This is a genomic window from Streptomyces sp. 5-10 (assembly GCF_014712245.1).
In the GTDB taxonomy this organism is placed as follows: domain Bacteria; phylum Actinomycetota; class Actinomycetes; order Streptomycetales; family Streptomycetaceae; genus Streptomyces; species Streptomyces violaceusniger.
Genome location: NZ_JACVYG010000071.1, coordinates 1 through 47566, shown reverse-complemented (window position 1 = coordinate 47566; position 47566 = coordinate 1). Strand labels below are relative to the sequence as shown.

At 71.8% G+C, this 47566-nt stretch carries 42 protein-coding genes and 1 tRNA gene; 18 read left to right on the top strand and 25 right to left on the bottom strand.

The features are described from left to right. The 3 genes from IEJ02_RS43170 to pdhA (IEJ02_RS43160) form a co-directional block, all read right to left on the bottom strand. Positions 1-479: biotin/lipoyl-containing protein (locus IEJ02_RS43170; protein WP_317986066.1), on the bottom strand; the 479-nt coding region annotated here is incomplete at its 3' end. Between the two features lie 22 nt (positions 480-501). Then, positions 502-1482 (bottom strand): alpha-ketoacid dehydrogenase subunit beta, encoded by a 981-nt coding sequence (locus IEJ02_RS43165; protein ID WP_191069777.1) that lies wholly within the window; start codon positions 1480-1482, stop codon positions 502-504. A gap of 1 nt (position 1483) precedes the next feature. After that, complete coding sequence (gene pdhA, locus IEJ02_RS43160; protein ID WP_137978745.1) at positions 1484-2650, bottom strand: pyruvate dehydrogenase (acetyl-transferring) E1 component subunit alpha; 1167 nt, start codon at positions 2648-2650, stop codon at positions 1484-1486. Positions 2651-2972: 322 nt separating this feature from the next. Here pdhA (IEJ02_RS43160) and IEJ02_RS43155 point away from each other — a divergent pair, with 322 nt between their 5' ends. After that, positions 2973-3641 carry a response regulator gene (locus tag IEJ02_RS43155; protein ID WP_191069776.1) on the top strand — a complete coding sequence of 223 codons (669 nt, stop codon included), beginning with the start codon at positions 2973-2975 and terminating at the stop codon, positions 3639-3641. A 710-nt stretch (positions 3642-4351) separates the two neighbouring features. Continuing rightward, entirely contained in the window at positions 4352-5392 is a 1041-nt protein-coding gene (locus tag IEJ02_RS43150; protein WP_191069775.1) for a phosphotransferase, read from the top strand. Between the two features lie 205 nt (positions 5393-5597). Here IEJ02_RS43150 and IEJ02_RS43145 read toward each other — a convergent pair whose 3' ends face one another. Next, positions 5598-7184 carry a protein kinase domain-containing protein gene (locus tag IEJ02_RS43145; protein WP_191069774.1) on the bottom strand — a complete coding sequence of 529 codons (1587 nt, stop codon included), beginning with the start codon at positions 7182-7184 and terminating at the stop codon, positions 5598-5600. A gap of 312 nt (positions 7185-7496) precedes the next feature. Between IEJ02_RS43145 and IEJ02_RS43140 the strand changes: the two genes are divergently transcribed. Beyond that, entirely contained in the window at positions 7497-9200 is a 1704-nt protein-coding gene (locus tag IEJ02_RS43140) for a protein kinase domain-containing protein (RefSeq protein WP_191069773.1), read from the top strand. 147 nt (positions 9201-9347) lie between these two features. On the opposite strand, the gene IEJ02_RS43135 is transcribed toward IEJ02_RS43140, so the two are convergent. From IEJ02_RS43135 to pdhA (IEJ02_RS43090), 9 genes are all read right to left on the bottom strand, one after another. After that, positions 9348-9917 carry a bacterial proteasome activator family protein gene (locus IEJ02_RS43135; RefSeq protein WP_191069772.1) on the bottom strand — a complete coding sequence of 190 codons (570 nt, stop codon included), beginning with the start codon at positions 9915-9917 and terminating at the stop codon, positions 9348-9350. A 108-nt stretch (positions 9918-10025) separates the two neighbouring features. Continuing rightward, the gene (locus tag IEJ02_RS43130; protein WP_191069771.1) at positions 10026-10505 is read right to left on the bottom strand and encodes a hypothetical protein; all 480 of its coding nucleotides are present in this window, start codon (positions 10503-10505) and stop codon (positions 10026-10028) included. 289 nt (positions 10506-10794) lie between these two features. Further along, a complete protein-coding gene (locus IEJ02_RS43125; protein WP_191069770.1) occupies positions 10795-11772 on the bottom strand; it encodes an NAD(P)H-quinone oxidoreductase in 978 nt (325 codons plus the stop codon). A 10-nt stretch (positions 11773-11782) separates the two neighbouring features. Beyond that, complete coding sequence (locus IEJ02_RS43120) at positions 11783-12838, bottom strand: potassium channel family protein (protein ID WP_191069769.1); 1056 nt, start codon at positions 12836-12838, stop codon at positions 11783-11785. Continuing rightward, positions 12835-14334, bottom strand: coding sequence for a molybdopterin molybdotransferase MoeA (locus IEJ02_RS49455; protein ID WP_223865396.1), 1500 nt, complete (start codon positions 14332-14334; stop codon positions 12835-12837). The genes IEJ02_RS43120 and IEJ02_RS49455 overlap by 4 nt, the downstream gene beginning before the upstream one ends. Positions 14335-14900: 566 nt before the next feature. Further along, a complete protein-coding gene (locus tag IEJ02_RS43105) occupies positions 14901-15728 on the bottom strand; it encodes an NTP transferase domain-containing protein (RefSeq protein ID WP_317986065.1) in 828 nt (275 codons plus the stop codon). Between the two features lie 29 nt (positions 15729-15757). Then, on the bottom strand, positions 15758-17191 hold the full coding sequence (locus IEJ02_RS43100; RefSeq protein WP_191069768.1) for a dihydrolipoamide acetyltransferase family protein: 1434 nt from the start codon (positions 17189-17191) through the stop codon (positions 15758-15760). After that, entirely contained in the window at positions 17191-18240 is a 1050-nt protein-coding gene (locus tag IEJ02_RS43095; RefSeq protein ID WP_191069767.1) for an alpha-ketoacid dehydrogenase subunit beta, read from the bottom strand. Before IEJ02_RS43095 ends, IEJ02_RS43100 begins: the two co-directional genes overlap by 1 nt. Further along, entirely contained in the window at positions 18240-19382 is a 1143-nt protein-coding gene (pdhA, locus tag IEJ02_RS43090; RefSeq protein WP_191069766.1) for a pyruvate dehydrogenase (acetyl-transferring) E1 component subunit alpha, read from the bottom strand. The genes IEJ02_RS43095 and pdhA (IEJ02_RS43090) overlap by 1 nt, the downstream gene beginning before the upstream one ends. A gap of 182 nt (positions 19383-19564) precedes the next feature. Here pdhA (IEJ02_RS43090) and IEJ02_RS43085 point away from each other — a divergent pair, with 182 nt between their 5' ends. After that, positions 19565-20053 (top strand): Lrp/AsnC family transcriptional regulator, encoded by a 489-nt coding sequence (locus tag IEJ02_RS43085; protein WP_191069765.1) that lies wholly within the window; start codon positions 19565-19567, stop codon positions 20051-20053. Positions 20054-20126: 73 nt separating this feature from the next. Here the strand turns inward: IEJ02_RS43085 and IEJ02_RS43080 are convergent, their stop codons facing one another. Together IEJ02_RS43080 and IEJ02_RS43075 are read right to left on the bottom strand one after the other, a co-directional pair. Beyond that, positions 20127-20720 carry a TetR/AcrR family transcriptional regulator gene (locus IEJ02_RS43080; RefSeq protein ID WP_191069764.1) on the bottom strand — a complete coding sequence of 198 codons (594 nt, stop codon included), beginning with the start codon at positions 20718-20720 and terminating at the stop codon, positions 20127-20129. Positions 20721-20722: 2 nt separating this feature from the next. Beyond that, positions 20723-22252 carry a 3-hydroxyacyl-CoA dehydrogenase gene (locus tag IEJ02_RS43075; protein ID WP_191069763.1) on the bottom strand — a complete coding sequence of 510 codons (1530 nt, stop codon included), beginning with the start codon at positions 22250-22252 and terminating at the stop codon, positions 20723-20725. A 129-nt stretch (positions 22253-22381) separates the two neighbouring features. Between IEJ02_RS43075 and paaN the strand changes: the two genes are divergently transcribed. Beyond that, positions 22382-24106, top strand: a complete 1725-nt coding sequence (paaN, locus tag IEJ02_RS43070; protein WP_191069762.1) for a phenylacetic acid degradation protein PaaN — start codon at positions 22382-22384, stop codon at positions 24104-24106. A 236-nt stretch (positions 24107-24342) separates the two neighbouring features. Here the strand turns inward: paaN and IEJ02_RS43065 are convergent, their stop codons facing one another. From IEJ02_RS43065 to IEJ02_RS43055, 3 genes are read right to left on the bottom strand one after another with little or no spacing between them, the layout of a single operon-like run. After that, complete coding sequence (locus IEJ02_RS43065; protein WP_191069761.1) at positions 24343-25095, bottom strand: TrmH family RNA methyltransferase; 753 nt, start codon at positions 25093-25095, stop codon at positions 24343-24345. A 4-nt stretch (positions 25096-25099) separates the two neighbouring features. Then, entirely contained in the window at positions 25100-26332 is a 1233-nt protein-coding gene (locus tag IEJ02_RS43060; RefSeq protein ID WP_191069760.1) for an HTTM domain-containing protein, read from the bottom strand. After that, positions 26329-27141, bottom strand: a complete 813-nt coding sequence (locus IEJ02_RS43055; protein WP_191069759.1) for a DUF5819 family protein — start codon at positions 27139-27141, stop codon at positions 26329-26331. The genes IEJ02_RS43060 and IEJ02_RS43055 overlap by 4 nt, the downstream gene beginning before the upstream one ends. 224 nt (positions 27142-27365) lie before the next feature. Here IEJ02_RS43055 and paaA point away from each other — a divergent pair, with 224 nt between their 5' ends. The 6 genes from paaA to IEJ02_RS43025 all read left to right on the top strand — a co-directional run bounded on the left by paaA (position 27366) and on the right by IEJ02_RS43025 (position 32196). Beyond that, positions 27366-28316: a 1,2-phenylacetyl-CoA epoxidase subunit PaaA gene (gene paaA / locus IEJ02_RS43050; protein ID WP_191069758.1), complete on the top strand. Its 951-nt coding sequence runs from the start codon at positions 27366-27368 to the stop codon at positions 28314-28316. After that, complete coding sequence (gene paaB, locus IEJ02_RS43045; protein WP_191069757.1) at positions 28313-28609, top strand: 1,2-phenylacetyl-CoA epoxidase subunit PaaB; 297 nt, start codon at positions 28313-28315, stop codon at positions 28607-28609. Before paaA ends, paaB begins: the two co-directional genes overlap by 4 nt. Then, positions 28606-29307 (top strand): 1,2-phenylacetyl-CoA epoxidase subunit PaaC, encoded by a 702-nt coding sequence (gene paaC, locus IEJ02_RS43040; protein ID WP_191069756.1) that lies wholly within the window; start codon positions 28606-28608, stop codon positions 29305-29307. The genes paaB and paaC overlap by 4 nt, the downstream gene beginning before the upstream one ends. Next, positions 29301-29846, top strand: a complete 546-nt coding sequence (gene paaD / locus IEJ02_RS43035; protein WP_191069755.1) for a 1,2-phenylacetyl-CoA epoxidase subunit PaaD — start codon at positions 29301-29303, stop codon at positions 29844-29846. The genes paaC and paaD overlap by 7 nt, the downstream gene beginning before the upstream one ends. After that, entirely contained in the window at positions 29846-30952 is a 1107-nt protein-coding gene (locus IEJ02_RS43030) for a 2Fe-2S iron-sulfur cluster-binding protein (protein WP_191069754.1), read from the top strand. The genes paaD and IEJ02_RS43030 overlap by 1 nt, the downstream gene beginning before the upstream one ends. A 95-nt stretch (positions 30953-31047) precedes the next feature. Beyond that, positions 31048-32196: an acyl-CoA dehydrogenase family protein gene (locus IEJ02_RS43025; protein WP_191069753.1), complete on the top strand. Its 1149-nt coding sequence runs from the start codon at positions 31048-31050 to the stop codon at positions 32194-32196. Positions 32197-32275: 79 nt separating this feature from the next. Here the strand turns inward: IEJ02_RS43025 and IEJ02_RS43020 are convergent, their stop codons facing one another. The 4 genes from IEJ02_RS43020 to IEJ02_RS43005 form a co-directional block, all read right to left on the bottom strand. Continuing rightward, entirely contained in the window at positions 32276-32629 is a 354-nt protein-coding gene (locus tag IEJ02_RS43020; protein ID WP_137978727.1) for a rhodanese-like domain-containing protein, read from the bottom strand. Positions 32630-32672: 43 nt separating this feature from the next. Beyond that, positions 32673-33536 carry a hypothetical protein gene (locus IEJ02_RS43015; RefSeq protein ID WP_370467231.1) on the bottom strand — a complete coding sequence of 288 codons (864 nt, stop codon included), beginning with the start codon at positions 33534-33536 and terminating at the stop codon, positions 32673-32675. A 57-nt stretch (positions 33537-33593) separates the two neighbouring features. Continuing rightward, positions 33594-35129 carry a DUF2252 domain-containing protein gene (locus IEJ02_RS43010; protein ID WP_223865390.1) on the bottom strand — a complete coding sequence of 512 codons (1536 nt, stop codon included), beginning with the start codon at positions 35127-35129 and terminating at the stop codon, positions 33594-33596. Positions 35130-35315: 186 nt separating this feature from the next. Beyond that, a complete protein-coding gene (locus IEJ02_RS43005; RefSeq protein ID WP_191069752.1) occupies positions 35316-35693 on the bottom strand; it encodes a winged helix-turn-helix transcriptional regulator in 378 nt (125 codons plus the stop codon). A 113-nt stretch (positions 35694-35806) separates the two neighbouring features. Between IEJ02_RS43005 and IEJ02_RS43000 the strand changes: the two genes are divergently transcribed. After that, positions 35807-36463: an FMN-dependent NADH-azoreductase gene (locus IEJ02_RS43000; RefSeq protein ID WP_191069751.1), complete on the top strand. Its 657-nt coding sequence runs from the start codon at positions 35807-35809 to the stop codon at positions 36461-36463. 239 nt (positions 36464-36702) lie between these two features. Here IEJ02_RS43000 and IEJ02_RS42995 read toward each other — a convergent pair. Next, positions 36703-36789 (bottom strand) — tRNA-Leu (locus tag IEJ02_RS42995). 324 nt (positions 36790-37113) lie between these two features. On the opposite strand from IEJ02_RS42995, the gene IEJ02_RS42990 reads away from it, so the two are divergent. The 6 genes from IEJ02_RS42990 to pknB all read left to right on the top strand — a co-directional run bounded on the left by IEJ02_RS42990 (position 37114) and on the right by pknB (position 45252). Beyond that, positions 37114-37959 (top strand): FHA domain-containing protein, encoded by an 846-nt coding sequence (locus tag IEJ02_RS42990; protein WP_191069750.1) that lies wholly within the window; start codon positions 37114-37116, stop codon positions 37957-37959. Positions 37960-37969: 10 nt separating this feature from the next. Beyond that, positions 37970-38491 (top strand): FHA domain-containing protein FhaB/FipA, encoded by a 522-nt coding sequence (locus tag IEJ02_RS42985; RefSeq protein WP_191069749.1) that lies wholly within the window; start codon positions 37970-37972, stop codon positions 38489-38491. Positions 38492-38566: 75 nt separating this feature from the next. After that, positions 38567-40162, top strand: a complete 1596-nt coding sequence (locus tag IEJ02_RS42980; protein ID WP_191069779.1) for a PP2C family protein-serine/threonine phosphatase — start codon at positions 38567-38569, stop codon at positions 40160-40162. Between the two features lie 22 nt (positions 40163-40184). Then, entirely contained in the window at positions 40185-41597 is a 1413-nt protein-coding gene (locus IEJ02_RS42975; protein ID WP_191069748.1) for an FtsW/RodA/SpoVE family cell cycle protein, read from the top strand. Beyond that, entirely contained in the window at positions 41594-43066 is a 1473-nt protein-coding gene (locus tag IEJ02_RS42970) for a peptidoglycan D,D-transpeptidase FtsI family protein (RefSeq protein ID WP_191069747.1), read from the top strand. Before IEJ02_RS42975 ends, IEJ02_RS42970 begins: the two co-directional genes overlap by 4 nt. A gap of 167 nt (positions 43067-43233) precedes the next feature. After that, complete coding sequence (pknB, locus tag IEJ02_RS42965; protein ID WP_191069746.1) at positions 43234-45252, top strand: Stk1 family PASTA domain-containing Ser/Thr kinase; 2019 nt, start codon at positions 43234-43236, stop codon at positions 45250-45252. A 129-nt stretch (positions 45253-45381) separates the two neighbouring features. On the opposite strand, the gene IEJ02_RS42960 is transcribed toward pknB, so the two are convergent. After that, positions 45382-46122 carry a class E sortase gene (locus IEJ02_RS42960; RefSeq protein WP_191069745.1) on the bottom strand — a complete coding sequence of 247 codons (741 nt, stop codon included), beginning with the start codon at positions 46120-46122 and terminating at the stop codon, positions 45382-45384. 40 nt (positions 46123-46162) lie between these two features. Beyond that, a complete protein-coding gene (locus IEJ02_RS42955) occupies positions 46163-47551 on the bottom strand; it encodes a class E sortase (RefSeq protein ID WP_317986067.1) in 1389 nt (462 codons plus the stop codon). Positions 47552-47566 lie beyond the last annotated feature (15 nt).

The following is a 47566-nucleotide window of genomic DNA, read 5'->3' as shown; positions in this document are numbered from 1 at the left end:
GCCGCGGCGGAGGGGGCGGGCGCGGACCGCTGCGCCCCCGGCAGCGCCCTGCGCGGACGGCGCTTGGTGGAGGCGGGCGCCGCCCCGTAGCCGACCAGATTGGCCTGGCGGCCCTCCTTCTCCTCGGGCTCGGCCGCGGCGGCCGGCTTCCCGGCGGCGGGGGCCTCGGCGGCGGGAGCCTCGCCGGCGGGAGCGGCCTGGGGCGCCGCCTCCCCCGCCCCGGGGTTGGTGTCCACCGAGATGATCGGCGTGCCCACGTCCACGGTGGTGCCCTCGTCGAAGCGCAGCTCGTGGACCACGCCGTCGAAGGGGATGGGCAGCTCGACGGCGGCCTTGGCGGTCTCGACCTCGCACACCACCTGACCGTCGGTCACGGTGTCGCCCGGCGCCACGAACCACTTGAGGATCTCGGCCTCGGTCAGCCCCTCGCCCACGTCGGGCATCTTGAACTCACGGAAGCGCTGTTCGACTGCGGTCATCGTCACGATCTCCTCAAGCCCTTCAGTACGCCAACGCGCGGTCTACGGCGTCGAGCACCCGGTCCAGCCCCGGAAGGTACTCGTCCTCGAGCCGTGACGGCGGGTACGGCGAGTGGAAGCCGCCGACCCGCAGCACCGGGGCCTGGAGGTGATAGAAGCACCTCTCGGTGACGCGCGCGGCGATCTCCGACCCGGTGCCCAGGAATACCGGTGCCTCGTGGACGACGACCAGCCGACCCGTCCGCTCCACGGAACACTGGATGGTGTCGAAGTCGATCGGCGACATCGACCGCAGATCCATGACCTCGATCGACTTGCCCTCCTCGGCAGCGGCCGCGGCGGCGTCCAGGGCGACCTTCACCATCGGGCCGTAGGCCGCGAGCGTCAGGTCCGTCCCCGGCCGCACCACCCGGGCGGCGTGCAGCGGGCCGGGGATCGCGGCGGTGTCGACCTCGGACTTGTCGTGGTAGCGGCGCTTGGGCTCGAAGTAGATCACCGGGTCATCGCTGTCGATGGCCTGCTGGAGCATCCAGTAGGCGTCGGAGGCGTTGGCCGGCGAGACCACCTTCAGACCGGCCACATGCGCGAACAGCGCCTCCGGCGACTCGCTGTGGTGCTCCACCGCGCCGATGCCGCCGCCGTACGGAATGCGGACGACGACCGGCAGCTTGACCTTGCCGAGCGAGCGTGCGTGCATCTTGGCGAGCTGGGTGACGATCTGGTCGTAGGCGGGGAAGACGAAACCGTCGAACTGGATCTCCACCACCGGGCGGTAGCCGCGCAGCGCGAGCCCGATCGCGGTGCCCACGATGCCGGACTCGGCGAGCGGGGTGTCGATGACCCGGTCCTCGCCGAAGTCCTTCTGGAGCCCGTCGGTGACGCGGAAGACGCCACCGAGCTTGCCGACGTCCTCGCCCATGATCAGGACCTTGGGGTCGGTCTCGAGGGCCGTGCGCAGGGACGCGTTGATCGCCTTGGAGAGCGACATCTTCTCGGCGGCCATGTCAGATGCCTTCCTCAGCGGTGACGAACGAAGCCTGGTACTCGGCGAACTGCGCCCGCTCCTCGTCGACGAGCGCGTGCCCGTCGGCGTAGATGTGCTCGAACATCGCCATGTCCTCGGGGTCGGGCATGGCCCGTACGGCGTCCCGAACCCGCTTGGCCAGCGCGTCGCTCTCCCGCTCGAGCTCGGCGAAGTACGCGTCGTCGGCCAGGCCCTCGCGGGTCAGCAGGGTGCGCAGCCGCAGGATCGGGTCCTTGGTCTCCCACAGCTCCCGCTCCTCGGGGGAGCGGTAGCGGGTGGGGTCGTCGGAGGTGGTGTGGGCGCCCATGCGGTAGGTGAACGCCTCGATGAGCATCGGGCCCTGCCCGGTGCGCGCCCGCTCCAGCGCGGCCTTGGTGACGGCCAGACAGGCGAGCACGTCATTGCCGTCCACCCGCACCCCGGGGAAGCCGAAGCCCTGGGCGCGCTGGTAGAGCGGCACCCGGGTCTGCTTCTCGGTGGGCTCGGAGATGGCCCACTGGTTGTTCTGGCAGAAGAAGACGACCGGGGCGTTGTAGACCGCGGAGAAGGTGAACGATTCGGCGACATCGCCCTGGCTGGAGGCGCCGTCGCCGAAGTAGGCCAGGACCGCGGCGTCCGCGCCGTCCTTGGCCACGCCCATCGCGTAGCCGGTCGCGTGCAGCGTCTGCGAGCCGATCACGATGGTGTACAGGTGGAAGTTGTTGCTGTTCGGGTCCCAGCCGCCGTGGTTCACCCCACGGAACATCCCCAGCAGATTGGTCGGGTCGACGCCCCGGCACCAGGCCACACCGTGCTCGCGGTAGGTGGGGAAGACGTAGTCGGCGTCGTTCAGCGCCCGGCCGGAGCCGATCTGCGCCGCCTCCTGGCCGAGCAGCGAGGCCCACAGGCCCAGTTCTCCCTGGCGCTGCAGGGTGGTGGCCTCGGCGTCGAACCGCCGTGTCAGCACCATGTCCCGGTACAGACCGCGCAGCTCCTCCGGGGTGGGGTCGATGGCGTACTCGGGGTGCTCGACACGCTCGCCCTCGGGGGTCAGCAGCTGTACGAGTTCGGTCTGGCCCGCAGGCTGCTTCTTGGTGTCCCGCGTGGTGGTGCTGCGCTTGGCTCCGCTGCGGCGCGGCTTGCGCGCGGCAGTGCTCTCCACGGTCACGTGTGCTCCTCCGTCTGTCCGGCCCCCGGGATCCGCCGGCGGCCAGTTGCGGCTCGCCCGTTCCGCCATGGCGCACGGGGTGGGTGCGCCGGGGCATGACCGGGCGTGACAGGTTCCCGGCGGCTGGCCCTGCACAAGGCACGTTACCCAGTGCGTCGCATGTCTGCGAAACCCCACCTGACCTGCAATTTTGCTTGGATTTCCAAGTAAATCGCGCGGGTGGGGAAACATCCACTGGTCACAGCCCCGCAGGCCGCCGGACAAGCGCACGGTATCCCGCTGGACAACGACGCGGGAAGACTTCGTGTGTGAGACTGGATCCGTGCGCGAAGAAGGAAAAATAGGGATTTTCCTGGTCGACGACCATGAAGTCGTCCGACGTGGCGTACGCGACCTGCTCGCGGGCGAGCCGGACATGGAGGTGGTCGGCGAGGCGGGCACCGCGGCCGACGCGCTGGCGCGCATCCCGGCCGCCCGCCCGGACGTCGCCGTCCTCGACATCCGGCTGCCCGACCGCAGCGGGGTCGAGGTCTGCCGGGAGATCCGCGCCCGGGACGAGAGCGTCCGCTGCATGATGCTCACCTCCTTCGCCGACGACGAGGCGCTCTTCGACGCCATCATCGCGGGCGCCTCCGGCTATGTCCTGAAGGACATCCGCGGCGACGAACTGCTCTCCGCCGTCCGGGACGTGGCCGCGGGCCGGTCGCTGCTCGACCCGGTGGCCACCGCCCGGGTGCTGGAACGGCTGCGCGGCCAGACGGCCGCCAAACCCGACGACCAGCTCGCCGCCCTCACCGAGCAGGAGCGCCGGATCCTGCTGCTGATCGGGGAGGGGCTCACCAATCGGGCGATCGGCGAGCGGCTGCACCTCGCCGAGAAGACGATCAAGAACTATGTCTCCAGCCTGCTCTCCAAGCTGGGCATGGAGCGCCGCTCGCAGGCGGCGGCATACGTCGCCCGGATGCAGGCGACGCAGGCCCAGAAGCGCTAAGCGCTCCGCTGGACGTGCCGCGATGCGCCGTCGGCCGTCCGCGGCGCCGTCGTGGCTGATCGCGCCCGCGCGGCGGAGCCGCACCTCGACACAGCCCCGCGCCCCTTCGGGGCGCTGCCCGAACCGTAGCGGACTTCGCCCGACGCGCTTAGCGCGGGCGCGGGCGGCGCGGGCGCGGGTACCGCGGGCGCGGGCGGCGAGGGCGCGGGTAGCGCGGGCGCGGGCGGCGAGGGACCAGGCCACTGACCCCGGCAGGGTCGACGCGGGCCGAGACGCGCTGACCCCTCGGCCAGGGGCGGCGAGGCCCGGAAGCGCTGCCCCCGGGCAGAGGCGCGACGCAGGCCCGGAACCGCTACGGGGCGTCCAGCGGACCACACGGGGTCTCGCCCCTGGACCCCGGGATCTGGGGCGGAATCCCCGTTTCGGGGTCTGGGGCGGAACCCCGCCCGGGGCCTGAGGCAGAACCCCACCCGGGGTCTGGGGCGAAGCCCCGCCCGGGGTCTGGGGCGGAGCCCCAGTTTCGGGAAGGGGCGGGGAGGGGAAACAGCCCGCCGCAGGCGCCAAGACCCGTCGGACACCCCGGCCCCGGGGGGCGACGCGGGCCGCGACGCGTCGCGGCCGCCCCGGTCAACCGGCCGTACCCCGGTGTGCCGTGCGTCGTCGTCTTCGTGGGCCATTGCCGCGATGCCCGGTGATCTAACATCTGGCAGGTGCCGCGCTCACATGTACGCTCCGCCGAGGCCGCTCCCGACGGGGAAACCCTGAGCGCCCTGCTCCGCCGCTATGACACCGCCGGTGAGGCCGTCTCCTGCGAACCGCTCACCGAGGGGCTGCTCAACCGGGGCTACCGCCTCGCCACCACCCGCGGCCGGTTCTTCCTCAAACACCACCTCGACGGCGACCGCACCGCCATCGCCCGCCAGCACCGCGTCACCCAGCGGCTGGAGGCGCTCGGGGTGCCCGTCGCCCCGCCGGTCCCGGACGCCGACGGCCGTACGGTCGCCGTCATCGGCGGCCGTTGCTACGCGTTACACCCCTGGATCGACGGGCGGCACCGCGACGGCGGGGAGCTGACCGCCCCGCAGTGCTGGCGGCTGGGCGGGCTGCTCGGGCTCGTCCACACCTGTCTGGAGCGCGTCATGCGGGCCCGTACGGGCGACCGCAGGCCGCCCGTCGAGGCCGCCGCCGACCCCGAGGACACCTTCCCCGTCATCGACGAGCTGCTCACGCTGATCCGGGGGCGCCGCAACCGCGACACCTTCGACGAGCTCGCCGAGCACCGGCTGGTCGAGCGGCGGGCGCTGGTGGAGCGGCACGCCCACCGCCGCCCGGAGGCGGACGCCGTCCCGGTCGCCGGCTGGGTGCACGGCGACTTCCACCCACTGAACCTGCTCTACCGCGACACGGAACCGGCCGCCATCGTCGACTGGGACCGGCTCGGGGTGCAGCCGCGCGCCGAGGAGGCGGTCCGGGCCGCCGCGATCTTCTTCGTACGGCCCGACGGCACCCTGGAGCTCACCAAGGTGCGGTCCTACGCGCGGGCGTACCGCTGCGCCGCCGGGGCCGGGACCTCCGAGATGGCCGCGGCCGTCCACCGGGTGTGGTGGGAGCGGCTCAACGACTTCTGGATGCTGCGCTGGCGCTACCAGCGCGGGGACCGGCGCGCCGATCCGCAGTTCCCGGCGGCCGCCGCGCTGGTGGTGTGGTGGACCCGGGAGTACGACGCGGTCCGCGACGCCTTCTGCGGGTGACGCCTTCTGCGGATGACACCTTCTGCGGGTGACGGGGCCGGGGCGAAAGGCCGCCTTCCGCGGCCGAGGAGGGCGTTCCGCGGCAGGGGAGGGCCTTCCGCGGCCGGGGAGGGCGTTCCACGACTGAAGGGCCGCCTTCCGCGGGAATCCGCCGGAAAGGGGCCCTTCTTACGGCCGAGGGGGCGCCGCAGGGCGCCCCGGGCCGTCAGGGAGTGCCGCCGGCGCCGTCCGTGGCGCCCTCCGTACCCCCGGTGGGCTGCGTGGCGGGCGGACTCGGATCGTCGGTCGGCTGGGTGGTCGGCTCCTCGCCGCCGCCCGGGGTGGTCGGGTCGCCGGTCGGCTCGTTGGTGCCCGGGTCCGTCGGCTGGTCCGTCGGCTGGTCCGTCGGCTGGTTGTCCGAGTACGTCGGCGTCGGGTTCTCGGTCGGGGTGTAGTCGCTGCCCGTGTCCCCGGAGTTGTTCCCGTCGCCGCTCGGGGCCGTCTCGTCGCTCGAGCCCTCGCTCGGCTTGTCGCTCGGCTTGTCCGTCTTCTCCTGGCTGACCGACGTCTGGTGCTTCTTCGGCTGCTTGTCGCCGCCCTTGTCACCGAGCTGGAGGGCGAAGGCGACCCCCGTCGCCACCGCGATCACCGCGAGCACCGCGATCAGCCACAACTTGCCGCGGCCCTTACGGCGGCCGGAACCGCCGTGGTAGCCGCCGCCCCCGCCGCCGGGGCCGGTGACGATCGGCTGCTGGGAGGTCTCGCCGTGGCCCGGGTGCGGCAGCGCGGTGGTGGCCCCGACGCCCGGCATGCCCATCGCGGGGGTGGCGGCGCCCAGGTGCTGGGTGACCGGGCCGGTGTTCCACATGCCGGTGTGGCCGCCCGCCTCGTGGAGCATCTGCAGCGCGTACTGGACCAGCCCGCGCATCTCCTCGGCGCTCTGGAACCGGTCGTCCGGGTCCTTGGCGAGGGAGCGCATGACCAGGCCGTCCAGCTCCGGCGGCACGGTGCCGGAGATCTCCGACGGGGGCACCGGGGTGTCCTGGACGTGCTGGTACACCACCGACAGCGGGGTCTCCCCGGTGAACGGCGGGCGCAGCGCCAGCAGCTCGTAGAGCAGACAGCCGGTGGCGTAGAGGTCGGAGCGGTGGTCCACGGCCTTGCCGAGGGCCTGCTCCGGCGAGAGGTACTGCGGTGTGCCCATGACCATGCCGGTCTGGGTCATGGTGGACTGCGCGCCGTGCAGGGCGCGGGCGATGCCGAAGTCCATGACCTTGACCGCGCCGCTGTGGGTGATGATCACGTTGGCGGGCTTGATGTCACGGTGCACGATGCCGTGCTGATGGCTGTAGGCGAGCGCCTCCAGCACCCCGGAGACGATGATCAGCGCCTGGTCCGGCGGCGGGGCCTCGGCGTTGAGCAGCAGATCGCGGATGGTCCGGCCCTCGACCAGCTCCATGACGATGTACGGCACGGTGTTCTGGCCGACCGTGTCCTCGCCGGAGTCGTAGACCGCCACCACGGCGTGGTGGTTCAGCCCGGCCACGGACTGTGCCTCGCGGGTGAAGCGGGCCTTGGACACCGGGTCCTCGGCCAGGTCGGCGCGGAGCAGCTTCACCGCGACCGTACGGCCGAGCCGGAGGTCCTCGGCGGCGAACACCTCCGCCATACCGCCGCGGCCGAGTCGACTGGTAAGCCGATATCGACCATCGCCGACAAGTCCTCCGTTGCCCCACGCCTCGGGCGTATCCGACATTCCGGACCCGCTGGCGTCAGGTTCGGAGGGCCCCTGGGCGCTCTGGGTCTGTGCCATCGGTCCTCGCCGTCTCGTTCTCGGTGGGGGTCGGGTCGAGATCGCCCCGCCCACGGGCGGTACGGTTCCCGCTAGGCACGCTACAGCCTTCGCGCCGTGTATCGGTTGGTGATGGACCGGCCATCAAACCTGTTGACGGTGAAGCGATGCAAATCGCGTGACGGGTTCTTGCGCATCCGGTCACGGAACGGGCAACGCGGCTTGACGTGTCCGTGGCCTGGGGCAGACTTGGCCACGATATCCAGAACATCAAGATCAATGCGTCGAAACGTGCGCGTCAGAGTAGTGAGTGCGCCGAGGGGGAAGTACGAAATGAGCCAGTACGGCGCATCGGGCAGGTATCAAGGCCACTCTCTGGCGAACGGCCGGTATCAGCTGCGTGACCTGCTGGGCGAGGGCGGCATGGCCTCCGTTCACCTGGCTTACGACACCGTGCTGGACCGCCAGGTCGCGATCAAGACCCTCCACACCGAGCTGGGACGCGAGCAGTCCTTCCGCGAGCGGTTCCGCCGCGAGGCCCAGGCGGTGGCGAAACTCACGCACACCAATATCGTCTCGGTCTTCGACACCGGCGAGGACTCCATCGACGGCTCCCTGATGCCGTACATCGTCATGGAGTACGTCGAGGGGCAGCCGCTGCGCTCGGTTCTGGACGGCGATGTCCGGCAATACGGCGCGATGCCGACCGAAAAGGCACTGAAGATCACCAGTGATGTGCTGGCGGCGCTGGAAATCAGCCATGAGATGGGGCTGGTCCACCGCGACATCAAGCCGGGTAACGTGATGATGACCAAGCGTAATGTGGTCAAAGTCATGGACTTCGGCATCGCCCGCGCCATGCAGTCCGGGGTCACCTCCATGACCCAGACCGGCATGGTCGTCGGCACTCCGCAGTACCTCTCCCCCGAGCAGGCGCTGGGCCGCGGCGTCGACGCCCGCAGCGACCTGTACTCGGTCGGCATCATGCTCTTCGAGCTGCTGACCGGCCGGCTGCCCTTCGACGCGGACTCGCCGCTGGCCATCGCGTACGCGCACGTCCAGGAGGAGCCGGTCGCCCCCTCCTCGATCAACCAGTCCATTCCCCCGGCGGTGGACGCGCTGGTCGCCCGCGCCCTGAAGAAGAACCCGAACGAGCGCTTCCCGACCGCCGAGGCCATGCGCGACGAATGCGCACGAGTCGCCCGCACCGGGCAGACCGGCGCCTCCCCGATCATCATCAGCGGCGGCCCCCCGGCCCGCAGCGGCGCCGGTGTCGGCTCGGCGGTCTTCCCGCCGATCGACCAGCAGACGCCCGCGCCCGGCCCCGGCAGCGTCCAGACGCCGTACCAGCCGCAGCACTCCCCCGGGCAGTTCGGCGCCTTCGGCCCGTCCACCCCGTCCACCCCGCCGCCCCCGGCCGGCCAGGCGCCGTCCACGACACCGCTGGGGCAGGCGGGCTATCAGGCCCCGACGCCGTCGTACCAGGGTCCCAGCACCCCGCCGCCGTACAACATCTCGCCCTCGACGCCGTCGGGGAGTGGGGGCGGCAGGGGCAACAAGGGCGTGATCATAGGCTCGGCCGTCGTCGCGGCGATCGCGGTCATCGCCGTGATCCTGGTCGTCGCGCTCAGCGGCGACGGCGAGGGCTCCAAGGACGAGAGCAAGGGGGGCGGTGGCGGCAAGTCGGCGTCGCCGTCGGCCTCCGACACCGCCTCGGGCTTCCGCATGGGCGACAAGACCAAGACGATCGAGACGTCGAAGTGCACCGACGCGTACGAGAACACCGACGAGAAGGGCACGTACACGGTGCCCGACTTCCAGAACCTCTACATCGACTCGGTGAAGAAGTGCATCCGCGCGGCGGGCTGGAAGTACCGCGTGGTGCCCCAGGACGAGAATCTGTGGGGCAAGGGCACCGTCCTCAATTACACGTACCGGAACTACGAGCCGTACAACCCCAAGACGGACACCATCGAGCTGACCGTCTCCACCGGCAACCCGGANCGTACAACCCCAAGACGGACACCATCGAGCTGACCGTCTCCACCGGCAACCCGGAGTAGGGGCGGCTCTCACCCCGCTTCCGGCGTGACGACGCCGCGGGCCTCATCGGAAGGTGAGGCCCGCGGCGTCGTTTCGTTGTGTCCGGTGCGCGTCCGTCGCGCGGTTCAGAGGCTCAGAGGCTCAGAGGTACGGCCCCGAGCGGGCGCCGCCCGGCTTGGGCACGGCCTCGTCCTCCTCGCCCCCGCCGATCCCCGGCGGCAGCGCCCGGCGCATCTGCTCCAGCTGGGCGCGCGCCGCCATCTGCTGGGCGAACAGGGTGGTCTGGATGCCGTGGAACAGCCCCTCCAGCCAGCCGACCAACTGAGCCTGGGCAATGCGCAGTTCCGCCTCGGTGGGCACCGCCTCGTCCGTGAAGGGCAGCGACAGCCGCTCCAGCTCCCCGATCAGCTCGGGGGCCAGCCCGTCCTCCAGCTCCTTCACCGAGCTGGAGTGGATCTCCTTGAGCCGGACCCTGCTGGCCTCGTCGAGAGGCGCGGCGCGGACCTCCTCCAGAAGCTGCTTGATCATGCTGCCGATGCGCATGACCTTCGCCGGCTGTTCGACCATGTCCGTCACGGGAACCTCGCGCGACTCGTCGTCACCACTGCCCTCGCCAGAAGCAGGAGTGACGCCGCCGAGTGCCATGCCGTCCGGACCGACGACCAGGACGTGCGGGCTCTCCTGCGCTCGTTCGTTCATCGGCTGGTTCATACCCCTATTGTTCCGCACCGGCACCCGGTACGGCGGGCGAGGGTCGAGGATTCGGCGGCGATCACCCGCGACGGCTGTCAGCGGCGGCGCTCAGATCGGTGGCGTCGCTCAGCGACGGCGCAGCCGCAGACCGAAGAACGCCAGGCCGAGGCCGAGCCCGGTGAGCGCGAGACCGGTGCCCAGCGGCAGCACCCGCATCGCCCGCCCGCTGGGCTCGGCGGCGGTCCGCTGAGCACCGTAAGGCCGACCGGACGGGAGCGATTCGCGCGCCTGGTGCCGGTCCGGCCGCTGCGGGACGGGGAGGGAGGACGGCGTCCACTCGGGCACCACCGAGAACCGCCCGGTGCTCTCGTCGTCCCCCGTGTCGGCCGAGGGCTCCCCCTCCGGCTCCTCCGGCGACGAGGGGGTCGGCGTTCCGGCGCGGCCGGGGTGCGGACGGCCCTCACCCGCGCGGGTGCCCGCCAGCCCGCCGCCGTCGTCGGCGGGGGTGGCGGGGGCGGCGGGGGTGGCGGACGCGGGGGCCGCGGCCAGGGCGGTGCCCGCCAGCAGGGCCGCCGCGGGGAGCGTGCGAAGCGTCGCAGGGTTCACGGTGGTCACCCTCCCGTGCCGAACCGTTGCGTAACGGGATCAGCGTCACATGAGGGGAGGAACCGGGCATCCTGAACGCAGCCGTAAGGACCGCGGTACGACCGTAAGGGACGCGGTACTGACCGTAAGGGACGCGGCGACCGCCATAAGGACTGCGGCGGCGGTGCCGTTAGGGCCGCGGCGCCTGCCGTAAGGAGCGCGGCGGCGCCGTAAGGAGCGCGGCGGCGCCGTAAGGAGCGCGGCGGCGCCGTAAGGAGCGCGGCGGCGCCGCCGTACGGAACCGCGGTCCTCAGGTCGTCAGCAGGATCTTGCCCACATGCGTGCTGGACTCCAGCACCCGGTGGGCCTCCGGGGCCTCCCGCATCGGGACGGTGCTGTGGACGATCGGGCGGACCCGGCCGCCCCCGATCAGCGGCCAGACATGCTCCCGTACCGCCGCGATGATCGCCGACTTCTGCGCCAGCGAGCGGCCCCGCAGCCCGGTGGCCGTCACGGCGGCGCTCTTGGACAGCAGGGTGGCCAGGTTCAGCTCGGCCTTCACACCGCCCTGGAGCCCGATGATCGCCAGCCGTCCGTTGACGGCGAGCGTCTCCAGGTTCCGGGCGAGGTACTTCGCGCCGAGGATGTCCAGGATGACGTCCGCGCCCGCGCCGTCGGTGGCCCGGCGGACCTCCTCCACGAAGTCCTGCTCGCGGTAGTCGATCAGGACGTCGGCGCCCAGCTCCCGGCAGGCGGCCAGCTTCTCCGGGCCGCCCGCGGTCACCGCGACCCGCGCCCCGACCGCCTTCGCGAGCTGGATCGCCATGGTGCCGATGCCACTCGATCCGCCGTGCGCCAACAGCGTCTCGCCCGGCCGGAGATGGGAGATCATGAAGACGTTGGACCAGACGGTGGCGGTCACTTCGGGCAGCGCGGCGGCCGTGACCAGGTCCACGCCCTCGGGGAGGGGCAGCAGCTGGCCCGAGGGAACCGCCACCTTCTCGGCGTATCCACCGCCCGCGAGCAGGGCACACACCTCGTCGCCCACCGCCCAGCCGGTGACGCCGGGGCCGAGCGCCGAGATCCGGCCCGAGCACTCCAGACCGGCGTAGGGCGAGGCTCCGGGCGGCGGCGGATAGTGGCCCTGGCGCTGGAGCACATCCGCGCGGTTGACGCCGGCGGCCGCCACGTCGACCAGGACCTCGCCCTCACCGGGCACGGGATCGGGGACCTCCGCCCATACCAGGGCTTCGGGGCCACCGGGTTCGGGAATCGTGATCGCATGCATGGCCGCGAGGCTACTCCTGGACCATCGGCGCGCGAACGATCGTGATCAAGCGGTCGGCCGCCTGCAGCGGGCTGGCGTCGGGGTCGTCGTACGCGAGGAGGCGATGGCCGCGCAGCACGGACACCACGAGGTCCTCCGTGTCCCGCACCGACTTGCCCACCTCGGCCTTCACCACCGTGCGCTCCACCAGGTCCAGGCCCGTGCCCTGCTGGATCAGATCCTCGATCACCGCACCGGCCGTCGGGCTCTGCACGCTCATGCCCAGCAGGCGGCCCGCCGCGCTGGCGCTGGTGATCACTGCGTCGGCCCCGGACTGGCGCAGCAGCGGCGCGTTCTCCTCCTCGCGCACCGCCGCCACGATGTTGGCGCCCCGGTTGAGCTGCCGGGCCGTCAGCGTGACCAGGACGGCGGTGTCATCGCGCTGGGTGGCGATCACGAACTGGCGGGCGCGCTGCGCCTCCGCCCGCAACAGCACATCGCTGCGGGTCGCGTCGCCCACCACCCCCGCGAACCCCTCGGCGTTCGCCGCCTCGATCACCTTGTGGTTGGGGTCCACCACGACCACCCGGTTCTTGGGCAGCCCCGTCGCGCAAAGAGTCTCCACCGCGGACCGCCCCTTCGTACCGAAGCCCACGACGACGGTGTGATCACGCAACGCTGACCTCCAGCGGTTCAGGCGGTACTGCTCGCGGGTGCGTTCGGCCAGGACTTCCAGGGTGGTGCCGACCAGGATGATCAGAAAGACCACGCGCAGCGGCGTGACCAGCAGAATGTTACTGAGCCGCGCGCTGTCGCTGTACGGCACGATGTCGCCGTATCCGGTCGTGGACAGCGTGACGGTCGAGTAGTAGACGGAGTCGAGGAAGTCGACCCGCTCGTCGGAGTTGTCGTGGTAGCCGGCGCGGTCGACGTACACGATGACCACCGTCAGCACCAGCACCAGCAGCGCCAGCAGCAGCCGCCGGGCGACCTGGCGCAGCGGGCCCGCGGGGAAGTGGGGCAGATGGACGCGGTGACCGCCGTCCCCCGGGGTGCGGGCGGCCGCGTCTTGGCTGGGCAGCTTCACGCCGGGCCCTCCTGGGGGGATATGTCCTCGCCGTCGGTCGCCTGGGCCATGCGTTGGCGCGCTTGGTCCGTATGGCTCGGTTGCTCTGTCGCGCTCGCCGACCACGGGAGATCCAGTACGTCGACCTCCGTGCCGCGCTTCGCCCCGCCGGGCGGGATCACGGCGAGGCCGTCGGCCACCGCGATGCCGCGCAGCATCGCCGGGCCGTTGAAGCGCAGCGGCACGGCTGTGTCCCGCCGGAAGGTCACGGGGACCAGCCGGGTGTCCCGCGGATGCCCCTGCACGGCCTCGGCCAGCGGGGCCGGGCCGGGGTCGGGGGCAGGGCGGCCCGTCAGCGTCCGCAGCAGCGGCTCGGCGAGGGTCAGCAGACCGGAGACCGCCGCGAGCGGATTGCCGGGGAGCCCGACCAGATGCCGGGCGGGGCGGGACGGGCGCTCGGGGCTTTCGGCGGCTTTGGGGGGTTCGGCGCTTTCGGAGTTTCCGTGGCTTCTGGGGTTCCCAGGGCTTCTGGGGTTTCCAGGGCTTCTGGGGTTTCCGAGGCTTTCAGGGTCTCCGGGGCTTCCGGAGTTTCCAGCGCTTCCAGCGCTTCCAGCGCTTTCGCGGGCGAGGCGGGCCAGCAGCATCGGGTGGCCGGGGCGCACCGCCACCCCGTCCACCAGCAGCTCGGCGCCCAGGCGGCGCAGGGTGGGGTGGACATGGTCCACGGGGCCCGCGGCCGTGCCCCCGGTCGTCACGACGACGTCGGCGGACGACTCGGCCACCGCCGCGTACACCGCGTCCGCCTCGTCGGCCAGCCGCCGGGTGCCCACGACCTCGGCGCCGAGCGCCCGCAGCCATGGCCCGACCATCGGCCCCAGCGCGTCCCGGATGCGGCCGTCGTGCGGCAGCCCCTCGGTGAGCAGTTCATCGCCCAGAACCAGCACCTCGACGCGCGGCCTGCGCACCGTCGGCAGCTCGTCGTACCCGGCCGCGGCGGCCAGGCCCAGAACGGCGGGGGTGACCAGGGTCCCGGCGGGCAGCAGCTGATCGCCGCTGCGGCACTCCTGGCCCCGGGTGCGGATGTCCTGGCCGAGGACGACGGGGTGGGCGGCCGACGCGTGCAGCCAGCCGTCGCCCGCGTCGGTGCCGTACTCGCTGCGCAGTACGGCGGTGGCGCCGGGCGGGACGCGGGCGCCGGTGGCGATGCGGACGGCGTGGCCGTCGGGGAGGGGGGCCGTCTCGCCGTGTCCGGCGAGGATGCCGGGGTGGTCCTGGCCCTTCGTGCCGGTCGGCAGCCGCCAGGGACCGGGGCCCGAGAGCGCCCAGCCGTCCATGGCGGAGGTGTCGAAGGGCGGCAGATCGGTGAGCGCCGCGAGCGGGGCGGCCAGGACCTGGCCGAGCGCCTCGGACAGCGGCCGCATCACCGGGGCGGCGTGGGCGGCCTCCTTGACGGCGGCGCGGGCGGCGATGGCGCGGGCGTCGGGCCAGGAGGTGGGGGCGCGGTGCGGTGGGTTCATGGAGGGATGCGGGTGGGGCGTGGAGGCGCCGGGGGCGCGTTTCGGGTGCGGGGCCGGGTGCGGGGTCTGGGCCTGCTGGGTGGGGGTCCTGGACCGTGTGCTTTTGGTGCCAGTGCCCTCCGACGTCGGACTACCCGAAGATCGGCTCCTCGAATACACCTCGGGCCTTCGGCGTACGCGGCCCTGGGCATCCAGGGCCGCCGCGGGCTCTTCCGCCGTTTCCCGTGCCAGGTCGAGCGCGGTCTCGACCCAGTCCGTCCGGGTCGGGTCGCCGGTGTCGCTGATGTCGCCCGTGTTGCTCGTGTTGCCGACGTTGCCCACGTTGCCCACGTTGCTCGTGTTGCCGATGCCGTCGGGGTCGCCGGTGTCATCGATGTCGTCGGGGCTTCGCCCCCGGGTGGGTTGGGCCGGGCGGCCATTGGCCAGGCTGAGGGCGGCGTCGGCCCAGTCCTCTTCCGCTTCCGTTCCGGGCGGCTCCGGGCTCTGCGGCGGCGACTCATTGGCCAGCGCCAGCGCCTCGTCGACCTCGCGGTCGAGCGGGTCCCCGTCCCGGGGGCGGCGAGGTGTCACTGCTCCTCGGCCCAACGCGCCGCCAGCGCCGCGGCCTTCTCGGTGGCGGCGGCCAGCGCCTCGGGGCCGCCGCCCTTCTGGGCCGCGGCGTAGCCGACGAGAAAGGTGGTCAGGGGGGCGGCAGGCCGGGCGACGCCATGTGCGGCGTCACGGGCCAGATCGAGTAGGGCCGCGGTGTCGACATCCAGGTCGATCCCGAGCTCTGCCTTGGCTGCGGCAATCCATTCGTCCAACACGTTTCCATGCTCCCTGATGCGCGCTCGAGCCGTGGTGATGTCTTCCCAGGTGTCGCAGTCGAACGACGCGGTGGGGTGCCGGAGGCGGGCCAGGGCCAGCTCGGAGACGAGGAGGCGGAGGGGCAGCCCGCCGAGGCCGCCGTGTTCGGTGGCGAGGAGGGCGATCTCGCGGCGCAGCGGCTCGGCGCGGTAGGCGGCGACAAGGGGCTGCTCACGGCCGTCGGGGTCGACGAGCACGGCCCCTTCGGCGCCCTGAAGACCGGTGAGGAGGGTCTCGACGGTCTCGTGGGTGAGGAAGGGCAGGTCGGCGGAGAGGACGAGGACGGTCGGAGCCGTGGTCTGCCGGATGCCCGCGTCGACGGCCGCGACCGGGCCGCCGCCCGGGGGTTCCTCCCGGGCCCACCGCACCGGCCGCGCCGTGGGCCTGCGCGGGCCGACGACGACGGTCCGCCCGGCGCCGCGGCATGCGTCCAGCACCCGGTCGAGCAGGGCTCGCCCACCCACCCGCAGCGCGGGCTTGTCCACCCCACCGAGCCGCCGAGCGGCGCCTCCGGCCAGGATCACTGCGTCATACGCACCTGGAGTCACCCCATGAGTATGGCGCCGCCGGGCATCCGCTACAGCCGCCGCAACAACACCATGGGCTGCTCCACGCAGTCGGCCACGAACCGCAGGAATCCGCCGGCGGTGCCCCCGTCGCACACCCGGTGGTCGAAGGTGAACGACAGCTGCACCACCTGGCGCACCGCCAGCTCGCCCTGGTGCACCCAGGGCTTCGGGGCGATCCGCCCGACCCCGAGCATCGCTGCCTCGGGGTGGTTGATGATCGGCGTCGAGCCGTCGACCCCGAACACCCCGTAGTTGTTCAGGGTGAAGGTGGAGCCGGTGAGCTGGGCGGGGGCGAGGGTCCCGGCCCGCGCGGCCTCGGTCAGCCGGGCGATCTCCTCGGAGAGTCCCTCTATGGTCCGCGTGTGGGCGTCGCGCACCACGGGGACCACCAGACCCCGGTCCGTCTGCGCCGCGAAGCCGAGGTGGACGTCGGGGAGCCGGACGATCTCCCGGGCGTCCATGTCCACCGCGGCGTTGAGCTCGGGGAAGCGCGCGAGGGCCGCCGTGCAGATACGGGCCAGGAGGGCGAGCACGGACACCTTGGGCCCGCCCGAGGCGTTCATCGCTGTACGGGCGGCGAGCAGTTCGGTCGCGTCGGCGTCCACCCAGCAGGTCGCGTCCGGGATCTCGCGCCGGCTGCGCGTGAGCTTGTCGGCCACGGCGCCCCGCACCCCTCGCAGCGGAACCCGCTCCCCCTCCGGGGCGGGGGCGGACGCGACGGCGGCGGGCACTACGGGGGCGGACGCCGCGGGGGCGGAGGCGGGCGCCGTGCCCGCGACCGCTCGCTCGACGTCCGCCCGCAGAATCAGCCCCTCGGGGCCCGAGCCCCTGAGCTGCCGTAGATCGACGTCGTGCTCCCGGGCCAGCCGCCGCACCAGGGGCGAGATCACCGGAAGGGGCCCGGCGGGGGCCGTCTCCCTCCCGCGTACGGACGCGGCAGGGGTCGGCGTCTCCGACCCGCGCGCGGGCGCGGCGGGGGCCGTCTCCGTCCCGCGCACGGGCGCGGCGGGGGCCGCCGCCGTCTCGGGCAGCGGCCCGCCAGGGGCCGTGGGCGTCTCGCGCAGCGGCCCGGGGGAGGGCCGAACGCGGCGGCGCCGCGCGGCGGGACCGGCCGTGCCATAGCCGACCAGCACATTGCCCGACGCGCCGTCGATCGCGCCCTCGGTGACCGCCGGACCGGAGCCGTCGTCCGAGCCCTCCGGTACGGCGACCGTGATCAACGGCGCCCCGACCGGCACCTCCGCGCCCTCCTCGCCGTAACGGGCCGTCACCACACCGCCGTAGGGGCATGGCACATCCACCATCGCCTTGGCCGTCTCGACCTCGACCACCGGCTGGTCGACCGCGACCACATCGCCGACCTGGACCAGCCAGCGCACGATCTCGGCGCCGGTCAGTCCCTCGCCCAGATCGGGCAGGGTGAACTCCCGTACGACAGCCATCAGACCGCACTCCCCTCGGTCCACTCCGACTCCCACTGGAGCCGGGCGACGGCGTCCAGCACCCGGTCCACTCCGGGCAGATGGTGCCGCTCCAGCATGGGCGGCGGGTAGGGGATGTCGAACCCGGCGACCCGCAGCACGGGCGCCTCCAGATGGTGGAAGCAGCGCTCGGTGACCCGGGCGGCGATCTCCCCGCCGGGCCCGCCGAAGCCCGTGGACTCGTGGACGACGACCGCGCGGCCGGTGCGGCGCACGGAGGCGCACACCGTCTCGTCGTCGAAGGGGACGAGCGAGCGCAGATCGACGACCTCCAGATCCCAGCCCTCGGCACGGGCCGCCTCGGCGGCTTCGAGGCACACCGGCACGGAGGGGCCGTAGGAGATCAAGGTGGCGCCGCGCCGACCGCCGGTGCCGGGCCTGCGCACCACCGCGCGCCCGATGGGCGGCACCTGCTCGGGGGCGTCGGCCGACCAGTCGGCCTTGGACCAGTACAGCCGCTTGGGCTCCAGGAAGATCACGGGGTCGTCGGAGGCGATGGCGGCGCGCAGCAGCCCGTAGGCGTCCGCGACGGTCGCCGGGGCGACGACTTGGAGGCCCGGGGTGGCCATGTAGTAGATCTCGGAGGAGTCGCTGTGGTGCTCGACGCCGCCGATGCCGCCCCCGTAGGGCACCCGCACGGTGATCGGCATCGGCATCGCGCCCCGGGTGCGGTTGCGCATCCGCGATACATGGCTGATGAGCTGCTCGAAGGACGGGTAAGCGAAGGCGTCGAACTGCATCTCGACCACCGGCCGCAGCCCGTACATCGCCATGCCCACGGCGGTGCCGAGGATCCCCGCCTCGGCCAGCGGCGTGTCCGTGCAGCGGTCCTCGCCGAACTCCTCGGCGAGCCCGTCGGTGATCCGGAAGACGCCGCCCAGGGTGCCGACGTCCTCGCCGAGGACATGGACGGACGGATCGGCGGCCATGGCGTCGCGCAGCGCGCGGCCGAGGGCCTGGGCCATGGTGGCGGGCTTTCGGGCGGTGTCGGCCCCGACGGCGGTGGTCATCACTCCCCCTTCCCGGCGTCCGCGGCCTCGGCGTCGAGCTCGGCGCGCAGCTGCGCCGCCTGCTCGCGCAGCTGGCTGGTCCGGTCGGCGTAGACGTGCTCGAAGAGCGCCATGGGGTCGAGGGCCGGGTCCTGGTGCATCCGCGTCCGCAGATCGGCGGCGAACCGCTCCGCGGACTCCCGCGCGGCCCGCACCCCCTCGTCGTCCAGCAGATGGCGGTCGCGCATGGCCTCCTCCAGGAGCGCTATCGGGTCGTGGGCGCGCCATGCCTCGACCTCGGAGTCGGGGCGGTAGCGGGTGGCGTCGTCGGCGTTGGTGTGCGCCTCGATGCGGTAGGTGACCGCCTCCACCAGGGTGGGGCCGCCTCCTCCGCGGGCCCGGCGCACCGCCTCCGCCAGGACCTGGTGGACGGCGGCCGCGTCATTGCCGTCCACGAGACGGCCGGGCATCCCGTATCCCACCGCCTTATGGGCGAGGGAGGGCGCGGCCGTCTGCTTGGCGAGCGGGACGGAGATCGCGAAGCCGTTGTTCTGGACGAGGAAGACGACCGGGGCGTGCCAGACGGCCGCGAAGTTCAGGGCCTCGTGGAAGTCGCCCTCGCTGGTGCCGCCGTCTCCGACCAGGGCGAGGGCCACCACGTCGTCGCCCTTGAGGCGGGCGGCGTGGGCGAGGCCGACGGCGTGCGGCAGCTGGGTGGCCAGCGGGGTGCACAGCGGGGCGACGCGGTGGGCGTGGGGGTCGTAGCCGGAGTGCCAGTCGCCGCGCAGCAGGGTCAGGGCGTCCACGGGGTCGAGCCCGCGGACGACGGCGGCAAGGGTGTCGCGGTAGCTGGGGAAGAGCCAGTCGCGGTCCTCCAGCACAAGACCGGCCGCGACCTGGCAGGCCTCCTGACCGGTGGAGGAGGGATAGACGGCCAGCCGGCCCTGCCGGGTGAGGGCGGTGGCCTGCGTGTTGTAGCGGCGGCCGCGCACCAGCTCGCGGTGGAGCCGGGTCAGCAGATCGGGGGAGATGTCGGCGGCAGCGGCGGTGCCCAGCAGGCGGTACGGCTCCGGGTCGGGCAGCAGCGGCGCGGCGTCGGCGCGGGGCTGCCAGCCGGGCGGGGGAGTGGGCCGGTAGGCACCGGGCTGCTCAAGGACCGTCATGGCGCGACCTCCTGGGCGTGGTGTACGGCGGGAGGGCGGGGCGTGCCGGGCGGCATCGCCCTCCCCTACCGATTGTTCGGTCGTTGACGCATTTTGGCTACAGGCGACCCAAGCCTGTGGACAAACGGTTCTGCGGCCCCTGAGATGAAGACAGGACGTCCATGAAGGGGAGGCGGGACGATATGCCGGGCGAACAGATGGCCAATCCGGACGGCAAACCCCCGGCACGCCCGCTGGACGCCATCGACCGCGACATCCTGCGTCTGCTCCAAATGGACGGCCGCGCATCCATACGTTCCGTGGCCGAGCAGGTGCACGTCTCGCGCGCCAACGCCTACGCCCGGATCAACCGCCTGATCGACGACGGAGTGATCCGCGGCTTCAGCGCCCGGGTGGACCAGGAGCGGGCCGGGCAGGGCGCGTCCGCGTACATCACGCTGAAGATCGTCCAGAACTCCTGGCGCACCGTGCGCGAACAGCTCAGGCAGCTCCCCGGAGCCGCCCACATCGCCCTGGTCAGCGGGGACTTCGATGTGCTGCTGCTGGTGCACACCGAGGACAACCGCTCGCTGCGCGAGCTGGTCCTCACCCGGATCCAGGCCATACCGGAGGTGCTGAGCACCCGGACGCTGCTGGTCTTCGAGGAGACGGACCTGGACTCGGAGCCGTAGCGGGGCCGGGGCCGGGTGCGGGCGTACCGCCCCGCAGGCGTCGCGCGTCAGGGCTCGGTGCCGCCGTCGCGCGTCAGGTCTGGGTGCGCAGGCCCGCGAAGGCCGTACGGACCACGGCCTCGGCCACCTCATGGGAGGTCGCGGCCCCGCCGCGGCCCGGCCGGTACCACTCCACAATGGAATTGATCATGCCGAAGAGCAGCCGGGTCGCCAGCCGGGCGTCCACGTCGGACCGCAGGTCGCCGTCGGCAGCCGCCTGCTTGAGCAGTTCGGCCACCTGGTGGTCGAACTCCCGGCGCCGCTCCATGGCCCAGCGCTCGGTGTCCGTGTTGCCCCGGACGCGCAGCAGCAGCGTGACGTAGGGCAGCTCCTCCATCAGCACCTCGGCGGTGCGCCGGGCCACGTGTTCCAGCCGCCCGATCGCCCGTCCCTCGCGCGCGGCGGGCTCCTGGAGGATGCCGAACAGCCCGTCCAGGGCACGGCTTATGGCCAGCCGGAGCAGTTCCTCCTTGCCCTTCACATGGTGGTAGATGGAGGACTTGGAGATCCCGGCGGCCCGGGACAGGTGCTCCATGGAGGTGCCGTCGTAGCCGCGCTCGTTGAACACCTCCACGGCGACCGCGAGCAGCGATTCGGGCGTGTAGGTGTCGCGCTTGGCCATGGTCATGATTAGAGCAGTCTCTCATCGGCGGCCGCACGCCGGATCAGCGCCTGCGAAGGGGCGTAGCGGCCGGTCGGACAGGTCTGGTGGAGGTTGCGCAGGGTGTCGCGCACCCAGCGGGCGCCGAGCGCGCGCCCCCAGGCCAGCGGTCCGCGCGGGTAGTTGACGCCGGTCAGCATGGCGGTGTCGATGTCCTCGGGGCTCGCCACCCCGCGGGCGACGGCGTCCTCGGCGAAGTCCACGAGCATCGCGACCGTGCGGGCCACGACCATGCCGGGGACGTCCTGGACCACGCTGACCTCCTTACCGAGCGCCTGGAACAGGCCGATCGCGGACCGCAGGGACTCCTCGGGGGCGGCCATGGACGCCGCCAGGGCGACGCGGGTGGCGGTGCGGTAGTCCAGCGCCAGGTCGAAGCGGACCGACGCGGCGAAGGGGTCGTCGGTGGCGGTCGTGCCGTCGGCCAGGGACAGCCGGGTGCCATCGGGCAGGGCGAGATGGGCGCCGACCGGCTCGCGGGTCACCGGGATGCCCGCCTCCTCGATGAGGCCGACCAGCCCTTGTGCGGGCCCCAGGTCGCCATGGAGGGCGACCTTGCCGGGCGGCTCGCACGGCTCCGCGGTGTGCGGGGCGGGCCGCCTGGCGCCCTCGGAGTGGTCGTACCAGCCGTGGCCCGTCTTGCGTCCGTGCCGCCCGGAGGCGACGAGCTGCCGCTGGGCGAGGGACGGGGTGAATTTCGGGTCGTGGAACAGCGCTTCCCAGACGGATCGGGTGACGGCCTCGTTCACGTCCTGGCCGATCAGATCGGTGAGCTCGAAGGGGCCCATCCTGAAGCCGCCGGACCCGCGCAGCACGGCGTCCAGGGTGGCGGGGTCGGCGGCGCGCTCCTCGTACGCCCGGAACGCCTCGGCGTAGAAGGGGCGGGCGATCCGGTTGACGATGAACCCGGGGGTGTCGGCACAGCGCACCGGGGTCTTCCCCCAGGCCGCGACGGTGGCGTGGGCACGGTCGGCGGCGGTCTCGTCCGTGGCGGCGCCGCGCACCACCTCCACCAGCGGCATCAGCGGGGCCGGATTGAAGAAGTGCAGACCGAGGAGGCGGCCGGGGTGGCGCAGGACGCCCGCGACGGCGGTGACGGAGAGGGAGGAGGTGTTGGTGGCGAGCAGACAGCCGCCAGAGACCACCGACTCCAGCGCGGTGAACAGCTCCCGCTTGGCGTCGAGTTCCTCGAGGATCGCCTCGACCACCAGCTCCGCCTCAGCCAGGTCCGCGAGGTCGGCGACGGGGGTGAGCCGGCCGAGGGCGGCGTCGCGGTCGGCGGCGGTGAGGCGCTCCTTGGCGACCAGTCGGCCGAGCCGGTCCGCGATGGCGTCGGCGGCCCGGGAGGCCCGGCCGGGCGCGGCGTCGTAGAGCCGCACCGGCTGGCCCGCGGCCAGCGCCACCTGGGCGATTCCCTGGCCCATCGTGCCGGTGCCGACGACGGCGACGAGGTCGGCGCGGTCGATCCCACGGCCGGTCCCACGGTCGATCGCAGTCATGCCGCAGATCCTTTTCGACGAAGTTATCCACAGGTTCGTCAGGCCCTCTTGTCCCGACCGATCGTTCGGTTACTCTAACCCTGTCGCCCATTCCAGCCCAGCCCCAGCTCGACGAGGAGTTGGTCAGTCGTGACCGCCGCACTCACCACCGCGCAGTTGACGCAAGAGCACCGCCCCACCCTCGACCAGGCCCTGGAGGCGATCCGTACCCGCGCCTACTGGTCCCCGCACCCCGAGCACCCCAAGGCCTACGGCGGCGAGGGCCAGGGCGGGCGCCCGAGCCTGAGCGTCGCCGAGGGCCAGGCGGCGTTCGAGGCGCTGCGCGGCAAGCGCTTCGAGCTGGACCAGCCGGGCACCGACGGCTGGACGGGCTCCGAGGTCTCTCCGTTCGGAGCGGAGATGGGCATGGAGTATCCGCACCCGGACATCGAGGTGCTCCTCCCCGCCATGCGGGCGGGGATGGCCGCCTGGCGGGACGCCGGTCCCGAGACGCGGGCCATGGTGTGCCTGGAGATCCTGGCCCGGATCGGCGCCCGGTCGCATGAGTTCGCCCAGGCCGTCATGCACACCAGCGGACAGGCGTACATGATGGCGTTCCAGGCCGGCGGCCCCCACGCCCAGGACCGCGGCCTGGAGGCGGTGGCGTACGCGTTCGCCGAGCAGACCCGCACTCCGGGCGCCGCGGACTGGTCCAAGCCGCAGGGCAAGCGCGACCCGCTGCGCCTGCGCAAGACGTTCACGGCCGTCCCGCGCGGCATCGCCCTGCTGATCGGCTGCAACACCTTCCCGACGTGGAACGGCTACCCGGGCCTCTTCGCCTCGCTCGCCACCGGCAATCCGGTGCTGGTCAAGCCGCACCCCCAGGCCGTGCTGCCGCTGGCGCTGACCGTCCAGGTGGCGCGCGAGGTGCTGAAGGAGACGGGGTTCAGCCCCGATCTGGTGGCGCTGGCCGCCGAGCGGCCGGGCGAGGGGATCGCCAAGGTCCTCGCCGTCCGCCCCGAGATCCGCCTCATCGACTACACGGGGTCCACCGCCTTCGGCGACTGGCTGGAGACCCACGCCCGCCAGGCCCAGGTCTTCACGGAGAAGGCGGGGGTCAACACGGTGGTGATCGACTCCACCGACGACTACCGGGGCATGCTCGCCAACCTGGCGTTCTCCCTGTCCCTCTACAGCGGCCAGATGTGCACCACCCCGCAGAATCTGCTGATCCCCCGCGACGGCATCACCACCGACGCCGGTCCCAAGACCTATGACGAGGTGGTGGCCGACCTGGCGGCGGCGGTGGACGGGCTGCTGGGCGACGACGCACGGGCGAGCGCGCTGCTCGGCGCGATCGTGGGCCCGCGGGTCCAGGAGCGGCTGGAGGCCGCCCCCGGCCTTGGCGCGGTCGCCCTCGCCTCCCGCACGGTGACCCACCCCGACTTCCCGGGCGCCACGGTCCGCACGCCGCTGATGGTCAAGGCGGACGGCGCGCGGAAGTTCTGGGAGGGGGCGGACGCGGACGCGCCCTATCTGGCCGAGTGCTTCGGCCCGGTCTCCTTCGCCGTCGCCGTCGACTCCACGGAGGACGCGGTCGCGCTGCTGCGCCGGACCACCAGGGACAAGGGCGCGATGACGGTCGGGGCGTACACCACCTCGCCGGAGGCGGAGCGGCTGATCGAGGAGGCGTGTCTGGAGGAGTGCGCCCAGCTGTCGCTCAATCTGACCGGCGGGGTGTATGTGAACCAGACCGCGGCCTTCTCGGACTTCCACGGCACGGGCGGCAACCCGTCGGCCAACGCCGCGCTGTGCGACGGGGCGTTCGTGGCCGGGCGCTTCCGGATGGTCGAGGTCCGCCGCCCGGCGGAGTGACGGGTCCAGCGGGTGGGGCGTGTTCGCGCACACCCCACCCGGATCTGGTCCAGGCGGGGCCTCAGCAGGTCGGAGGAAGTCCGCTCTGGTTCGGCAGCGCTCCGAAGGGGCGCGGGGCTGTGTCGAGGTGCGGCTCCGCCGCACGGCTGTGTCGATATGCGGCTCCGCCGCGTGGGACCAGCCACGACGGCGCCGCAGACGGCCGACGACGCATCGCGGCACTTCCAGCGGAGCGCTTAGGCGGGGCCGCCCCAGTGGAAGAGGGCCATGGCCACGCTGGTGGCCAGGTTGTAGCTGGACACCTGTGGCCGCATGGGGAGGGCCACCAGCCTCGTGGCCCGCTTCCGCAGCTCCGGCGAGATCCCGTGCCGCTCGGAGCCGAAGGCGAGCAGCGCGTCATCGGGGATGGCCATGGACCGGATGTCCTCCCCCTCCGGGTCCAGGGCGTACAGCGGCCCCTCCGGAAGCGCGTCGCCCGGCAGCCGCTCGACCGCGGTGGCGAAGTGCAGCCCGGCGCCCGAGCGCACGGCGTTCGGATGCCAGGGATCGATATCGCCGGTGGTGACCACGCCCGTGGCCCCGAACCCGGCGGCGAGCCGGACCACGGCCCCGACGTTCCCCAGGTTGCGGGGGTTGTCCAGGACGACCACGGGGGCCCGCCGGGGGCGCTGGGACAGCTCGTCCAGGTTCGCCCGGCGGCCACGCCGGACCGCCAGGGCGGCGACCCGTGTGGGGTGCACCCTGGGCACCAGATCGCGCAGGGTCCCGGCATCCACCTCCACCAGAAGGTCCGCGATCACCCCGGTGAGGTCGTCGGCCAGGTCCTCGGCGAGTTCCACGGCGGCCGCCTTGTCGCTGGTGACCGCGGCCCGCACCTCCGCGCCGAACCGCAGCGCGTGCTTCAGCGCGTGGAAGCCGTCCAGCAGCACGGTGTCGGGTGCCGTCGCGCGCCAGTGCCGTACGGCCCACGCGGACTCGTCATCGATCATCCCCTCAGCGTACGAGGGTGCCGGCCGGGGTTTCCTCGTCGCTCTCCCGCGCTCGCTGCCCCGGCAGCCGGACCGCGCGCGCCGCCAGCCGGTCCCGGGCCCGGCCCAGCCGCGCCTCGGCCCAGCGCAGGACGTTCGTCGGCAGGAAGACGGAGTCCGCAGCGATCACGGCGAGCGAGAAGAAGGGCAGCCCCAGCATCACGGCGATACCGAGGTGTTCCATCATCAGCAGGACCAGCATCGCGTTCTTGGCCCGCCGGTTGAGCAGGGTGAACGGGAAGGCCACCTGGACGATGACCGTGCCGTAGGTCAGCACCATCACCAGGGTGCCGCTGGACGCCATGATGTCGGCCAGCCACGGCCAGGGCGAGAAGTAGTCCAGGTGCAGCGGGTAGTAGAGGGCGGTGCCGTCCTGCCAGCGCGAGCCCTGGATCTTGTACCACCCGGCGGAGGCGTACAGCAGACACACCTCGGCCATGATCACCAGCAGAGCGCCGTTGTGCGCCACATTGGCGAGCGCGTCCGATACGGTGCGCGGCTCCCCCGGTGCGTAACGCCTGACGAACCACCACCCGGCCTGGACGAGCCACAGCCCCCACAGGACGGTGGCCCAGCCCAGCCCGGGCAGCGGACCGTCCGCGGTCAGGGAGAGCCTGGCCTCGGTGAACAGCTGCGCCCAGAGCAGGGCGGTCCCGGTGACGGCCCACAGCACGATTCCGGTGGTGTCACGCGGCGGCCACGCGCGGTCCGCCCGCCGGGCCGCCCGGCGCGCGTCCAGGGACCACATCTGCCCGCACCGGGTCAGCACCAGATACATCGACATCAGATGGATGAGGTTGTCGCCGCCGTCGCCCACGAAGATGCTGCGGTTCTGCAGCGACAGCACCCCGATCATGAACAGCACGGACATGGTGCGGGTGCGCCAGCCCACCAGCAGCAGCGCGCTGGAGACGATGGCGAGGGCGTAGACGATCTCGAACCACACCGCGCTGTCGGACCACATGAGCGCGCTGAAGGCGCGGTTGCCGTCGATCAGCCGCGCGGCCATGTCCCAGTTCCAGGGGCCGTCGGGCCCGTACAGCTCCCGGCGGTGGGGCCATTCGCGCACCAGGAAGAGCAGCCAGGTGAAGGAGAAGCCGATGCGCACGACGGCGCTCTGCCGGGGGCCGAGCGCGGACGCGGTGACGCGCGCGTAGCCATGCGCCACGGCGGTCTGGAGACGGGCGGAGGGGGTCACCGGCGCTTCGCCTCCGGGAGGTCATCGGAGGTCACGGTCCACCACGGCAGCGTGCGGTAGACCGTCTTGGTGTCGATCTTCTCGTCGCTCCAGGGCGGCGGGGCCACCGGAGTGGTCGCGGAGCGCACCTGTATTCGCTCCACGGTGCCGCCGTCCTCCTCGCGGCCGAGGCGGAGCATCACGATCCGGCGGATGTACTGCTCGGAGAGGTTGCCGCGCATCCCCTGCGGCCGCTCCCGCACGTCATGCGAGCCGACGTAGAACTCCCAGGCGCGGCGCAGCTCGTTCTGCTGGGTGTGGCTGGGCAGCGGGTTGTGGTGGATAGCCGCGCCGTCCTGGGCCGAGAGGTCACGCCAGCCGGTGGTCGCGGTGCCGCCGTCGGAGGTGCGGATCTCGGCGCGGGCCTGGACGGCGATGTTCTGCTGGAGCGGGTTGGGGGCGAAGAGCTTCCAGACCCGTTCGAACTCCGGATAGACGTAGTCGTCTATCGCCGCGCCGTGCCGCTTGGTGAGGGTGTTGGGCGGTGAGACGTTCAGGAAGGCCGCCGAGAGATGGATCGCGGCGGCGACGGCGGCGACCGCGATGGCCACCGCGATGATCAGCTGTGCGGGCAGGGAGAGCGTGCTGAGCGGTTCCACCGCGTCGCCGACCGGCGCCGATTCCGCCGGTTCCGATTCTGCCGGTTCCGACCCCCTCGGTTTCGATTCCGTCGATTCCGGATCCGTCGGTTCGGGGTCCGTCGGCTCCCCAATGTGCGGCTCCGGTCCCGTCGGCTCCCGTTCCGCCGGTTCCGGCTCCGTGTCCGCCATACCCCGCCCCGCTCCCGATGGTCCAGGTCTTCGCGCACGCCGGTCGGCCGCGCGCCCCCGTGGCCCCCACGCCCCCGGCACCGTACCGATGCGGAACCACTCGGCACAGCGTCCTCAGCGTTATCCACAGGGTTGACACCCTACGTTCCTCAGCACACCATTGAACCGAACGATCGGTCGGTCGGCTGGCCGGTCGGCGGAGACGAATGGCGGAGGGGCTTCGCATGACGACGATGGCGGCGGACGCGGGAGCGTACGAGGCGGTGTTCGACGCCGCCGTGGCCGCGGACGAGCGCATCGAGCCGCGCGACTGGATGCCCGATGAGTACCGGGCCACGCTGGTGCGGCAGATGGCGCAGCACGCCCACTCCGAGATCATCGGCATGCAGCCGGAGGCGAACTGGATCACCCGCGCCCCCTCGCTGCGGCGCAAGGCGATCCTGATGGCCAAGGTCCAGGACGAGGCGGGCCACGGCCTGTATCTCTACAGCGCGGCGGAGACCCTGGGCACCAGCCGGGACGAGCTGCTGGACAAGCTCCACAGCGGCCGCCAGAAGTACTCCTCGATCTTCAACTACCCCACGCTGACCTGGGCCGACGTCGGCGCCATCGGCTGGCTGGTGGACGGCGCCGCGATCACCAACCAGGTACCGCTGTGCCGCTGCTCCTATGGGCCCTACGCACGGGCGATGGTCCGCATCTGCAAGGAGGAGTCCTTCCACCAGCGCCAGGGGTACGAGCTGCTGCTGGCCCTGAGCCGGGGCACCGAGGCCCAGCACGCCATGGCGCAGGACGCGGTGGACCGCTGGTGGTGGCCGTCGCTGATGATGTTCGGCCCGCCGGACGACGCATCGGCCCACTCCGCGCAGTCCATGGCCTGGAAGATCAAGCGCCACTCCAATGACGAGCTGCGCCAGCGCTTCGTCGACATCTGCGTCCCCCAGGCCGAATCCCTCGGCCTCACCCTCCCCGACCCCGAGCTGCGGTGGAGCGAGGAGCGGGGGCATTACGACTTCGGCCCGATCGACTGGGACGAGTTCCGCGAGGTGCTGCGGGGAAACGGGCCGTGCAACGCCCAGCGGATCACCCAGCGGCGCCGGGCCCATGAGGAAGGCGCCTGGGTGCGCGAGGCAGCCGCGGCGTACGCGGCCAAGCACGGGGAGGCACAGGCATGAGCGGCAGCCCGAGCGCCGAGTGGCCGCTGTGGGAGGTGTTCGTCCGCAGCAGGCGCGGGCTGTCGCACACCCACGCCGGATCCCTCCACGCCCCGGACGCGGAAATGGCTCTGCGGAACGCACGGGATCTGTACACCCGCCGCTCGGAGGGCGTCTCGATCTGGGTGGTGCCGTCCGTCGAGATCACCGCCTCCTCCCCGGACGAGCGGGATCCGTTCTTCGAGCCGTCCGCCGACAAGCCCTACCGCCACCCCACCTTCTACGCCATTCCGGAGGGGGTGCGGCATCTATGACCGCGGCCCTCGCCCTGGGCGACGACGCGCTGGTGCTCTCCCACCGGCTGGGGGAGTGGGCCGGGCGCGCCCCGGTGCTGGAGGAGGAGGTGGCGCTCGCCAATATCGCCCTCGACCTGCTCGGCCAGGCCCGGGTGCTGCTCTCCCTCGCCGGCGACGAGGACGAGCTGGCGTATCTGCGCGAGGAGCGGGCGTTCCGCAACGTCCAGCTGGTCGAGCAGCCCAACGGGGACTTCGCCCACACCATCGCCCGTCAGCTCTACTTCTCCACCTATCAGGAGCTGCTGTACGAGCGGCTGGCGCGCGGCTCCGGCCCCTTCGCCCCGCTCGCCGCCAAGGCGGTCAAGGAGGTGGCCTACCACCGCGACCACGCCGAGCACTGGACCCTGCGGCTCGGCGACGGCACGGACGAGAGCCATGAGCGGATGCGGCGGGGCCTGGACGCGCTCTGGCGGTTCACCGGTGAGCTCTTCGAGCCGGTCGAGGGGTGCGAGGTGGAGTGGCACACCCTGCACGACGCCTGGCTGACCCGGATCACCTCGGTCCTGGAGCGCGCCACCCTGGCGGTGCCCGAGGGGCCGCGGCGCGGCGGCTGGGCGGCCGGAGCGGGGCGCCAGGGCATCCACACCGAGCCGTTCGGCCGGATGCTCGCCGAGATGCAGCATCTGCACCGCAGCCACCCGGGGGCGACATGGTGACGCCCGGGCCCTCCGCGGCGCCCACGCCTCCCGCGTCCGGCACCACCCTCACCCCGCTCGAGGAGGAGCTGCTGCGGCTGGCCGGATCCGTGCCGGACCCGGAGCTGCCGATGGTGTCCCTGGCCGAGCTGGGGGTGATGCGCGGGCTGCGGCTGCTGGGGCCGGGCCGGGTCGAGGTCGAGCTGACCCCCACCTACACCGGCTGCCCGGCGCTGGAGTCTATGGCCACCGATATCGAGCGGGTGCTCCATGACCACGGCGTCCCCGAGGTCGCCGTGCGCACGGTCCTCTCCCCGCCCTGGACGACGGACGCGATCAGCGCCGAGGGCCGCCGCAAGCTGGCGGAGTCCGGCATAGCGCCGCCCGCGCCGCGCGACGCGACGGCGGACGGCCCGGTCCCGGTGGCCCTGGCCGTGCGCTGTCCGCACTGCGGCTCGACCGAGACAGAGCTGCTCAGCCGCTTCTCCTCCACCGCCTGCAAGGCGCTGCGCCGCTGCGCGGCCTGCGGCGAACCGTTCGACCACTTCAAGGAGTTGTGATGGCCGCGGAGGCGGTGAAGCGGGTCGCGCCCCGCCATGGCGCGTTCCACCCGCTGCGGGTGGCGGCGGTCGACCGGCTCACCGATGACGCGGTGGCGGTCACCCTCCTGGTGCCGCCCGCGCTGCGGGAGACGTTCCGCTTCGCGGCGGGGCAGCACATCGCGGTGCGCCGGTTCGCCGATGGCGCGGAGATCCGCCGGACGTACTCGATCTGCACCCCGGCCCCGGGCGCGGAGGGCCCGGAGTCCCTGCGGATCGGGGTGCGGCTGGTCGAGGGCGGTGAGTTCTCGACCTATGCCCTCAAGGAGCTGGCGGTCGGCGAGGTCATGGAGGTGATGGCCCCGGCCGGCCGTTTCGTCCTGGAGCCCCGCCCCGGCCACTTCGCGGCGGTCGTCGGCGGCAGCGGTATCACCCCGGTGCTGTCCATCGCCGCCACACTGCTCCGCCGGCAGCCCGAGGCGCGCTTCTGTCTGATCCGCAGCGACCGCACCGCGGCCTCGACGATGTTCCTGGAGGAGGTCGCCGACCTCAAGGACCGCTGGCCCGACCGGTTCCAGCTGGTGTGCGCGCTCTCCCGGGAGGAGCAGCAGGCCGGGCTGGTCTCCGGGCGGCTCGACGAGGAGCGGCTGACCGGGCTGCTCCCGGCGCTGCTGCCGGTCGCCTCGGTGGACGGCTGGTTCCTGTGCGGGCCCTACGGTCTGGTGCGTGCCGCCGAGCGGGCGCTGCGCGGCCTCGGAGTCTCCCGCAGCCGGGTCCACCAGGAGATCTTCCATGTGGACGCGGCCCCCGGCGAAGGCGTCCCTATACCGGGCCCGGCCCTGGCCGCCTCGCACAGTTCGGTCACGGCGACCCTGGACGGCCGCTCGGGCACCTGGCCGGTCCAGGACGGGGAGCCACTGCTGGAGACCGTGCTGCGCAATCGGTCCGACGCGCCGTACGCGTGCAAGGGCGGGGTCTGCGGCACCTGCCGGGCCTTCCTGGTCTCGGGCGAGGTGCGGATGGACCGGAACTTCGCGCTGGAGCCGGACGAGGTGGAGGCGGGCTATGTGCTGGCCTGTCAGTCCCATCCGGTGGGCGAGCGGGTGGAGCTGGACTTCGACCGCTGACCGGCCCCGGGCGCGGCACCGGCGTTCCCTTCTTGTAGAACCTGTTCTATCTTGACGGGCCGTCAGATAAAGCCGCGGCGCGGGAGGTACGGACAGTGGACTTCACCTTCACCGAGGAGCAGCAGGCGGCCGTCGAGGCGGCGAAGGCCGTCTTCTCCTCCGTCACGCCGGACAGCGTGCCCAGTCCCGCGCTGACCGCGGGCGCCGTCGCCGACGACTTCGACCGCGCGCTGTGGCGGAAGCTCGCCGAGGGCGATCTGCTGGGGCTGACCCTCGACCCCCGGTACGGCGGCTCGGGCCTGGACCCGCTCGCCCTCTGCCTGATGCTGCGGGAATGCGGCCGGGTACTGGCCCGGGTGCCACTGCTGGAGTCCAGCGCCGCCGCACTGGCCGTACAGCGCTACGGCGGGGACGAACTGCGCGCCGACGTACTGCCCCGGGCCGCCCGCGGTGAACTGGTCCTCACCGCGGCCTCCAGCGGCCGCACCGGCCATGGCCCGGCCGAACTGGCCGTCCAGGCACGGCGGAACGGCGAGGGCTGGGTGCTGGACGGCGCCCAGACCGCCGTCCCCTGGGCCCATGGCGCCGATCGCGTACTGGTCCCGGCCCACACCGGTGAGGGCGGTACGGTCCTCGCCCTGGTCCCTCGCGACCATGAGGGCGTCGCCCTCGAGGAGCAGATCTCCACCAGCGGTGAGCGGCAAGCCGAGGTCCGGCTGGACGGAGTGCGGCTCGCCGACCGCGAGGTGCTGACCGCGGACGGCGCCTGGGAATGGCTGCGCGATCTCCTCACCACCGGCACCTGCGCCCTCGCGTTGGGCCTCGGCTCGGCGGTGCTGGACCTCACCAGCTCGTATGTGAGCCAGCGCGAGCAGTTCGGCTTCCCACTCGCCACCTTCCAGGCGGTCGCCGTGCAGACCGCCGACCGCTATATCGATCTGCGGGCCATGGAGGCCACGCTGTGGCAGGCGGCCTGGCGGCTGTCCCTGGACGAGGAGCGGCCCACGGTGAGCGGGGCGCTGCCCATCGCGGGAGATGTCGCCGTCGCCAAGATCTGGGCCGCCGAGGGCGTGCGCCGCGTCGTCCAGACCGCCCAGCATCTGCACGGCGGCTTCGGCGCGGTCACCGACTACCCGCTGCACCGCTACCACGCCTGGGGCAAGCAGCTGGAGCTCTCGCTGGGGTCCGCCGCCGCCCATGAGGAGGCGCTGGGCGAACTCCTCGCCGCCCACCCCCTCGGCTGATCAGCTCGCCCCCGCGCCCGATCAGCGCGCCCCGCCGCTCAGCGGGCAAGGTCAGCGGGGAAGATCAGTAGGGAAACTTCTAGAGCACAAAGGCCCCTTCGGCGGTGCCGTCGGGGCCGCTCACCATCGGCCGGCCCGCCGCGTCCCAGGCGAGCATCCCGCCGTCCACATTCACCGCGTCCAGCCCCTGCGCGACCAGATACTGCGTCACCTGTGCGGAGCGGCCGCCGACCCGGCACATCACATGCACCCGGCGCCCCTCGCCGGCCGCCGCGGTCAGCTCGTCGAACCGCGCCACGACCTGGCCCATCGGGATGTGCAGCGCGCCCTCGACATGCCCGGCCGCCCACTCGTCGTCCTCCCGGACGTCCAGCAGAAGACCATCGGCCGGTACCGCCGCCGCCTCCACCTGGGGAAGCTGGGCAAAATGCATCAGACACACCTCTCACACGACATCGGCAACCGCGGCAAACCTACTACCGCACCAGCTCCGCGAGCCGGGCCTCCTTCTCCGCGGCCTGGGCCAGCAACTGCTCGGCGATCTCGTCCAGCAGCCCATCGGGGTCCTCGGGCGCCATCTTGATCATCGCGCCGATCGCGCTCGACTCCAGCTCCGCGGCGACCGCGGCCAGCATCTCCTTGCGCTCGGCCAGCCACTCCAGCCGGGCGTACAGCTCCTCGCTGCGGCTCGCCCGCCGCTCCGGCGGCGGCGGACCGGCCTCCCACTCCTCGGCCAGCGCCCGCAGCGCCTCCTCGTCCCCGGCCGCGTACGCCGCGTTGACCCGCACGATGAAGGCACCGCGCCGCTCCCGCTCGGCCTCCTCCTCGGCCAGATCCGGATGGGCCTTACGGGCCAGCTCCCGGTAGATCCGGCGGGCCTCCTCGCTCGGCCGCACCCGCGGCGGCGGCTGCACGGGCCGCTCGGTGAGCATCGCGGCGGCCTCCGGCGAGAGCCCCTCCGAGTCGATCCAGCCGTGGAACAGCTCCTCCACGCCCGGCATCGGCTGCACCAGCCCCCGCGCCTCACGGGCCTTGCGGATGTCCTCCGGGTCGCCGGTGCGGGCCGCGAGCGCTTCGGCGATCAGCGCGTCCAGTTCGTCCAGGCGCGAGTACATGGGTCCGAGCCGCTGGTGGTGCAGCCGGGAGAAGTTCTCCACCTCCACCCGGAAGGTCTCCACCGCTATCTCGAACTCGATCAGCGCCTGCTCGGCCGCGCGCACCGCCCGCTCCAGCCGCTCGGCGGCCTGAGCCTCCTCCCGCGACCGGTCGTGCGACTCCGCCTGGGGCTCCGCGTCCGACACCGACTGCTGTGCCTGCTGCTGCGCTTCCGGATTCGTCACCCGCTCAGACTACGTCCGGCGGTGATCGGCGATGGAGGTCACACCCCCGCCCGCGCCTCACACCCCCATCTCGGCCGCTATTCGCCCATTGCGCACCGCCATGACCAGCGCGGAGTGATCCGCTTCCGTGCGATCCGCGTACGCCACCGCGAAGGCGGCCACCGCCTCGTCCAGCTCCTCCCCCTTGCCGCAGTAACCGGCCAGCATCCGGGGGTCCGCGCTGTGGGAGTGCGCCCGGGCCAGCAGGGCCCCGGTCATCCGCCCGTAGTCGTCCATCTGGTCCGCGGCCAGGGCGGCCGGGTCCACGCTTCCCTTGCGGTTGCGGAACTGCCGCACCTGGTAGTGCCGCCCCCGCACCGTGGTCCACCCCAGCAGGATGTCGCTGACCACCTGCATCCGCTTCTGGCCGAGCACCACCCGCCGCCCCTCGTGTGTGACATCCGGCACCTCGAAGCCGGCCTTCGCCACATGCGGCAGCAGCGCGGAGGGGCGCGCCTCCTTCACCTGGAGCACCAGCGGCTCGCCCCGGTGGTCGAGCAGCAGCACCACATAGGAGCGGGTGCCCACGCTGCCCGTGCCGACCACCCGGAACGCCACATCGTGCACCTCGTACCGCGAGAGCAGCGGCAGCCGGTCCTCCGGCAGCGTGCCCAGATACCCGGCGAGCGACGAGGCCACCGCCGCCGCCTCCTCGTCCGGCACCCTGCGCAGCACCGGGGGCGCGTCCACGAAGCGCCGGGCCGCCGGCCGGCCGGAGGAACCCTCCTCGCCCGGCACGGGCTCGGTGGACCGGGCGGCGTACCGCGCGCTGGTGTTCCGCCGGGCCTTCTCGGAAATCCGCTCCAGCGTGCCCACCAGGTCCTTGGCGTCCGTGTGGGAGACCAGCTCCTCGTCCGCGATCGCGTTCCACGCCTCCGTCGCCGGGAGCTTGGCCAGCAGCCGCACCGTGCGTCGGTAGGCGCCCACCGCGTCCTGGGCGGCGGCACGGCAGGTGTCCTCGTCGGCGCCCGCCTCCCGGCCCGCCAGCACCAGCGAGACCGCGAGCCGCTTCACATCCCACTCCCACGGACCGTGGACGGTCTCGTCGAAGTCATTGAGATCGATGATCAGGCCACCGCGCGCATCCCCGTAGATCCCGAAGTTGGCGGCGTGGGCATCGCCACACAGCTGGGCCCCGATACCGGTCACCGGCGTGGTCGTGAGGTCGTGCGCCATCAGCCCGGCGGCCCCGCGCAGAAAGGAGAAGGGGGTCGCGGCCATCCGTCCCACTCGGATCGGGGTGAGCTCCGGCAGCCGCCCGGCGTTGGACCGCTCGACCGCCGCCACCGGATCCGGCCGCCCGGCGTCCCCCGGCGGCTCGGCATGCGCCGAGCGCGGCACGCTCTTGCGCAGCGCCTTGCCCCGCTGCCGGGGAGAGGGCCCCTCACCGCGCCACACGGCGAAGCCCGGAACCGGCGGCAGCCGCCGGGCCACCCCACCCGCGCCATCCCCGCCGCCCGGCCCCCGCGCGCCGCTTCCGCCGCCCCGGCCGCCCTCGCCGCTTCCGTCGCCGTCAAGGCTTCCGTCGCCCTCAACGCTCCGGTCGTCCGTCATCGCGCCCCCGCCCTTCTCGCACACGACATCGACTGAGCCGACCGTACCCCCTGTCGCCCCACCCCGTCAGAGCCTGTGGAAAACCTTGACGATCACGGCGAAACCCCAGATCAGAAGGCCAACCCCAGATCACGGGGCGAGCCCCGGATCCAGGAGGCCGACCCCCAGATCAGAAAGTGATCCGGCTCAGCCCCGGAACTGCTTCGGGCAGTCCTCGCCACCCGAGGGAAGATGGCTCTCCGCCCACCGCGACAGCTCCTTCAGCGCGGGCTCCAGCGCCTTCCCCGCGTCCGTCAGCCGGTAGGCCACCCGCAGCGGCGGCCCGGCATCGACCTCCCGCACCACCAGGCCCGCCGTGGAGAGCTCGGTGAGCCGGTCCGACAGCATCCGCTCACTGATCCCCGGAATGGCCCGCCGCAGGTCGGCGAAGTACGCCCCCCGCTCCGTCAGCACGGCCACGATCAGCCCCGTCCATCGCTTGCCGAACAGCTCGAAGAACCGTGTCATCTCGCCGTCGACCTGCTTGCAGGCCTGCTCGTTGTGTTCCCCACGATCCTTCGCCATGGAATACAGAGTACTGCGTTCCAGTTCGGGACTACGAAAAAGTAAGCTACTGTGCCTTCCGTAGGTACGTAGGTATTACTGGCTCCTCCCGAGCCTTGTCACTGGAGGCATCCATGCCGACTCTTCTGCACCTCGACACCTCTGTCTTCCCCGGTGAAGCCTCCGCTTCCCGCTCGGTCACGGCCACCTTCCGCAAGGAATGGGAAGCCCAGCACCCGAACGGCACGGTGATCTATCGCGACCTGGCCGCCGAGCCGCTGCCGCACCTGGACGGCCTCGCGGCCGCCGCCGGTTTCGCCGCTCCCGACCAGCGCTCCCCCGAGCAGCACTCGGCCTTCGCCCTGCGGGAGACCCTTGCCAGTGAGCTCGAGCAGGCCGACGTGGTCCTGATCGGCGCCCCGATGTACAACTTCACGATCCCCTCCACCCTCAAGGCGTGGCTGGACCACGTGATCATCATGGGTCGCACCTCGGGCGCCGAGCAGACCACCACCTCGGGCACCCCGGCGGTCGTCGTCGCCAGCCGTGGCGGCGGTTACGGCCCGGGCACCCCGCGGGAGAGCTTCGAGTTCGTGACGAACTACCTCGGGAAGGCCCTGGGTGACGGGCTCGGTCTCGATGTCACGTTCGTTGTGCCGGAACTCACGTTGGCCCGCAGCAATCCGGCCATGGCCGACCTGGTCGAGCTCTCGGACGCCTCCAAGGCGAAGGCCCACGAGGAGGCCGCGGCCAAGGCCAAGGAGCTCGCCACCCGCTTCGCCGCCGCCTGATCCGACCGATCCGACCGATCCGGTCGATCCGCCCGACCCAACCGATCCGGTCGCGCGAATTCCGGACGGCAGGGGCCTCCTCTTCCCGGGGAGGCCCCTGCCGTTCGTCCGGGAGTCCCACCGGGAGCCCCAGGAGGCCCGCGCCGCACACGCCAAGCCGCCACACACGCAAAACCGCCGCAAACGCGAAGCGGGCCCCTCCGAGCGACTTTCGTCACTCCGGAGAGACCCGCTCCGACTGGTGCGCGAGGGGGGAGTTGAACCCCCACGCCCTTTCGGGCACTGGAACCTGAATCCAGCGCGTCTGCCTATTCCGCCACCCGCGCATGGGTGCTGCCATCCGGCCACTCGCCGCTCCCCGGCCCGATCTTCTTGATCCGTCCGGTTCGCGTGGAGCGCCTTCCGACATCCAGAACACTAGCACGCTCCTCGGGGTGCAATCACACCCGTTACCGAGGCCCCCGCCCCCACCCGTCCGTAGAGCGTCACGGTTGCGGGACACTGTCGTCAGGGCACCTCTACGATCCCTGTGAGAGGTGACACTGCTCCACAGGGCCAGGAAGGGGAACCACCCGATTTCCCGACGCGTGGATACGATCAGTAAGCAGTACCAGGACGACGCAGAGCACGACTGAGGAAGGAGGTGCCCGGTGGGAGTACTGAAACGCTTCGAGCAGCGTCTCGAGGGCCTCGTGAACGGCACCTTCGCCAAGGTGTTCAAGTCCGAGGTCCAGCCGGTCGAGATCGCCGGCGCGCTCCAGCGTGAGTGCGACAACAACGCCACGATCTGGAACCGCGACCGGACGGTCGTCCCCAACGACTTCATCGTCGAGCTGAGCGCGCCCGACTACGAGCGGCTCAGCCCGTATTCCGGACAGCTCGGCGACGAGCTGGCCGGTATGGTCCGCGACTACGCCAAGCAGCAGCGATACACCTTCATGGGCGCCATCAAGGTGCATCTGCAGAAGGCCGAGGACCTCGACACCGGCCTGTACCGGGTGCGCAGCCGGACCCTGGCCTCCAGCGAGTCCCAGAGCCCCGAGCAGGCGGCGGGCCGCCCCGGCGCCGGAGCGGCCCCGCAACAGCGCCCCGGCGGTTACGGCTACCCCGCCCAGCCCGCCGGTGCCCCGCCGATGCCCTCCACGCCCCCCGGCGCCCGCCCGGCGCCCCGCGGCGGCGGAGCGGCGGCCGGCGTCGGAGCCCAGCCGCAGGGTCAGACCCGCCGCTGGATCGAGATCAACGGCACCCGCCACCAGATCTCCCGTCCCACGCTCGTCCTGGGCCGCTCCACCGACGCTGACGTGCGGATCGACGATCCCGGTGTCTCCCGCAGACACTGCGAGATCCGGGTCGGAACCCCACCGACCATCCAGGATCTCGGGTCGACGAACGGCATCGTGGTGGACGGACAGCACACCACGCGCGCTACGCTCCGCGACGGCTCGCGGATCGTCGTGGGCAGCACCACCATCGTTTACCGGCAAGCCGAAGGGTGAAGCGGGGGCAATGTCAGAGCTGACCCTCACGGTCATGCGGTTGGGTTTCCTCGCCGTACTGTGGCTGTTCGTCATCGTGGCCGTCCAGGTCATCCGCAGCGACCTGTTCGGGACCCGCGTGACCCAGCGCGGTTCGGCGCGGCGCGGCGCCCCCGACCGGCCGCAACCGCAGCAGCAGCGGCAGCAGAGCACGCCGCCGCAGCAGCGCCAGCAGTCCGGGGGCCGCGGCCGCCGCGGTGCCCCCACCAAGCTGGTGGTCTCCGAGGGCACGCTCACCGGCACCACGGTCGCCCTGCAAGGGCAGACCATCACCCTCGGTCGTGCGCACGATTCAACAATCGTGCTGGACGACGACTACGCCTCCAGTCGGCATGCCAGGATCTACCCGGACCGTGACGGCCAGTGGATCGTCGAGGATCTCGGGTCCACCAACGGCACCTATCTCGACCGGACCCGACTCACCACGCCGACACCGATTCCGCTGGGTGCGCCGATCCGTATCGGCAAGACCGTCATCGAGCTGCGGAAGTAGTAGGACCATGACGACCGGAGGGTGGGCAGCGTGGTTGGCAAGGGGCTGTACCCGGAGCCGACGGGCGAGGTGCGCATGAGTCTGTCACTGCGTTTCGCGGCCGGATCGCACAAGGGCATGATCCGGGAGGGCAACGAGGACTCCGGCTACGCCGGTCCCCGGCTGCTCGCCATCGCCGACGGCATGGGTGGCCAGGCCGCCGGCGAGGTCGCCAGCTCCGAGGTGATCTCCACCCTGGTCCAGCTCGACGACGACGTCCCGGGCTCGGACATCCTGACGTCCCTCGGCACTGCCGTGCAGCGGGCCAATGATCAGCTGCGCGTCATGGTCGAGGAGGACCCGCAGCTCGAGGGCATGGGCACCACGCTCACCGCCCTGCTGTGGACCGGCCAGCGGCTCGGTCTGGTGCACGTCGGCGACTCGCGCGCGTATCTGCTGCGCGACGGGGTGCTCACCCAGATCACCCAGGACCACACCTGGGTGCAGCGCCTGGTCGACGAGGGCCGGATCACCGAGGAGGAGGCGGGCACCCACCCGCAGCGCTCCCTGCTGATGCGCGCGCTGGGCAGCGGCGACCACGTCGAGCCCGATCTGTCCATCCGCGAGGTCCGGGCCGGTGACCGCTATCTGATCTGCTCCGACGGCCTGTCCGGCGTCGTGAGCCACCAGACCCTCGAGGAGACCCTCGCCAGCTACCAGGGCCCCCACGAGACCGTGCAGGAGCTGATCCAGCTCGCCCTGCGCGGCGGTGGCCCCGACAACATCACCTGCATCGTCGCCGACGTCCTCGACGTCGACGGCGCCGACACCCTCGCCGCCCAGCTCAACGACACCCCCGTGATCGTGGGCGCGGTCGCCGAGAACCAGATCCCGCTCGGGGACGGCGGCGCCGCGCACACCCCCGCGGGCCGCGCCGCCGAGCTCGGCCGGTCCGTACCGCCGCAGCAGGGCGACGCGCACGGCGGCTTCGGGCCGCCCGGCAGCGGCGATCCGGCCATCGGCGGTATGCCGCAGGGCGGTTACGGCGACTACGCCGACGGTGACTTCACCAAGAAGAGCGGCCGCAAGACATGGGCCAAGCGGTCGCTCTTCATCGTGCTGGGCCTCGCCGTGATCGGCGGCGGCCTCTACGGCGGCTATCGCTGGACCCAGACGCAGTACTACGTGGGCTCCAACGGCGACCATGTCGCGATCTACCAGGGCATCAGCCAGGATCTGGCCTGGATCAAGCTCAACAAGGTCCATGAGGACCACCGCGAGATCGAACTCAAGTACCTCCCGGCCGACCAGCGCGGCCGTGTGGAGGACACCATCACGGTCAGCGGACTGGGCCAGGCCCAGGACAAGACCAAGGACCTCGCCACCCTCGCCAGCGCCTGTAAGAAGGCCGATGCCCAGCAGAAGGCCGAGGAGAGCCAGAAGGACCTCACCGGCGGCGACAAGGGCAAGGGCGACAAGGCACCCAGTGGCGGTGCCTCCAGCAGCGCCGACCCGTCCCAGAGCAGCAGCGGCAAGCCCGGCGGCCAGAAGACCGAGAACCAGCTCGGGACGCAGGCCGCCAAGGCCACCACCAAGCCCACGCCGACGACGTCTCCCACTCCGAAGCCCGGCCCCACCCTCTCGGAGGAGGAGAAGAAGTTGGTCCCGCAGTGCAGCAGCACCCAGCAGTGAAGCCGTAAGGGGCCGTCCACCCATGAGCAGTAGTACGACCAACACGACGACGATCAGTACGGCCGGACCGCCGAGCAGGCGGAACACCGAGCTGGCCATGCTCGTCTTCGCGGTGATCATTCCGGTCTTCGCCTACGCCAACGCGGGCCTGGCGCTCAGCGACGAGATGCCCTCCGGCATGCTCAGCTACGGCCTCGGGCTCGGTCTGCTGGCAGGCGTCGGCCATCTGGTGGTCCGGAAGTTCGCGCCGTACGCGGACCCGCTGCTGCTGCCGATCGCCACCCTCCTCAACGGTCTTGGCCTGGTGCTGATCTGGCGGCTGGACCAGTCCAGGCGGCTGGCCCAGCGGGCGAAGGACGCCGGCATGGTCTTCTCGCCCTCGGCCCCCAACCAGCTGATCTACTCGGCGCTGGGCGTCGCCCTCTTCGTCGGCGTCCTGATCCTGCTCAAGGACCACCGCATCCTCCAGCGCTACACCTACATCTCCATGGTGGCGGCGCTGATCCTGCTGATCCTTCCGATGTTCTTCCCAGCGCGTTTCGGCGCCCGCATCTGGATCACCCTCGGCAGCTTCTCCATCCAGCCGGGTGAGTTCGCCAAGATCATCATCGCCGTGTTCTTCTCCGGCTATCTGATGGTCAAGCGGGACGCGCTCGCCCTGGCCAGCCGCCGCTTCATGGGGCTGTACCTGCCGCGCGGCCGCGACCTCGGCCCGATCCTGGTGGTCTGGGGGATGAGCATCCTCATCCTGGTCTTCGAGACCGACCTGGGCACCTCGCTGCTGTTCTTCGGCCTCTTCGTCGTGATGCTGTACGTCGCCACCGAGCGCACCAGCTGGATCGTCTTCGGTCTGCTGATGTCCGCGGCCGGCGCGGTCGGCGTCGCCACCTTCGAACCGCACGTCCAGTCGCGTGTGGACGCATGGCTCCAGCCCTTCGAGGTGGCCAAGAACGGCGGCAGTGACCAGATCGCCCAGGCGCTGATGGCCTTCGGCTCCGGCGGCGTCTTCGGCACCGGCCTCGGCCAGGGCAACTCCGACCTCATCGGCTTCGCCGCCAACTCCGACTTCATCCTGGCCACGGTCGGCGAGGAGCTCGGGCTCGCGGGCACCATGGGGCTTCTGCTGCTCTACGGCCTGATCGTGGAGCGCGGTGTGCGCACCGCCCTCGCCGCCCGTGACCCGTTCGGCAAGCTGCTGTCCATCGGCCTGTCCGCGGCCTTCGCCATCCAGGTCTTCGTCGTGGCGGGCGGTGTGATGGGCCTCATCCCGCTGACCGGTATGACCATGCCGTTCATCGCGCAGGGTGGTTCGTCCGTCATCGCCAACTGGGCGCTCGTCGCCATCCTGATCAAGGTCAGCGACACCGCGCGCCGCCCGGCGCCGACGCCCGCTCCCACCACAGACGCCGAGATGACCCAGGTGGTCCGACCGTGAACAAGCCCCTGCGCCGAATCGCGATCTTCTGCGGACTCCTCGTCCTCGCCCTGCTGGTGCGGGACAACTGGATCCAGTACGTCCAGGCCGACGAGCTGAAGAACCACGATGGGAACCACCGGGTTCTGATCGCCCGTTACAGCCAGCCGCGCGGCAACATCATCGTCGACGGCCAGCCGATCACCGGATCCGCCGAGACCAACGGCATCGACTTCAAGTACAAGCGCACCTACAAGGACGGCCCCATGTGGGCGCCGGTCACGGGGTTCGCCTCGCAGGCGTACGGCGCCAACCAGATCGAGAACATCGAGGACGGCATCCTCACGGGCAACGACGACCGCCTCTTCTTCAACCGGACGATCGACATGATCACCGGCAAGAAGCAGAAGGGCGGCGACGTCATCACCACCCTGAACCGCAAGGCCCAGGAGGCCGCGTTCAAGGGCCTCGGTGACAAGAAGGGCGCCGTCGCCGCGCTCGACCCGCGCACCGGCAAGATCCTCGCCCTCGCCTCCACCCCGAGCTACGACCCGTCGAAGATCGCGGGCGCCACCTCCAAGGACAAGAAGGCGTGGCTCGGGCTCCAGCCGAAGAACGACAAGGACGACCCGATGCTCAACCGGGCGCTCCGTCAGACCTACCCGCCCGGCTCGACCTTCAAGGTCGTCACCGCCGCGGCCGCGCTGGAGAACGGCAAGTACACCGACATCGACGGGCCGACCGAATCCCCGGTGCCCTGGAAGCTCCCGCTGTCCACCCAAAACCTGCCCAACGAGGGGAACATCCCCTGCGAGAACGCCTCGCTGCGGCAGGCGCTCCGCTACTCCTGCAACACGGTCTTCGGCAAGCTCGGTGACGACCTCGGCAAGGAGAAGATGCGGGAGCAGGCCGAGAAGTTCGGCTTCAACGAGACGGTCGACACCCCCGTCCGCGCCTACGCCAGCGTCTACCCCGAGAAGATGGACCGGCCGGGCAACGCGATGTCGGCCATCGGCCAGTTCGACAACCGGGCCACCCCGCTCCAGATGGCGATGGTCGCCGCCGCGGTCGCCAACGACGGCAAGCTGATGAAGCCGTACATGGTCGACTCGCTGCGCGCCCCCAACCTCAACACCATCGAGCAGACCGACCCGGAGCAGATGAGCCAGCCGCTCAGCTCGGAGAACGCCCAGAAGCTCCAGAGCATGATGGAGACCGTGGTCAAGGAGGGCACCGGCACCAGCGCCCAGATCCCGGGCGTCACGGTCGGTGGCAAGACCGGTACCGCGCAGCACGGCGTGGCCAACAGCAAGAACCCCTATGCGTGGTTCATCTCCTACGCCAAGGGGAACGACGGCTCGCCGGTCGCGGTCGCGGTCGTCATCGAAGGGTCCAACACCCTCCGCGGCGACATCGCCGGTGGCAAGCTGGCCGCGCCGATCGCCAAGAGCGTGATGCAGGCCGTACTGGAAACCGAGCGCGACAAGTGACCCCCGTCACGTCCGGATATCAATCCCGCACGTCGCCGTACCGGTCCGGTATCAGATAGCCACTGAGGCCGGGTCCCGTAAGACGTGCCGGGTACGGTATGCGCGAGCAGCACTTCGCCGGCCCCACAGGGTGCGGCCGGGAACCACGGAAGAGGGCTGGAGTAGCTATGGAAGAGCCGCGTCGCCTCGGCGGCCGGTATGAGCTGGGCTCAGTGCTCGGCCGCGGTGGCATGGCGGAGGTCTACCTCGCGCACGACACCCGCCTCGGCCGTACTGTCGCTGTGAAGACGCTCCGGGCGGACCTCGCCCGCGATCCGTCCTTCCAGGCCCGGTTCCGCCGAGAGGCCCAGTCGGCCGCCTCGCTCAACCATCCCGCGATCGTCGCGGTCTACGACACCGGCGAGGACTACGTCGACGGCGTCTCGATCCCGTACATCGTGATGGAGTACGTCGACGGTTCCACGCTGCGTGAGCTCCTTCACTCGGGTAGAAAGCTGCTCCCCGAGCGCTCACTGGAGATGACGACCGGCATCCTCCAGGCCCTCGAGTACTCGCACCGCAACAACATCGTCCACCGTGACATCAAGCCGGCCAACGTCATGCTCACCCGGAGCGGCCAGGTCAAGGTGATGGACTTCGGCATCGCCAGGGCCATGGGCGATGCCGGTATGACCATGACGCAGACGGCAGCCGTCATCGGCACCGCCCAGTACCTCTCCCCCGAGCAGGCCAAGGGCGAGACCGTCGACGCGCGCAGCGACCTGTACTCCACCGGCTGTCTGCTCTACGAGCTGCTGACCGTAAGGCCGCCGTTCGTGGGCGACTCCCCGGTGGCGGTCGCCTATCAGCACGTGCGGGAGGAACCGCAGCCGCCGAGCACGTACGACCCCGAGATCACCCCGGAGATGGACGCCATCGTCCTGCGGGCGCTGGTCAAGGACCCCGACTACCGCTACCAGTCGGCCGACGAGATGCGCGCCGACATCGAGGCGGCCCTGGAGGGCCAGCCGGTGGCCGCCACCGCCGCGCTGGGCGCGGTCGGCTACGGCTCCGACGACCAGCCCACCGCGATGCTGCGGCCGCAGAACTCCGGCGCCGGGGCGCAGACCTCGATGCTCCCGCCGATGCGCGAGGACGACGGCGGCTTCGGCTACGACGAGCGGCCGGACCGCGGCCGGGGGCGCGGGGGCAACGACAAGAAGAGCAACCTCTCCACGATCCTGCTGATCCTCGCCGGGATACTGGTGCTGGTCGGTGCGATCTTCATCGGGAAGTCGCTCTTCTCCGGCGGTAAGAACGACGACATGGTCTCGGTCCCCAACCTCGTCGGCAAGACGTTCGAGGACGCCAAGAGCCAAGGGGAGAACGGCGACTTCAAGGTCAAGAACGTCGGCTCCAAGTTCTGCGAGAACGCGGACAAGAACACCGTCTGTGAGCAGACCCCCAAGAGCGGCGACGAGGTCAAGCGGTACGGCACGGTCGAGCTGACCATGTCCAAGGGCCCCAAGCCCGCGGCCAGGGTCGAGGTGCCCGACGTCCTGAACGTGCAGTACGAATCGGCCAAGCAACAGCTCGAGGCCAAGGGCTTCAACGTCGAGCAGAAGACCGAGCAGTCGGACCAGACCGCCGGCAAGGTGATCGACCAGGACCCGAAGGGCGGCAAGAAGGTCCCGAAGGGCGCCACGATCACCCTGACCGTCGCCGAGGCCCAGCAGAAGGTCGTCGTCCCGGACGTGACCACGCAGAAGGTCGAGGACGCCACGAGCTCCCTCCAGGACAAGGGCCTCAAGGTCCAGACCCAGGAGGTCGAGAACGGCGACGTCGAGGCCGGCACGGTCACCGACCAGACGCCCAAGGGCGGCCAGGAGGTCCTGCCCGGTTCGACGGTCACGCTGACCGTCGCCAAGGAGCCCGCACAAGAGGAGAACGTGCCGGTGCCCAACCTGGGCGGCCAGAAGCTCAAGGACGCCAAGAAGGCGCTCCAGGACCTGGGCCTCAACGTGGGCAACATCGCCGGTCCGCAGGACGACAACGCCACCGTGGTGGCCAGCCAGCCCGGCGCGGGCACCCAGGTGCCCAAGGGCCAGTCCGTGAACCTCATCACGGTCGCCGGACAGGGTGGCAACGGCGGAAACGGCGGCGGGGACAACGGCGGCGGCATCTTCGGCGGCCAGAACGGCTTCTAGCCGACTTCCCAAGCACCGTGACACGGGGAAGCCCCCGGCACCTTCTCAGGGTGCCGGGGGCTTCCCCGTGCTCGGGGTTTCTCGGGGCTCGGGGCCTCTTTCGTGCCCGGGGCTTCCAGGGAGCCGACGCTAGCGCAGTTCCTTGGGGGGCGTGCGGTCCGCGTCGACCTTCTCGGTGCGCTCCAGTTCGCCCCACACGATGTAGCGGTGACGGGAGGTGTAGACGGGGGTGCAGGTCGAGAGCGTGATGTAGCGGCCCGGCCGCTTCCGGCCCGACTCCTTCGGGACCGCGTCCAGCACGTCCACGTTGTACTTCGAGGTCTCCGGCAGCGTCGCGTAGACCTTGTAGACGTACCAGGTGTCGCGGGTCTCGAAGACCACCGGGTCGCCCTCGTGGACCTTGTCGATGTTGTGGAACTTCGCGCCGTGCCCGTCCCGGTGCGCGGCCAGACTGAAGTTGCCCTTCTTGGCCCACGGCATCGCGGACTTGACCGGCTTGGTGTAGTAGCCGGCCACGCCGTCGTTGAGCGTCTCGGTGCTGGTGCCCTTCTTGACCAGCACCTCGCCGTTGTGCATGGACGGTACGTGCAGGAAGCCGATGCCGCTCTTGGTGTCCAGCTTGCCCGGACCCTGCTGCGCCCAGTGCTTGCGCACCCGGTCGCCCTGCTTCTTCGCCTCACGGTCCGCCAGGACGTTGGTCCACCACAGCGAGTAGACGACGAACAGGGCGAGGATCAGCCCCGCGGTGATCAGCAGCTCGCCGAAGACGGCGATGACCGCCGCTACCCGTCCACGGCCGGGACGGCGGCTGGGCGTTGCGGGCGGGCCGGTGTGCCGGTCCTGCCGCTCGTCGTGGTCGGTGCGTGCCACCGCGTCGTACCCCTTTTTCTGGTTTCCCGGCTGTTCCCGCTCATTCGACCAGCGCGTCCGGCTTTCCCTCGCTACGCGGCCGCTCCTCGACCATCTTGCCCCAGACGATCATCCGGTAGGTGCTGGTGAACTCCGGGGTGCAGGTGGTCAGCGTGATGTACCGCCCGGGTTTGGTGAAGCCGGAGCCGGGCGGCACCGGCTTGATGACGCCCGTGTTGGACGGCGGCGTCTGCGGCAGGATGCTGCTCATCGCATAGGTGTAGTACCGGCTCTGCGTCTCGACGACGATCTCGTCGCCGGGCTTGAGGCGGTTGATGTAGCGGAACGGCTCGCCATGGGTGTTGCGGTGCCCGGCGAGCGCGAAGTTGCCCTTCTTGTCCCACGGCATGGCGGTCTTCAGCGGGCTCTTGCCGTAGTGGCCGACCATGCCGCGGTCGAGGACCTTGTGCTTGTCGATGCCCTCCGCGATCGGGGCCTTCACATCCAGCTTGGGGATGTAGATGATCGCGAACCCCTGCCCGGGGGAGAAGGTGCCCGGGTCCCGCTCGTCGCCGCTCTCGTCCCACTTCTTCTGGAGGTTGTTGGCGGCGCCGTTGGCCTGCTGATGGGCGAGGATGTTCGTCCACCACAGCTGATAGGTGACGAAGAGCAGCATCACCACGCCGAGCGTGATGAACAGCTCGCCGACCACCCGGCTCGCCACCACCCCTGGGCTGTCCTTGCGCGCCCGCGCGGCGCGCTTGGCCTCCATACGGGTGCGGGGCCGGGCGTCACCGGCGCTCCCCGCGCTCCCCGCGCCCTCCGCGGCCCGTGTGGCGCCCGCCTCCGCCGTGCCGCGCCGGGCGGCGCGTGAGCCATGCTTTCCGGCGCGCTTCCCGGCCCCCTGGGCGGCCTTACGGCGGGCGGCCCGGCCACCGGGCGCGGGCTCGGGATCACCGTCCCGGTCCGCCTCGACCTTGCGCAGCAGCATGGTCCGGTCGGCGGGCGGCGCCTCCACGGCGCGCAGGGCGACCGTCTCGTCGTCGCCCCGGGACCCCACCGGGGGCAGGACGGCCGTCTCGGCGGCCTCCGGTGCGCGCGCGGACGCCTCGGCGGACCGTGGGGCCGTCTCGCCGGAGTGTGGGTACGGCCCCGGGGCGCGGATGGGCATCTGGGCGGCGTGTGCGGGCCCTGAGGGCCCCGTGGGGGCCGCACGGGCGCGTCTGCGCCCCGTGGGCGGTCCGGCCGCCTCAGCCGCCTCCTCCGGCCCCGAGGGGACTGCGCGGGCACGCCTGCGCCCGGTGGGCGGCTCGTCGGCGGCCTCCTCCGCCCCTGAGGCCGCCGTACGGGCGCGTCTGCGCCCTGTGGGCGGCTCGGCCGCCTCAGCGGCCTCCTCCGGCCCCGCGGCGGCCGGGCGGGCGCGCCGCCTGCGGCCGGTGGGCGGCGGCACGGAGAGCGACGCGGT

Excerpts from the sequence above, each read along its gene's own strand:
- IEJ02_RS43100 (WP_191069768.1), bottom strand. The coding sequence starts at position 17,191 with ATGGCTGTCGTACGGGAGTTCACCCTGCCCGATCTGGGCGAGGGACTG.
- IEJ02_RS43085 (WP_191069765.1), top strand. The coding sequence starts at position 19,565 with ATGCCGGGCGAACAGATGGCCAATCCGGACGGCAAACCCCCGGCACGC.
- IEJ02_RS43135 (WP_191069772.1), bottom strand. The coding sequence starts at position 9,917 with ATGAACCAGCCGATGAACGAACGAGCGCAGGAGAGCCCGCACGTCCTG.
- IEJ02_RS43005 (WP_191069752.1), bottom strand. The coding sequence starts at position 35,693 with ATGGCGAAGGATCGTGGGGAACACAACGAGCAGGCCTGCAAGCAGGTC.
- paaC (WP_191069756.1), top strand. The coding sequence starts at position 28,606 with ATGACCGCGGCCCTCGCCCTGGGCGACGACGCGCTGGTGCTCTCCCAC.
- IEJ02_RS43030 (WP_191069754.1), top strand. The coding sequence starts at position 29,846 with ATGGCCGCGGAGGCGGTGAAGCGGGTCGCGCCCCGCCATGGCGCGTTC.
- IEJ02_RS42975 (WP_191069748.1), top strand. The coding sequence starts at position 40,185 with ATGAGCAGTAGTACGACCAACACGACGACGATCAGTACGGCCGGACCG.
- IEJ02_RS42985 (WP_191069749.1), top strand. The coding sequence starts at position 37,970 with ATGTCAGAGCTGACCCTCACGGTCATGCGGTTGGGTTTCCTCGCCGTA.
- IEJ02_RS43065 (WP_191069761.1), bottom strand. The coding sequence starts at position 25,095 with ATGATCGATGACGAGTCCGCGTGGGCCGTACGGCACTGGCGCGCGACG.
- pdhA (WP_191069766.1), bottom strand. The coding sequence starts at position 19,382 with ATGACGGTCCTTGAGCAGCCCGGTGCCTACCGGCCCACTCCCCCGCCC.
- IEJ02_RS43000 (WP_191069751.1), top strand. The coding sequence starts at position 35,807 with ATGCCGACTCTTCTGCACCTCGACACCTCTGTCTTCCCCGGTGAAGCC.
- IEJ02_RS43075 (WP_191069763.1), bottom strand. The coding sequence starts at position 22,252 with ATGACTGCGATCGACCGTGGGACCGGCCGTGGGATCGACCGCGCCGAC.
- IEJ02_RS43125 (WP_191069770.1), bottom strand. The coding sequence starts at position 11,772 with ATGCATGCGATCACGATTCCCGAACCCGGTGGCCCCGAAGCCCTGGTA.
- IEJ02_RS43145 (WP_191069774.1), bottom strand. The coding sequence starts at position 7,184 with ATGGCACAGACCCAGAGCGCCCAGGGGCCCTCCGAACCTGACGCCAGC.
- IEJ02_RS43095 (WP_191069767.1), bottom strand. The coding sequence starts at position 18,240 with ATGACCACCGCCGTCGGGGCCGACACCGCCCGAAAGCCCGCCACCATG.
- IEJ02_RS43055 (WP_191069759.1), bottom strand. The coding sequence starts at position 27,141 with ATGGCGGACACGGAGCCGGAACCGGCGGAACGGGAGCCGACGGGACCG.
- IEJ02_RS43165 (WP_191069777.1), bottom strand. The coding sequence starts at position 1,482 with ATGGCCGCCGAGAAGATGTCGCTCTCCAAGGCGATCAACGCGTCCCTG.
- IEJ02_RS43020 (WP_137978727.1), bottom strand. The coding sequence starts at position 32,629 with ATGCATTTTGCCCAGCTTCCCCAGGTGGAGGCGGCGGCGGTACCGGCC.
- IEJ02_RS43010 (WP_223865390.1), bottom strand. The coding sequence starts at position 35,129 with ATGACGGACGACCGGAGCGTTGAGGGCGACGGAAGCCTTGACGGCGAC.
- paaD (WP_191069755.1), top strand. The coding sequence starts at position 29,301 with ATGGTGACGCCCGGGCCCTCCGCGGCGCCCACGCCTCCCGCGTCCGGC.
- IEJ02_RS49455 (WP_223865396.1), bottom strand. The coding sequence starts at position 14,334 with ATGAACCCACCGCACCGCGCCCCCACCTCCTGGCCCGACGCCCGCGCC.
- pknB (WP_191069746.1), top strand. The coding sequence starts at position 43,234 with ATGGAAGAGCCGCGTCGCCTCGGCGGCCGGTATGAGCTGGGCTCAGTG.
- IEJ02_RS42980 (WP_191069779.1), top strand. The coding sequence starts at position 38,567 with ATGAGTCTGTCACTGCGTTTCGCGGCCGGATCGCACAAGGGCATGATC.
- IEJ02_RS43080 (WP_191069764.1), bottom strand. The coding sequence starts at position 20,720 with ATGACCATGGCCAAGCGCGACACCTACACGCCCGAATCGCTGCTCGCG.
- paaB (WP_191069757.1), top strand. The coding sequence starts at position 28,313 with ATGAGCGGCAGCCCGAGCGCCGAGTGGCCGCTGTGGGAGGTGTTCGTC.
- paaA (WP_191069758.1), top strand. The coding sequence starts at position 27,366 with ATGACGACGATGGCGGCGGACGCGGGAGCGTACGAGGCGGTGTTCGAC.